This window comes from Burkholderia sp. 22088, assembly GCF_052045915.1.
Lineage (GTDB): Bacteria > Pseudomonadota > Gammaproteobacteria > Burkholderiales > Burkholderiaceae > Burkholderia > Burkholderia cepacia.
The window spans coordinates 391677-444887 of sequence record NZ_JBQEPY010000004.1 but is presented as its reverse complement, the minus strand read 5'-3'; the positions used below and the strand labels follow the sequence as shown (position 1 = coordinate 444887).

58 protein-coding genes, 1 tRNA gene and 2 pseudogenes (2 of these 61 running past the window's edge) are annotated in these 53211 nt (G+C 68.0%); 22 read left to right on the top strand and 39 right to left on the bottom strand.

All coding sequences use genetic code 11. The features are described from left to right. Together ACTJLD_RS10500 and ACTJLD_RS10495 are read right to left on the bottom strand one after the other, a co-directional pair. On the bottom strand, positions 1-73 hold the 5' end (the start) of the coding sequence (locus ACTJLD_RS10500; protein ID WP_091923146.1) for a hypothetical protein. 134 nt of this gene lie to the left of the window's left edge; 73 of the gene's 207 nt are visible here — the first part of the coding sequence; its start codon is at positions 71-73; the stop codon falls past the left edge of the window. A 168-nt stretch (positions 74-241) separates the two neighbouring features. Then, positions 242-1891 carry an FAD-dependent oxidoreductase gene (locus ACTJLD_RS10495; RefSeq protein WP_081080526.1) on the bottom strand — a complete coding sequence of 550 codons (1650 nt, stop codon included), beginning with the start codon at positions 1889-1891 and terminating at the stop codon, positions 242-244. A gap of 251 nt (positions 1892-2142) precedes the next feature. Between ACTJLD_RS10495 and ACTJLD_RS10490 the strand changes: the two are divergent. The 4 genes and pseudogenes from ACTJLD_RS10490 to waaA all read left to right on the top strand — a co-directional run. After that, positions 2143-2853 (top strand): annotated as a pseudogene (locus ACTJLD_RS10490) (IS3-like element ISBvi4 family transposase); the annotation flags it as partial. A 151-nt stretch (positions 2854-3004) separates the two neighbouring features. Further along, entirely contained in the window at positions 3005-4000 is a 996-nt protein-coding gene (gene waaC / locus ACTJLD_RS10485) for a lipopolysaccharide heptosyltransferase I (protein WP_021161705.1), read from the top strand. A 57-nt stretch (positions 4001-4057) separates the two neighbouring features. Continuing rightward, complete coding sequence (locus ACTJLD_RS10480) at positions 4058-4942, top strand: Kdo hydroxylase family protein (RefSeq protein ID WP_021161704.1); 885 nt, start codon at positions 4058-4060, stop codon at positions 4940-4942. A gap of 37 nt (positions 4943-4979) precedes the next feature. Next, a complete protein-coding gene (waaA, locus tag ACTJLD_RS10475) occupies positions 4980-6338 on the top strand; it encodes a lipid IV(A) 3-deoxy-D-manno-octulosonic acid transferase (protein ID WP_027788169.1) in 1359 nt (452 codons plus the stop codon). A 63-nt stretch (positions 6339-6401) separates the two neighbouring features. Here waaA and ureG read toward each other — a convergent pair whose 3' ends face one another. From ureG to hemN, 16 genes are all read right to left on the bottom strand, one after another. Continuing rightward, positions 6402-7049, bottom strand: coding sequence for an urease accessory protein UreG (gene ureG / locus ACTJLD_RS10470; protein ID WP_027788168.1), 648 nt, complete (start codon positions 7047-7049; stop codon positions 6402-6404). Positions 7050-7063: 14 nt separating this feature from the next. Further along, positions 7064-7744, bottom strand: a complete 681-nt coding sequence (locus ACTJLD_RS10465; RefSeq protein ID WP_042976674.1) for an urease accessory protein UreF — start codon at positions 7742-7744, stop codon at positions 7064-7066. Further along, a complete protein-coding gene (gene ureE / locus ACTJLD_RS10460; protein ID WP_440658665.1) occupies positions 7731-8366 on the bottom strand; it encodes an urease accessory protein UreE in 636 nt (211 codons plus the stop codon). Before ureE ends, ACTJLD_RS10465 begins: the two co-directional genes overlap by 14 nt. Before the next feature lie 24 nt (positions 8367-8390). Continuing rightward, the gene (ureC, locus tag ACTJLD_RS10455; protein ID WP_060372256.1) at positions 8391-10097 is read right to left on the bottom strand and encodes an urease subunit alpha; all 1707 of its coding nucleotides are present in this window, start codon (positions 10095-10097) and stop codon (positions 8391-8393) included. A 28-nt stretch (positions 10098-10125) separates the two neighbouring features. After that, positions 10126-10431 (bottom strand): urease subunit beta, encoded by a 306-nt coding sequence (locus ACTJLD_RS10450; RefSeq protein ID WP_021161917.1) that lies wholly within the window; start codon positions 10429-10431, stop codon positions 10126-10128. An 8-nt stretch (positions 10432-10439) separates the two neighbouring features. Continuing rightward, positions 10440-10742 carry an urease subunit gamma gene (locus ACTJLD_RS10445; RefSeq protein ID WP_006491064.1) on the bottom strand — a complete coding sequence of 101 codons (303 nt, stop codon included), beginning with the start codon at positions 10740-10742 and terminating at the stop codon, positions 10440-10442. A 236-nt stretch (positions 10743-10978) separates the two neighbouring features. Continuing rightward, positions 10979-11854: an urease accessory protein UreD gene (locus tag ACTJLD_RS10440; RefSeq protein WP_091923152.1), complete on the bottom strand. Its 876-nt coding sequence runs from the start codon at positions 11852-11854 to the stop codon at positions 10979-10981. A gap of 173 nt (positions 11855-12027) precedes the next feature. Beyond that, positions 12028-12720 carry an urea ABC transporter ATP-binding subunit UrtE gene (gene urtE, locus ACTJLD_RS10435; RefSeq protein WP_027788162.1) on the bottom strand — a complete coding sequence of 231 codons (693 nt, stop codon included), beginning with the start codon at positions 12718-12720 and terminating at the stop codon, positions 12028-12030. Positions 12721-12724: 4 nt separating this feature from the next. After that, positions 12725-13582 (bottom strand): urea ABC transporter ATP-binding protein UrtD, encoded by an 858-nt coding sequence (urtD, locus tag ACTJLD_RS10430; RefSeq protein ID WP_440658662.1) that lies wholly within the window; start codon positions 13580-13582, stop codon positions 12725-12727. Continuing rightward, positions 13579-14766 (bottom strand): urea ABC transporter permease subunit UrtC, encoded by a 1188-nt coding sequence (gene urtC, locus ACTJLD_RS10425; RefSeq protein ID WP_021161913.1) that lies wholly within the window; start codon positions 14764-14766, stop codon positions 13579-13581. Before urtC ends, urtD begins: the two co-directional genes overlap by 4 nt. 1 nt (position 14767) lies before the next feature. Beyond that, positions 14768-16387 carry an urea ABC transporter permease subunit UrtB gene (gene urtB / locus ACTJLD_RS10420; protein WP_059695927.1) on the bottom strand — a complete coding sequence of 540 codons (1620 nt, stop codon included), beginning with the start codon at positions 16385-16387 and terminating at the stop codon, positions 14768-14770. A gap of 139 nt (positions 16388-16526) precedes the next feature. Next, complete coding sequence (gene urtA / locus ACTJLD_RS10415) at positions 16527-17834, bottom strand: urea ABC transporter substrate-binding protein (protein ID WP_059685649.1); 1308 nt, start codon at positions 17832-17834, stop codon at positions 16527-16529. Positions 17835-18271: 437 nt separating this feature from the next. Continuing rightward, positions 18272-18595, bottom strand: coding sequence for a rhodanese-like domain-containing protein (locus ACTJLD_RS10410; RefSeq protein WP_440658660.1), 324 nt, complete (start codon positions 18593-18595; stop codon positions 18272-18274). Between the two features lie 14 nt (positions 18596-18609). After that, positions 18610-19266, bottom strand: a complete 657-nt coding sequence (locus ACTJLD_RS10405) for a protein-L-isoaspartate O-methyltransferase family protein (protein ID WP_021157052.1) — start codon at positions 19264-19266, stop codon at positions 18610-18612. A gap of 104 nt (positions 19267-19370) precedes the next feature. Further along, on the bottom strand, positions 19371-19628 hold the full coding sequence (locus ACTJLD_RS10400; protein ID WP_440658658.1) for a hypothetical protein: 258 nt from the start codon (positions 19626-19628) through the stop codon (positions 19371-19373). A gap of 70 nt (positions 19629-19698) precedes the next feature. Continuing rightward, positions 19699-21090, bottom strand: a complete 1392-nt coding sequence (gene hemN / locus ACTJLD_RS10395; protein WP_222213870.1) for an oxygen-independent coproporphyrinogen III oxidase — start codon at positions 21088-21090, stop codon at positions 19699-19701. 172 nt (positions 21091-21262) lie between these two features. Here hemN and ACTJLD_RS10390 point away from each other — a divergent pair, with 172 nt between their 5' ends. The 3 genes from ACTJLD_RS10390 to ACTJLD_RS10380 all read left to right on the top strand — a co-directional run bounded on the left by ACTJLD_RS10390 (position 21263) and on the right by ACTJLD_RS10380 (position 23070). After that, entirely contained in the window at positions 21263-21580 is a 318-nt protein-coding gene (locus ACTJLD_RS10390; RefSeq protein ID WP_034195806.1) for a YkgJ family cysteine cluster protein, read from the top strand. After that, on the top strand, positions 21577-22158 hold the full coding sequence (locus ACTJLD_RS10385) for a DUF1439 domain-containing protein (protein WP_027788156.1): 582 nt from the start codon (positions 21577-21579) through the stop codon (positions 22156-22158). The genes ACTJLD_RS10390 and ACTJLD_RS10385 overlap by 4 nt, the downstream gene beginning before the upstream one ends. Before the next feature lie 81 nt (positions 22159-22239). Then, positions 22240-23070: an undecaprenyl-diphosphate phosphatase gene (locus ACTJLD_RS10380; protein ID WP_027788155.1), complete on the top strand. Its 831-nt coding sequence runs from the start codon at positions 22240-22242 to the stop codon at positions 23068-23070. Between the two features lie 111 nt (positions 23071-23181). On the opposite strand, the gene trmB is transcribed toward ACTJLD_RS10380, so the two are convergent. Further along, a complete protein-coding gene (gene trmB, locus ACTJLD_RS10375; RefSeq protein WP_021157058.1) occupies positions 23182-23949 on the bottom strand; it encodes a tRNA (guanosine(46)-N7)-methyltransferase TrmB in 768 nt (255 codons plus the stop codon). A 133-nt stretch (positions 23950-24082) separates the two neighbouring features. Then, positions 24083-24157 (bottom strand) — tRNA-Gly (locus ACTJLD_RS10370). A gap of 255 nt (positions 24158-24412) precedes the next feature. Between ACTJLD_RS10370 and ACTJLD_RS10365 the strand changes: the two genes are divergently transcribed. From ACTJLD_RS10365 to ACTJLD_RS10355, 3 genes are all read left to right on the top strand, one after another. Then, positions 24413-25318, top strand: coding sequence for an Imm72 family immunity protein (locus tag ACTJLD_RS10365; protein ID WP_440658657.1), 906 nt, complete (start codon positions 24413-24415; stop codon positions 25316-25318). Positions 25319-25552: 234 nt separating this feature from the next. Next, positions 25553-25897 carry a cupin domain-containing protein gene (locus tag ACTJLD_RS10360; protein ID WP_027788152.1) on the top strand — a complete coding sequence of 115 codons (345 nt, stop codon included), beginning with the start codon at positions 25553-25555 and terminating at the stop codon, positions 25895-25897. Positions 25898-26267: 370 nt separating this feature from the next. After that, positions 26268-27428, top strand: coding sequence for an enolase C-terminal domain-like protein (locus ACTJLD_RS10355; protein ID WP_440658656.1), 1161 nt, complete (start codon positions 26268-26270; stop codon positions 27426-27428). Between the two features lie 11 nt (positions 27429-27439). Here the strand turns inward: ACTJLD_RS10355 and ACTJLD_RS10350 are convergent, their stop codons facing one another. The 3 genes from ACTJLD_RS10350 to ACTJLD_RS10340 form a co-directional block, all read right to left on the bottom strand. After that, complete coding sequence (locus tag ACTJLD_RS10350) at positions 27440-28066, bottom strand: LysE/ArgO family amino acid transporter (RefSeq protein ID WP_226180963.1); 627 nt, start codon at positions 28064-28066, stop codon at positions 27440-27442. Between the two features lie 124 nt (positions 28067-28190). Next, positions 28191-28532 carry a DMT family transporter gene (locus ACTJLD_RS10345; RefSeq protein WP_440658655.1) on the bottom strand — a complete coding sequence of 114 codons (342 nt, stop codon included), beginning with the start codon at positions 28530-28532 and terminating at the stop codon, positions 28191-28193. A gap of 123 nt (positions 28533-28655) precedes the next feature. Next, complete coding sequence (locus ACTJLD_RS10340) at positions 28656-29576, bottom strand: LysR substrate-binding domain-containing protein (protein ID WP_060174674.1); 921 nt, start codon at positions 29574-29576, stop codon at positions 28656-28658. Positions 29577-29746: 170 nt separating this feature from the next. Here ACTJLD_RS10340 and ACTJLD_RS10335 point away from each other — a divergent pair, with 170 nt between their 5' ends. From ACTJLD_RS10335 to scpB, 3 genes are all read left to right on the top strand, one after another. Beyond that, on the top strand, positions 29747-31069 hold the full coding sequence (locus ACTJLD_RS10335) for an MFS transporter (protein ID WP_021157066.1): 1323 nt from the start codon (positions 29747-29749) through the stop codon (positions 31067-31069). Between the two features lie 61 nt (positions 31070-31130). Next, positions 31131-32354: a CaiB/BaiF CoA transferase family protein gene (locus tag ACTJLD_RS10330; RefSeq protein ID WP_440658653.1), complete on the top strand. Its 1224-nt coding sequence runs from the start codon at positions 31131-31133 to the stop codon at positions 32352-32354. After that, on the top strand, positions 32351-33160 hold the full coding sequence (gene scpB, locus ACTJLD_RS10325; RefSeq protein WP_027788147.1) for a methylmalonyl-CoA decarboxylase: 810 nt from the start codon (positions 32351-32353) through the stop codon (positions 33158-33160). The genes ACTJLD_RS10330 and scpB overlap by 4 nt, the downstream gene beginning before the upstream one ends. 83 nt (positions 33161-33243) lie before the next feature. Here the strand turns inward: scpB and ACTJLD_RS10320 are convergent, their stop codons facing one another. The 3 genes from ACTJLD_RS10320 to ACTJLD_RS10310 form a co-directional block, all read right to left on the bottom strand. After that, complete coding sequence (locus tag ACTJLD_RS10320) at positions 33244-33786, bottom strand: chromate transporter (protein ID WP_048024209.1); 543 nt, start codon at positions 33784-33786, stop codon at positions 33244-33246. Next, positions 33783-34394, bottom strand: coding sequence for a chromate transporter (locus ACTJLD_RS10315; RefSeq protein WP_440658651.1), 612 nt, complete (start codon positions 34392-34394; stop codon positions 33783-33785). The genes ACTJLD_RS10320 and ACTJLD_RS10315 overlap by 4 nt, the downstream gene beginning before the upstream one ends. A 150-nt stretch (positions 34395-34544) precedes the next feature. Next, positions 34545-35300, bottom strand: a complete 756-nt coding sequence (locus ACTJLD_RS10310; RefSeq protein WP_059685625.1) for a DeoR/GlpR family DNA-binding transcription regulator — start codon at positions 35298-35300, stop codon at positions 34545-34547. Between the two features lie 81 nt (positions 35301-35381). Here ACTJLD_RS10310 and ACTJLD_RS10305 point away from each other — a divergent pair, with 81 nt between their 5' ends. The 5 genes from ACTJLD_RS10305 (at position 35382) to ACTJLD_RS10285 (ending at position 38342) form a co-directional block, all read left to right on the top strand. Next, positions 35382-35981, top strand: a complete 600-nt coding sequence (locus tag ACTJLD_RS10305; RefSeq protein ID WP_060311342.1) for an NUDIX domain-containing protein — start codon at positions 35382-35384, stop codon at positions 35979-35981. Further along, positions 35978-36358, top strand: coding sequence for a hypothetical protein (locus ACTJLD_RS10300; RefSeq protein ID WP_060206505.1), 381 nt, complete (start codon positions 35978-35980; stop codon positions 36356-36358). Before ACTJLD_RS10305 ends, ACTJLD_RS10300 begins: the two co-directional genes overlap by 4 nt. Positions 36359-36547: 189 nt before the next feature. After that, positions 36548-37420: an SIR2 family NAD-dependent protein deacylase gene (locus tag ACTJLD_RS10295; protein ID WP_091923178.1), complete on the top strand. Its 873-nt coding sequence runs from the start codon at positions 36548-36550 to the stop codon at positions 37418-37420. 161 nt (positions 37421-37581) lie between these two features. Next, on the top strand, positions 37582-37968 hold the full coding sequence (gene crcB, locus ACTJLD_RS10290; RefSeq protein WP_027788140.1) for a fluoride efflux transporter CrcB: 387 nt from the start codon (positions 37582-37584) through the stop codon (positions 37966-37968). 23 nt (positions 37969-37991) lie between these two features. Next, a complete protein-coding gene (locus ACTJLD_RS10285; protein ID WP_059695990.1) occupies positions 37992-38342 on the top strand; it encodes a DUF190 domain-containing protein in 351 nt (116 codons plus the stop codon). A gap of 12 nt (positions 38343-38354) precedes the next feature. Here ACTJLD_RS10285 and ACTJLD_RS10280 read toward each other — a convergent pair whose 3' ends face one another. Together ACTJLD_RS10280 and ACTJLD_RS10275 are read right to left on the bottom strand one after the other, a co-directional pair. Beyond that, positions 38355-38918, bottom strand: coding sequence for a YggT family protein (locus ACTJLD_RS10280; RefSeq protein ID WP_027788138.1), 564 nt, complete (start codon positions 38916-38918; stop codon positions 38355-38357). Between the two features lie 75 nt (positions 38919-38993). Next, entirely contained in the window at positions 38994-39923 is a 930-nt protein-coding gene (locus tag ACTJLD_RS10275) for a Rossmann-like and DUF2520 domain-containing protein (RefSeq protein WP_060311336.1), read from the bottom strand. 527 nt (positions 39924-40450) lie between these two features. Between ACTJLD_RS10275 and ACTJLD_RS10270 the strand changes: the two genes are divergently transcribed. Beyond that, complete coding sequence (locus ACTJLD_RS10270) at positions 40451-40753, top strand: hypothetical protein (protein ID WP_021157078.1); 303 nt, start codon at positions 40451-40453, stop codon at positions 40751-40753. Between the two features lie 124 nt (positions 40754-40877). On the opposite strand, the gene ACTJLD_RS10265 is transcribed toward ACTJLD_RS10270, so the two are convergent. Next, on the bottom strand, positions 40878-41546 hold the full coding sequence (locus ACTJLD_RS10265; protein ID WP_060193888.1) for a LysE family translocator: 669 nt from the start codon (positions 41544-41546) through the stop codon (positions 40878-40880). Between the two features lie 58 nt (positions 41547-41604). Further along, on the bottom strand, positions 41605-43161 hold the full coding sequence (gene ubiD / locus ACTJLD_RS10260) for a 4-hydroxy-3-polyprenylbenzoate decarboxylase (protein ID WP_440658650.1): 1557 nt from the start codon (positions 43159-43161) through the stop codon (positions 41605-41607). Here ubiD and ACTJLD_RS10255 point away from each other — a divergent pair. Continuing rightward, positions 43133-43327: a hypothetical protein gene (locus tag ACTJLD_RS10255; RefSeq protein WP_124535574.1), complete on the top strand. Its 195-nt coding sequence runs from the start codon at positions 43133-43135 to the stop codon at positions 43325-43327. The two genes, ubiD and ACTJLD_RS10255, sit on opposite strands and share 29 nt — an antisense overlap. Before the next feature lie 430 nt (positions 43328-43757). After that, entirely contained in the window at positions 43758-44867 is a 1110-nt protein-coding gene (locus tag ACTJLD_RS10250) for a transglycosylase SLT domain-containing protein (RefSeq protein WP_440658648.1), read from the top strand. A 128-nt stretch (positions 44868-44995) separates the two neighbouring features. Here ACTJLD_RS10250 and ACTJLD_RS10245 read toward each other — a convergent pair whose 3' ends face one another. The 9 genes and pseudogenes from ACTJLD_RS10245 to ACTJLD_RS10205 all read right to left on the bottom strand — a co-directional run bounded on the left by ACTJLD_RS10245 (position 44996) and on the right by ACTJLD_RS10205 (position 52616). Next, positions 44996-46192, bottom strand: coding sequence for a pyridoxal phosphate-dependent aminotransferase (locus ACTJLD_RS10245; protein WP_027788133.1), 1197 nt, complete (start codon positions 46190-46192; stop codon positions 44996-44998). A 73-nt stretch (positions 46193-46265) separates the two neighbouring features. Continuing rightward, a complete protein-coding gene (gene nusB, locus ACTJLD_RS10240; protein WP_027788132.1) occupies positions 46266-46703 on the bottom strand; it encodes a transcription antitermination factor NusB in 438 nt (145 codons plus the stop codon). Then, positions 46700-47218 (bottom strand): 6,7-dimethyl-8-ribityllumazine synthase, encoded by a 519-nt coding sequence (gene ribH, locus ACTJLD_RS10235; RefSeq protein ID WP_011351235.1) that lies wholly within the window; start codon positions 47216-47218, stop codon positions 46700-46702. Before ribH ends, nusB begins: the two co-directional genes overlap by 4 nt. 53 nt (positions 47219-47271) lie before the next feature. Further along, on the bottom strand, positions 47272-48414 hold the full coding sequence (ribBA, locus tag ACTJLD_RS10230) for a bifunctional 3,4-dihydroxy-2-butanone-4-phosphate synthase/GTP cyclohydrolase II (protein WP_027788131.1): 1143 nt from the start codon (positions 48412-48414) through the stop codon (positions 47272-47274). 186 nt (positions 48415-48600) lie between these two features. Further along, on the bottom strand, positions 48601-49119 hold the full coding sequence (locus tag ACTJLD_RS10225) for a DUF1993 domain-containing protein (protein ID WP_027788130.1): 519 nt from the start codon (positions 49117-49119) through the stop codon (positions 48601-48603). Positions 49120-49265: 146 nt separating this feature from the next. Continuing rightward, positions 49266-49537 (bottom strand): annotated as a pseudogene (locus ACTJLD_RS10220) (riboflavin synthase); the annotation flags it as partial. Between the two features lie 14 nt (positions 49538-49551). Further along, positions 49552-50673, bottom strand: a complete 1122-nt coding sequence (gene ribD, locus ACTJLD_RS10215) for a bifunctional diaminohydroxyphosphoribosylaminopyrimidine deaminase/5-amino-6-(5-phosphoribosylamino)uracil reductase RibD (RefSeq protein WP_440658647.1) — start codon at positions 50671-50673, stop codon at positions 49552-49554. A gap of 15 nt (positions 50674-50688) precedes the next feature. Beyond that, positions 50689-51972, bottom strand: coding sequence for a glutamate-1-semialdehyde 2,1-aminomutase (gene hemL, locus ACTJLD_RS10210; RefSeq protein WP_014897811.1), 1284 nt, complete (start codon positions 51970-51972; stop codon positions 50689-50691). Between the two features lie 191 nt (positions 51973-52163). Then, positions 52164-52616 (bottom strand): hypothetical protein, encoded by a 453-nt coding sequence (locus ACTJLD_RS10205; RefSeq protein ID WP_048024193.1) that lies wholly within the window; start codon positions 52614-52616, stop codon positions 52164-52166. Between the two features lie 255 nt (positions 52617-52871). Here ACTJLD_RS10205 and ACTJLD_RS10200 point away from each other — a divergent pair, with 255 nt between their 5' ends. Beyond that, on the top strand, positions 52872-53211 hold the start of the coding sequence (locus tag ACTJLD_RS10200; protein ID WP_060083968.1) for a Bcr/CflA family multidrug efflux MFS transporter. 878 nt of this gene lie beyond the right edge of the window; 340 of the gene's 1218 nt are visible here — the first part of the coding sequence; its start codon is at positions 52872-52874; its stop codon lies beyond the right edge, outside the window.

Below are 53211 nucleotides of genomic sequence, written 5' to 3'. Positions count from 1 at the left end.
TCCGATCGAGTTTGCCGTCGATGGCAACGTCCTTGTAGTCGCCTTGTAAAGAGTTGCAGGTTTTACGCGCCAATAGGCCCGTTCCCTGCAACTCCTGTATCGTTTCGACCTTGCAGCCTGGCTGTATATGCCTTCAAGGATTGTTCAAGGTCGACTACTTTCTCGGTTGAGTCGGTGAAGGCGACCAAGAATTCCATCGGGAACCTCAGAAAGTACAAGCAGCCATGCTGTCCCGTTGGCGTTATCTGTTCGCCAACACCGCACCTTCGTTCACCAGTATCGCGGACAGCTTTGCATAGTCGATGTTTTGAACACTGCTTCGCGAATCTATGGCGAGCGCTGCGGCGGCTCCAGCCGCCTGACCGGTAATCATGAATGTCGGCTCGACGCGTATCGATGAATACGCGACGTGCGACGCGGACAGTGCAACCGGCACGAGCAAATTCCGGATCTCGCTGTACTTGGGGACGATCGATCGATACGAGATCGGGTACGGACGCGGCAGCGGCTGCCAAATGGCGCCTTCGGTACCGACCTGTCCGTCTACCGCAATGCGATTGACCGTATGCTGATCGATTGGGAATGCACCAAGACCGATGGGATCCGGGATCCTGGTTTCCGTGTACAGATCGTGCTGTGTCATCACATAGCTACCGACCATCCGGCGACTTTCCCGTACATAAAGGCGCCATGGGAACCCGCCGTTATCCTGGAACTCGTCCTTGCAGAATCCCCACGAGCGAACGTCATCGCGTACGTTTGGCGGAATGCGGGGATCCGTCGCGAGAAACGTCAGGAGCGCCAGCGTATAACGCTTGTGCTCCGCCTCGATTTGGCGACGACCGTTCGCATTCGCATTGGCATACTCCGCGCTTCCCTCGATCTCGTCCGTAGAGAGCAGGCCGAGGCTATTGACGTCGAACTTGTTGTTGGGAATCGGAACGTTCGCGATGTAGTTGAACGTCTTGACGATTTCCGGGTGAGCCAGGGCGACGCGCCCCAGCAGTTCGAATTCCTTGGGATCGTAGTTGGCCGGTTTGACGACGGGAATCTGGTTTCCCTTATCCGCAGTGAGGCAAAGCCGATAGCCATATGCCTGCACGGCCGAGTCTGCCGTGCCCGGTGCGCCGAGATTGTTGGGCGCCACATGCGGAAGCAATCCGCTGTTCGGTTGACCTGGCACAACGTAGGGATCCACGCGCGCGCCGTCCTTGATGGAAATGGGGCCGACGCCGGCGAGGGGTTCGCCATATTGTGATTTCGCTTCGCGCCCGAGCGTATGGTCGACGCCGGCCTTCTCGAGCAAATCGCCTTCGTAGCTCGCATCGATGAACATCTTCGCCGCGTAACTATGTCCGTTGCTTGTCTGGACGACCTTGATCTCGTGATTATTGGTTTGAACGCTCGCCAGTTCGGCACCGTATTCGACGGAAACGGACGGGGCGTCGGCAAGCATCTGCAGCAGAATGCTCTCGGCGACATGCGGCTCGTGAAATATGCCGCCCATCGTCCAGGTCTTCCCGTAGCGCGTGTTTACCGCGTCGACGAAACGATGCGCGAAACCGCCCATTGCCCATAGACGATCCTGGGGATAGGCGTCTGTCACGCCGATCCCGCTCGTCGTCATCCCACCGACGTGTTTCGTCGGTTCCAGAATGACGACCCGCTTTTTCAGTTTCGCGGCTTCCAGTGCCGCGGATATACCGCCCGGCGTCGCACCGTAGACGAGGACATCCGCAGGGGTGGATCCTGGCGCGGGCACCGGCATGGCGACGGGCGGAGCGGGCGTCCCTTGTGGTTCCTCGTCGGTACCGTGGCCGCACGCCGCGAGAATGAGCACCGAACCGACCAGCAGCAATCTGCTTGCAACATTATCGAATACTACGAACATGTGACCGCGAGTGTTAGAGAAACAGGGTTAGATGAATCGAGCGACGAGGAGCCAGGCTCGGCGAGCGCCTTTAATATTACGACGTATTAAAAACGTTACGATGTATTACGAAAGGTTCGCGGAGTTTATCACTTGCAGATGACACAAAACTATCGACTGGAACCCTGCGGATCCTTGCCGCGCGAGGAGCGGCGAAACGGGGCAGGAGATGGTGAGGGTCAGATCAAGATGCTGGCAAACCGGGGGCGGGGGCGACGAAGGCCGGCAAGCTGAAAGATGTCGTCGACCGACACCGGAAGCCACTGACAGAAATGGAGGCCGAGCTGGCACAGGCCAGGCGTTGGCTGGTCGAGGTCAGAACGGAGCGCGCTCTCCTCAAAAGGTTCGCGACGTACTTCGCGAAGGCGTCGAGGTGAGGTGCGGATTGAACAAATGCGACGAGACTACCCCGTGCCGCCAATGTGCCGAGTGCTGGGCGTACCGGTGAGCGGCCACCATGTAGGAACCTCGCCAAGGAAGCGGAGGTGCTCACGGTCCACCGGCGAATCCGGGAAAGTTTCAGGCCGGAGCGCCTGCGGCGACATCTGGAGGAACGTGGCGTGCGAATCGGCTTGCACCGGGTCAGGAGGCTGCGCAGAAAATCAGGATAGCGCTGCAAGCAGAAGCGCCGGATCAAGGCCACGACGAATTCGAAGCACGACCTGCCTGTCGAGTCGAATCCGCTGAACCAGGATGTCTCGGTGACGATGCCCAATCACGTCTGGTGTGGTGACGTCACCTCTATCGCGATCGATAAGGGTTGGTTGTGTCCTGCCGGCCAGAGGTACCTGCACCGCGGTGAAATCGCCGGTTACGCGATGAGCGAACGGCTGACGAAACATCTGGTCACGCAGGCCTTGTTTCGCGCTGTCGCGGCTCGCCGGCCGCCTGCAGATCTGATTCGCCACACCGAGCGCGCGTCGTAACACTGTGCGTTGGGCTATCAACTGCTCGTGAACCGGTTGACTGCTACTAATTCAGTCCGACCTCAGTTTTTCGCCTGATCGGCCCCCCGGGCGCGATAAAATCGCGTCTTTATGCCTGTCGCCGGCTGCCAGCCGGCGTTTTTTCAGCGTGCAAAAGATCCTGATCGTGCGCGTGTCGTCGCTGGGCGACGTCGTGCACAACATGCCGGTGATCGCCGATATCCGGCGCCGCCACCCCGATGCGCAGATCGACTGGCTCGTCGAGGAAAGCTTCGTCGATCTCGTGAAGCTCGTCGACGGCGTGCGCAACGTGCTGCCGTTTTCGTTGCGGCGCTGGCGCAAGAAGCCGTTCTCGGGCGCCACGTGGCGCGAGATCCGCGCGTTCCGCCAGCGCCTCGCGGCCGAGCAGTACGACCTCGTGATCGATTGCCAGGGTCTCATCAAGACGGCCTGGGTCGCGAGCTGGGCGCGCGGCCCGCTCGTCGGGCTCGGCAACCGCACCGACGGCGCCGGCTACGAGTGGCCCGTGCGTTTCTTCTACCGCAAGCGTGTGCCGATCGCGCCGCGCACGCACGTCGTCGAGCGCTCGCGGCAACTCGTCGCGGCCGCGCTGGGCGACCCGGCGCCGACGCCGGCCGATCCGGTCGACTTCGGCCTCGATACGCGCGCGGCGGCGCTCGCGGTGGCCGCGCTCGGCCTGAACCTGCCGGTGCCGTACGTGGTATTCGTCCACGCGACGTCGCGTGCCGACAAGCAGTGGCCGGACGCCGCGTGGATCGAGCTCGGCCAGGCGCTCGTGCGGCGCGGCGCATCGCTCGTGCTGCCGTGGGGCAACGACGCGGAGCGCGCGACCAGCGAGCGGCTCGCGAAGGAATTCGGCGCGGCGGCGATCGTGCCGCCGAAGCTGTCGCTGCCGGCCGTGGTCGGCCTGATCGACGGCGCGGCCGCCACCGTCGGGGTTGATACAGGTCTGGTTCACATCGCGGCGGCGCTGAAGCGTCCGACGGTCGAACTGTACAATTTCGCGACGGCCTGGCGGACCGGCGGCTACTGGTCGCCGAACGTCGTCAATCTCGGCACGGCGGGGCAACCCCCGTCGATCGCGCAGGTGAAGTCGGCGCTCGCGGGCTTCGGTCTCCTGTAACGCCCGCGCCATACGCACGAACCCGCACACATCCGCGCGAACCCAAGCGAACCGATCATGAGCGAATCCCAGATCATCGAAGTCCCGTCCGCCGACTGGAGCGGACACAACCTGTCGGCGCCGCGCGAGCAGCTGCTGGCCGCCGTCGAGGAAGGCAAGGTGCTGTATTTCCCGCACCTGCGCTTCGCGATCGAAGGCGGCGAGGAAGCGCTGCTCGATCCGGCGCTCGCCGACCCGAAACGCAAGAACATCAGCCTCGCGCCGAACGGCGGCGCGCTCGCCGGCGTGCTCGGCGACAGCGTCACGCAGTCGGCGGTGCGCGCGCTCGTCGCGCGTTTCCAGCAGCAGGCCGGCACGCTCGTCGACGGCCTGTTTCCCGAATACCGCGGCAAGCTGCGCGTCGCGCCGACGAGCCTGCGGCTGATGCAGGTCGAGACGCGCCAGACATCCTGGCGCAAGGACGACAGCCGGCTGCACGTCGACGCGTTCCCGTCGCGGCCCAACTACGGCGAGCGCATCCTGCGCGTGTTCACGAACGTGAACCCGGCCGGCGTGCCGCGCGTGTGGCGCGTCGGCGAGCCGTTCGAGGACGTCGCGAAGCGCTTCCTGCCGCGCATCAAGCCACAGCTGCCGGGCGCCGCGTGGTTGCTGAACCTGCTGCACGTGACGAAGTCGCCGCGCAGCGCGTACGACCACCTGATGCTGAACCTGCACGACAGCATGAAGGCCGATCTCGACTACCAGAAGACCAGCCCGCAGGAGACGATGCCGTTTCCGCCGGGTTGCGTGTGGATATGTTTCTCGGATCAGACTTCGCACGCTGTGATGTCCGGCCAGTTCATGCTCGAACAGACGTTCTTCCTGCCGGTCGACGCGATGGTTCGCCGCGAATGCGCGCCGCTCGGCATTCTCGAACGCCTGAAGGGCAGGGCGCTGGTTTGAGCGCGCCTCTTCTCCGAAGCAACACGAGGGCCGCTGCATGCTGCGGGTGATCTATCGCGCGCTGTGGTGGCTCGTCGCGCCGGCCGCGGTCATCCGGCTCTACGTGCGCTCGCGCAAGGAGCGCGGCTATCGCGAGCACATCGCCGAACGTTTCGGCCACGTGGCGGGCCGCTCGCGCGACGACCGCGCGCCGCTGATCTGGGTGCATGCGGTGTCGGTCGGCGAGACGCGCGCCGCGCAGCCGCTGATCGACGCGCTGATGCGCGCGCGTCCCGATGCGCGCATCCTGCTCACGCACATGACGCCGAGCGGCCGTGCGACCGGCGAACAGATCTTCGGCGATCGCGTGCTGCGCTGTTACCTGCCGTACGACATGCCCGGCGCGGTGCGGCGCTTCCTGCGCGCGTGGCGGCCGACGCTCGGCCTCGTGATGGAAACCGAGGTGTGGCCCACGCTGATCGACGAGTGCCGCCGCGCGGACGTGCCGCTGGTGCTGACCAATGCGCGGATGTCCGCGCGTTCGTTCCGGCGCGCGGCGAAGTTCGGCGCGGCGACGCGCGACGTGTTCGGCGGCTTCTCGCGCGTGCTCGCGCAGAGCCCGGCCGATGCGGAGCGGCTGACGTCGCTCGGCGCGCGCAACGTGACCGTGCTCGGCAACCTGAAGTTCGACATGACGACGCCGCCGGAACTGGCGGCGCGCGGCCATGCGTGGCGCGACGCGATCGGCGCGCGGCCGGTGTGGGTCGCCGCGAGCACGCGCGAGAACGAGGAGGCGCTGGTGCTGCAGGCGTTCGCCGCGATGCGTACGCCCGGCGCGCTGCTGGTGCTCGTGCCGCGTCATCCGCAACGTTTCGCTGAGGTCGAGGCGCTCGTCGGGCGCAACGGGCTCAAGTGCGTGCGGCGCTCCGCATGGGCGGCCGACGCGGCGGCACTCGCAGCCGGCCGTCCGGCTGCCGAGCCGCTGCCGGACGACGTGACGGTGCTGCTCGGCGATTCGATGGGCGAGCTCGGCGCGTATTACGCGGCCGCCGACATCGCGTTCATCGGCGGCAGCCTGCTGCCGCTCGGCGGACAGAACCTGATCGAAGCGTGCGCAGTCGGCGTACCGGTACTGATCGGGAAGCACGTATTCAACTTCACGCAGGCGACCGCCGACGCGGTCGCGGCCGGCGCGGCACTGCAGGTCGAGGATCCGCTCGATCTCGCGCACGTGCTCGACGCGCTGTTTGCCGACAACGCGCGGCGCATCGCGATGGGTGCGGCCGGCGCGGCGTTCGCTGCGCGTCACCGCGGCGCGACCGCGCGCACGGTCGACGTGCTCGCGGCACTGCTGCCGCCCGCCGAAGCCGGCGCGCATGCGCTGCCGGGCGTGCAGGACGCTGCCGACGACGCATAGACGGCGGGCGGCGCGATGCCGCCCCGGCACGCGTGGCGGCGTCGCAGGGCGCCGCCACGCCGCTCACACCGTCAGCAAACCCTTCTTCTCGATGAACGCGATCACGTCCGCGACACCTTCGAGCGCCTTCAGGTTCGTCATCACGTAGGGCCGCTCGCCGCGCATCTTCTTCGTGTCGGACGCCATCACGTCGAGGTTCGCGCCGACCAGCGGCGCGAGGTCCGTCTTGTTGATCACGAGCAGGTCGGACTTCGTGATGCCGGGGCCGCCCTTGCGTGGAATCTTCTCGCCGCCCGCGACGTCGATCACGTAGATCGTCAGGTCCGACAGCTCGGGGCTGAAGGTCGCCGCGAGATTGTCGCCGCCCGATTCGATGAACACGATGTCGGCGTCGGGAAAGCGCGACAGCATCCGGTCGACGGCCTCGAGGTTGATCGACGCATCCTCGCGGATCGCCGTGTGCGGGCAGCCGCCCGTCTCGACGCCCATGATGCGCTCCTCGGGCAGCGCGCCGGCAACCGTCAGCAGCCGCTGGTCTTCCTTCGTATAGATGTCGTTGGTGATCGCGACGAGGTCGTAGCGCTCGCGCATCGCCTTGCACAGCATTTCGAGCAGCGTGGTCTTGCCGGAGCCGACGGGGCCGCCGATGCCGACGCGCAGCGGCGGCAGTTTCTTCGTGCGGCGGGCGGGGGACGGAGCGGGTGCGTTCATGGCGTGTGTCGTGTTCAGGAGCGGAACAACCGCGAATACTGGGTTTCGTGCCGTGCGGACAGGATGCCGAGCTGCGGCGCGAACGTGTTGACGGCGTCGGGCGGCGTCGCGAGCGCGCGGCGTACGGCCGCGTCGATCGCGCCGCGCAGCGCGACGATGATGCGTTGGCCGGCGAGCTGGCCGAGCGGCACGGCCTTCAGCGCGGCGGACGTCTGGTTCTCGACCCAGCCGAATGCGTACGCGGCGAGCACGGCGTCGGCGCTCGCGTCGTGCGCGGCGGCCGCGTAGGCGAATGCGGTCGGCAGCGCGATCGGCGACATCGCCGCGAGCGTTGCGCGGCGCGCGGCATCGCCCCATTCGAGCGACGCGCACAGTTGCGCGAGCGACCAGCCCATCTGTTCGGTCTCGCGGCGCAGTTCCGCCGATTCGCGGCTCGCGACGAACCATGCATTTTCGGCGACGAGCGCGTGCGTGTCGTGCGCGTGCCAGCGTGCGAGCTGGTGCGCGAGGAACGGCAGCTCGCCGTGCGCGAGCACGTCGGTTAGGCCGCTGGCGATCCAGTCGCGCGCGGAATCGGCGTCGTGGATCAGGTTCGCGTCGAGCGCGGCTTCGAGGCCCTGCGAATAGCTGTACGCGCCGATCGGCAGCGCCGGCGACGCGAGATGCAGCAGCGCGACGAGTTCAGTGGTGGTCATGGCCGCGGCCGTGCGTGCATCCGGGACCATGCTGATGATCGTGATCGTGATCGTGATCGTGATCGTGATCGTGATCGTGATCGTGATCGTGCGAGTGCGAATGGCCGTGATGCTCGCCGAACACCTGCTGCGCAAGCGCGTAATCCTCGGCGAACGTCGCATCGTGCCCGTGCTTGTGTCCGCCGCCGTACGCGCCGGCTTCCGGCTGGAACGGCGCTTGCGTTTCCTCGACCTGCGTGCCGAGCCGGCGCAGCATGTCCGCGAGCACCGGGTCGGCCTCGAGCTTCAGGTAGCCGTCGCCGATCTCGACCGGCGTATGACGGTTGCCGAGGTGATACGCGGCACGCATCAGCGTGAGCGGATCGGCCGCGCGCACGCGCAGCACGGTTTCGGGCGCCGCGGCGACGCGCACGAGCGCGCCGTCGTCGGCGACGAGCACGTCGCCGTCGCGCAGGATCGTGCCGCGCGGCAGCAGCACGGCGACATCTTCGCCGGTGTCGAGCGTCGCCGCGAGGCGGCTCTTGCAGCGGGCGTCATAGGCGAGCGTGAGCGTCGGCGCGCGCGCGACGAGCGACGCGGCGAGTTTCACGTTCGGGGCGATACGTTTGTCGAGGGTGCGCATGAAGCAGGAACCGGAAACCAGCAATCAGAACAGGAAATAACGCTGCGCCATCGGCAGCACCGTGGCCGGCTCGCAGGTGAGCAGCTGGCCGTCGGCGATCACGTCGTAGGTTTCGGGATCGACGCTGATCGACGGGCGCCATGCGTTGTGGATCATGTCGGCCTTCGTCACGTTGCGGCAGTTGCGCACGGGCACGATCCGCTTCGCGAGGCCGTAGCGTTCCGCGATACCGGCATCGGCCGCCATCTGCGACACGAAGGTCAGCGACGTGCGCGCGAGCGCACCGCCGCGCGTCGCGAACATCTCGCGATAGTGGACCGGCTGTGGCGTCGGGATCGACGCGTTCGGGTCGCCCATCTGCGCCATGGCGATCATCCCGCCCTTCAGGATCATCGACGGCTTGATCCCGAAGAACGCCGGCTCCCACAGCACGAGGTCGGCCCACTTGCCGGGTTCGATCGAACCGACTTCGTGCGCGATGCCGTGCGTGAGCGCCGGGTTGATCGTGTACTTCGCGACGTAGCGCTTCGCGCGGAAGTTGTCGTTGCGTGTGCCGTCTTCCGGCAGCGCGCCGCGCTGCACCTTCATCTTGTGCGCGGTCTGCCAGGTGCGGATGATCACTTCGCCGACGCGGCCCATCGCCTGCGAGTCGGACGACAGCATCGACAGCGCGCCGAGATCGTGCAGGATGTCCTCGGCCGCGATCGTCTCGCGGCGGATCCGCGATTCGGCGAACGCGAGATCCTCGGCGATCGACGGATCGAGGTGATGGCACACCATCAGCATGTCGAGATGCTCGTCGAGCGTGTTGATCGTGTACGGGCGCGTCGGGTTGGTCGACGACGGCAGCACGTTCGACTCGCCGCACACCTTCAGGATGTCGGGCGCATGGCCGCCGCCCGCGCCTTCGGTGTGGTACGTGTGGATCGTGCGGCCCTTGAACGCGGCGACCGTCGATTCGACGAAGCCGCCTTCGTTCAGCGTGTCGGTGTGGATCGCGACCTGCGTGTCGGTGTCGTCGGCGACCGACAGGCAGTTGTCGATCGCGGCGGGCGTCGTGCCCCAGTCCTCGTGCAGCTTCAGCCCGATCGCGCCGGCCGCGATCTGCTCGACGAGCGGCTGCGGCAGGCTCGCGTTGCCCTTGCCGAGGAAGCCGAGGTTGATCGGCCAGCCGTCGGCGGCCTGCAGCATCCGCTCCATGTGCCACGGGCCCGGCGTGCAGGTCGTCGCGTTGGTGCCGGTGGCGGGGCCGGTGCCGCCGCCGAGCATCGTCGTGACGCCCGACGCGAGCGCCTCGTCGATCTGCTGCGGGCTGATGAAGTGGATGTGCGTGTCGATGCCGCCTGCCGTCACGATCAGCCCTTCGCCGGCGATCACTTCGGTCGCGGCGCCGATCGCGATCGTCACGCCCGGCTGGATGTCGGGATTGCCGGCCTTGCCGATCGCGGCGATGCGGCCATGCTTGATCGCGATGTCGGCCTTCACGATGCCCCAGTGATCGAGGATCACCGCGTTCGTGATGATCGTGTCGGGCACGTCGGCGGCCACGCGCTGCGACTGGCCCATGCCGTCGCGGATCACCTTCCCGCCGCCGAATTTCACTTCCTCGCCGTAGGTCGTGTAATCGCGTTCGATCTCGATCAGCAGTTCGGTATCGGCCAGCCGGACGCGGTCGCCCGTCGTCGGCCCGAACATTTCCGCGTACGCGCGGCGGCTCAAGCGTAATGTCATGTGCTGTTCCTGAAGAGCGGGGCGCGGCTTACAGCGGCCCCATCACCTTGCCCTGAAAACCGTAGACGGCACGATCGCCCGCGAGTGCGACCAGCTCGACGGTGCGCGTCTGGCCCGGCTCGAAGCGCACGGCGGTGCCGGCCGCGATGTTCAGGCGGAAGCCGCGCGCGGCCGCGCGATCGAACGACAGCGCGTCGTTGACTTCGAAGAAGTGGTAGTGCGAGCCGACCTGCACCGGGCGGTCGCCGGTGTTCGCGACGACGAGCGCGAGCGTCGCGCGGCCTGCGTTCAGTTCGTGTTCGCCGTCGTCGGTGAGGATTTCGCCGGGGATCATGCGGGGCCTCACGGAATCGGGTGATGGACGGTCACGAGCTTCGTGCCGTCGGGGAAGGTCGCCTCGACCTGGATGTCGGGAATCATCTCCGGCACGCCGTCCATCACGTCGTCGCGCGTGAGCAGCGTCGTACCGTAATGCATCACCTCGGCGACCGTCCTGCCGTCGCGCGCGGCTTCCATCAGCGCGGCGGTGATGAAGGCGACTGCCTCCGGGTAGTTGAGCTTCAGGCCGCGTGCGCGACGGCGCTCGGCCAGCAGCGCCGCCGTGAAGATCAGCAGCTTGTCCTTCTCTCGGGGAGTCAGTTTCATGAAGGCAAACGTTCAGTAAAACGTAATTTTTATCGGTGCGTGGGCGACGGGGCGAACGCGCGGGTCATCGTAGCACCGCGTCGTTTTGCGTGCGTCGTGTATCGGTTATGTAAGCAGCAAGGCGCGTGCCATGTGCATGGAACGCGGCGCGATGCGCGCTTCTGGTGCGCGATGCATGGGCAACGTGCAGCGCGGGCCGCGGCGCTGCATCGAAACGGTGCGTGGTGCGACCGTACTCAGGTTTGCCAGAGGCGCAGCGGCCGTGCGTCGACGCCGTGCACGATCGGCCGCAGATGCAGCCAGCAGTCGGTGAAGTGGCGTTGCAGCGCTTCCATCGACGTCGACAGCGCGCGCACCAGCACGACGCCGGGCGTCACGCAGGTCGCGCTCGCGCGCAGCGTGGCATCGAACGGCATCCGCGCGGCGAGCGATTCGGCGAGCGCGGCGTCGCATGCGGCACCGGCGGCCCACAACGTGCCGTATACCGGAAAGCCGGCGAGGCCCTGCAGCGCACCGCGCAGCGGATCGTGCGCGTCGAGCAGCGCGCGTTCGGTCCACAGCGGCCGACCGTCGGCATCGACGAGCGCCGCGCTCGACACGATGCGGCCGGCCGACCAGGTTTCGCCGGCCGCCTGCCGGCCGAGCTGCGTCGCGTCCCAGCCGATCGCGCTTGCCCCTGTGCCGAGCTTCACCGTGAAAGCGAGCGACGCATGCGCCGCGTCGAAGAACAGGTTGTTCTGCGGCAGCCAGTCGAGTTTCGCGTGGTCGCCGACCGTGATGCCGATGCGCTGCGTTGCGTCGAGGCCGTTCGACTTGTACCACTTGGTCGCACCGGGCGTGGTCAGCACCGCGTGCGTGCCGCTGCCGAGCGCGATGTCGATGTCGAGCCGGTCGCCGCCCGCGACGCCGCCCGGCGGGTGGACGATCACCGCATGGCAGATCGCGTCGCCTTCCGGATACAGCGGCCGCTGCACGCGCAACGGGCCGTCGTGCAGCCGGTGGGCGAGCGTCGTGCGTGTGCCGTGCCGCTCGAAGCCGAGTTCGAGGCGGCCGCGCCACGACTTGGCGACGGCAGGGCGGGACAGCGGGGCGTGGGAATCGGGGGCAGACATCGGCGGGAAGCAGGGGACGGGCGCAGGGATCGAGGATGCTACCGCAACACTATACGCCTGGGTGTCCCGGTTGCCGAACGCGGTGAAGCGGAGAGGCGATGACGCCGGCGATCGCATGACGTGCATCGATCGCCGGCACCGCGCAGCGGCGCAATCGTGCGCCGCGTGCGTCGCTACACGGCGATCAGCTCGCGCACGCCGTTCGCTTCCATGTCCCGCGCGTCGCCGCCCGCGACGATCTCGCCGCGGCTCATCACCCAGTAGCGGTCGGCGATCGACTGGGCGAAGTCGTAATACTGCTCGACGAGCAGCACGGTCATCTTCGCTTCGTCGACGAGCTGGCGCAGCGTGCGGCCGATATCCTGGATGATCGACGGCTGGATGCCTTCGGTCGGCTCGTCGAGGATCAGCAGCTGCGGCTCGCTCATCAGCGCGCGGCCGATCGCGAGCTGCTGCTGCTGGCCGCCCGACAGGTCGCCGCCGCGCCGCGTGCGCATGTCCTTCAGCACCGGGAACAGGTCGTAGATGCGGTCGGGCACCTTCGACGGTGCTTTCCGGCTCGCCGCGCCGACGAGCAGGTTCTCCTCGACGGTGAGCCGCGGAAAGATGTCGCGGCCCTGCGGCACGTACGCGAGCCCGGCCGCGACGCGCGCGTAGGGCGGCATTGCGCCGAGCGCGGTGCCGCGCCACGACACGCTGCCGCTTTTCGCGGCGACGACGCCCATCAGGCAGCGCAGCAGCGTGCTCTTGCCGACGCCGTTGCGGCCGAGCAGCACGGTGAGCTTGCCGTCGTCGGCGGCGAGGCTCACGTTGCGCAGGATATGGCTGCCGCCGTAGTACTGGTTCAGTGCTTCGATCTTCAGCATTGCATCAACGTCCGAGATAAGACTCGATCACCGCGTCGTCGCGCTTGACCTGGTCGAGGGTGCCTTGCGCGAGGACCGCGCCTTCGGCCATCACCGTCACGCGGCCCCTGTCGCCGGCGAGCGCCGCGACGAATTCCATGTCGTGCTCGACGACCATCATCGAGCAGGTGCCGCGCAGCGTGTTCAGCAGCTCGGCGAGCTCCATCGTCTCGTGGTCGGTCATCCCGGCCGCCGGTTCGTCGAGCAGCAACAGCGCAGGGCGCTGCATCAGCAGCATGCCGATCTCGAGCCGCTGCTTCTGCCCGTGCGACAGCTCGCCCGCCGCGCGATACGCGTCGCTTTCGAGGCCGATCAGCGCGAGCGTCTCCTCGATCTTCGCCTGCGCGGTGCGGTCGAGCCGCGCGCGCAGCGAGGCGAGCCAGCCCTTGTCGGTCTGCATCGCGAGTTCGAGGTTTTCCCACACCGGATGCTGCTCGAACACGGTCGGCTTCTGGAACTTGCGGCCGATGCCCGCGCGCGCGATTTCCGGCTCGTTCATTCGCGCGAGGTCGATGGTCTGGCCGAGAAACACCTTGCCCGCATCGGGGCGCGTCTTGCCGGTGATCACGTCCATCATCGTCGTCTTGCCCGCACCGTTCGGGCCGATCACGCAGCGCAGCTCGCCCGCGTCGATCGCGAGCGACAGCTTCTTCAGCGCGCGGAAGCCGTCGAAGCTCACCTCGATATCCTCGAGGTAGAGGATCGTGCCGTGCGACGTGTCGATGCCCGGCGGCACCACGCGCCCCATCGATGCGGTGCCGCTGACGGCGAGCAGCTCGTCCTCGGGCGGCGGCGTGAACTGGTAGAGGGCCGTTCCGTTCATGCGCGTTTCCCCTTCGCGAGCACGGTTTCGACGAGGCCCATGATCCCGCGCGGCAGCAGCAGCGGCACGAGCACGAAGATCAGGCCGAGGAAGAACAGCCAGTATTCGGCGAAGTAGGCGGTAAACAGGCTTTTCGCGCCGTTCACCGCGAACGCGCCGACGATCGGCCCGATCAGCGTGCCGCGGCCGCCCACCGCGACCCAGATCGCCATCTCGATCGAGTTGCCGGGCGACATCTCGCCGGGATTGATGATGCCGACCTGCGGCACGTACAACGCGCCCGCGATGCCGCACAGCACGGCCGACACGGTCCACACGAACAGCTTGTACGCGAGCGGGCTGTAGCCGAGGAACATCAGCCGCGTCTCACCGTCGCGCACCGCGGTGACCACGCGCCCGAGCTTGCTGGTGACGATCGCGCGCGCGGCGATGAACGCGAGCACGAGCGTCGCGAACGTCAGCAGCAACAGCACCGTGCGCGTACCGGGCGACGTGATCGCGAAGCCCGCGATGCGCTTGAAGTCGGTGAAGCCGTTGTTGCCGCCGAAGCCCGTCTCGTTGCGAAAGAACAGCAGCATCGCGGCGAACGTCAGCGCCTGCGTGATGATCGACAGGTACACGCCTTTCACGCGCGAGCGGAACGTGAAGAAGCCGAACACCCAGGCGAGCACGGCCGGCACGAGCACGACGAGCGCGAGCGCCCAGGCCAGATGCTGCGTGCCGCTCCAGTACCACGGCAACTGGTGCCAGTCGAGGAACACCATGAAGTCGGGCAGGTCGCTGCCGTACTTGCCGTCGCGGCCGATCTCGCGCATCAGGTACATGCCGATCGCATAACCGCCGAGCGCGAAGAAGAGGCCGTGGCCGAGGCTCAGGATGCCGCAGTAGCCCCACACGAGATCGAGCGCGAGCGCGGCGATCGCGTAGCACATCAGCTTGCCGGCGAGCGTCATCGCATACGCGGACAGATGGAACGCGCTCGACTCGGGCGCGACCAGCGCGGCGAGCGGCACGCCGATGCCGATCGCGATGCACAGCGCGATCAGCGCGAGCCACGCGCGGCGCGACAGCAGCGCGGGGCGGGGCGGCAGGCCGAGCGCGAAACCGTTCTCCGCACGCGCGGCGGCAGCGGGCTTCGGCGCGTCGGCGAGCGGCTTCGACAACGAATCGGTGATTGAAGTCATGTCACGCCTCCGCGCTGCGGCCCTTCGGGGCGAACATGCCCTGCGGACGCTTCTGGATGAACAGCACGATCATCACGAGCACCGCGATCTTCGCGAGCACGGCGCCCCAGAACGGCTCGATCGCCTTGCTGACGAGGCCGAGCCCGAAGCCGCCGAGCACGGTGCCGGCGATCTGCCCGACGCCGCCGAGCACGACGGCCATGAATGAATCGATGATGTAGTTCTGGCCGAGATCCGGGCCGACATTGCCGATCTGCGACAGCGCGCAGCCGCCGAGGCCCGCGATGCCGGCGCCGAACGCGAATGCGTACGCGTCGACGCGTGCGGTCTTCACGCCGACGCACGCAGCCATCCGGCGGTTCTGCGTGACCGCGCGCACGAACAGGCCAAGGCGCGTCTTCGTCAGCACGGCCCACGCGACGAACACCACGGCGAGCGCGAACGCGAGGATCACGAGACGGTTGTACGGCAGGATCAGGTTCTGCATCACCGTCACGCCGCCGCTCATCCACGACGGGTTCACGACCTGCACGTTCTGCGCGCCGAACAGCATCCGCGTCGCCTGGATCAGGATCAGGCTCACGCCGAAGGTGGCGAGCAGGGTCTCGAGCGGGCGGCCGTACAGGTGCCGCAGCACGAGCCGTTCGAGCACGATGCCGACCAGCGCGGCCGTCACGAACGACACCGGCACGGCGACGAGCGGATACCAGTCGAACGCGCCGGGTGCGTAGCGCTGGATCAGCGTCTGCACGACATAGGTTGCGTACGCACCGATCATCAGGAATTCGCCGTGCGCCATGTTGATCACGCCGATCAGCCCGTACGTGATCGCGAGGCCGAGCGCGGCGAGCAGCAGCACGCTGCCGAGCGACAGCCCCGCGAACAGCGTGCCCGCGATCTCGCCGCGGCGCTGCAGCGAGTGCAATGCGTCGAGCCCTTGCTGGGCGGCGTCGCGCACGCGCGCGTCGGGCTCCGCGTAGCTGCCGTCGGCATTCTTCGCGACGAGCGGGCGCAACTGCTCGATCATGTCGAGATCGCGGCGCGCGGCCACCACCTGCACGGCTTCGAGGCGCTTCGCCGGATCGGCGTCGTGCAGCGCGGCGATCGCCCACAATGCATCGAGGCGGCGCTTCAGCGTGGGATCCGTTTCCTTTGCGCGCGCTCGGTCGATCATCGGCTTGAGTGCCGGGTCGGGCGACTTCAGCAGCGCATCGATCGCGTCGCGGCGCGCGGCAACGTCGGGCGACGCGAGCGCGAGCCCCGACAGCGCGCCCGCGATTTTCGTGCGCAGCAGGTTGTTCAGCATCACAGGCTGCGCGTCGCCGGCCGGCGTCGCGGCCTGCGAGAGCGCGTCGTGTGCGGTGTCGCCGGACTGGATCAGCAGGCGGCCGTCGCCGGTCGCGAGCGCGTCGCCGCTCGACAGCGCGTTGAGCAACGCGACGGCGCGCGGATCGGGATCGGCGGCGAGCCGTTCGACCGCAGCCGTCTTCGCGTCGAAGTCGTCGCCGGCGAGCGCGGCGGTATCGGCAGCCGTCAGCGCGAACGCGGCGCGCGGCAGTCCGCCCGCGAGGGCGGCGCACGCGACGATCGCGACGGCGGCTCGGCGAAAGCGTGTAGGCATCGGGAAATCCTGTCGGGCGTGGAAAGCGGATGCGGGCGGCGATGCGCGGGCGCGTGCGGTGCGTAGGCAAGCGTGCCCGGTACGGCGGCGCCTGCAAGCGGGCGGAGCATCGCGCCGGTGCGCGACGCCCCGCGTCGCGTCAGGCGAGCGCCGTGCGCTGCCGGCGCAGGAACGCCGGGATCGACGTGACGATGTCCGGCTTGCCCTGGTTACCCGCGATGTACGGGCTCCACGGTTGCGCGCGCACGGCCGTCTTCGTCTTCCACACGACGTTGAACTGCCCGTCGCCGCGGATCTCGCCGATCATCACCGGCTTGTGCAGGTGATGGTTGCCGTCCATCGCGAGCGTGAAGCCCGACGGCGCGGCGACCGTCTGGCCGATCATCGCGACGCGCACCTTGTCGACGTCGGTGCTCTTCGCCTTCTCGACGGCCTGCTTCCACATGTGGATGCCCACATAGGTCGCCTCCATCGGGTCGTTGGTCACGCGCTTCGCGCCGCCCGGCAGGTTGTTCGCCTTCACCCATGCGGCGAACTGGTCCTTGAACTTCGTGTTGGTCGGGTTCTTCACCGACATGAAGTAATTCCACGCGGCGAGGTGGCCGACGAGCGGCTTCGTGTCGATCCCGCGCAGTTCCTCCTCGCCGACCGAGAACGCGACGACCGGCACGTCGGTCGCCTTGATCCCCTGGTTGCCGAGCTCCTTGTAGAACGGCACGTTCGAGTCGCCGTTGATCGTCGAGATCACGGTCGTCTTGCCGCCCTGCGAGAAGTTCTTGATGTTCGCGACGATGGTCTGGTAATCGCTGTGGCCGAACGGCGTGTAGACCTCCTGAATGTCGGCGTCCTTCACGCCCTTCGATTTCAGGAACGCGCGCAGGATCTTGTTGGTCGTGCGCGGATACACGTAGTCGGTGCCGAGCAGGAAGAAGCGCTTCGCGCTGCCGCCTTCCGCGCTCATCAGGTACTCGACGGCCGGGATCGCCTGCTGGTTCGGCGCCGCACCCGTATAGAACACGTTGCGGGACATTTCCTCGCCTTCGTACTGCACCGGGTAGTAGAGCAGCCCGTTCAGCTCCTCGAACACCGGCAGCACCGACTTGCGCGACACCGACGTCCAGCAGCCGAACACGCACGCGACCTTGTCCTGCGTGAGCAGCTGGCGCGCCTTCTCGGCGAACAGCGGCCAGTTCGACGCGGGGTCGACCACCACGGGCTCGAGCTTGCGGCCCATCACGCCGCCGCTCTTGTTGATGTCGGCGATCGTCATCAGCGCGGTGTCCTTCAGCGACGTCTCCGAGATCGCCATCGTGCCCGACAGCGAGTGCAGGATGCCGACCTTGATCGGGCCGGTGCCCGCATCGGCCGCGTGCGCGAACGGGCTCTTGCCCGCGAGCGCAAGCGCGCCGGCCATCGAACCGAACTTCAACAGACTGCGACGTTTCATCGGGTTCCCCTTGACGTGTTGGATATGCGTGCGCCTTGACGGCGTCGGCCAACGGATAACGCAAGGCATGTGCCAGTCGTGCGGATGCACGCCCGGCGTGCCTGCGCGGGGCAGGGCGGGGCGTCGCGACGGGGCGCATGACGCGTCGTGCAGCATGCGCGGTCCGTCGCGGTGCAGGGTCGCGGGCGGAAATGGTGCACGGTCGGGGTTCCCCGTTCCGGTGCCCGCGTGCGGTGCGGGAACGGTCGTGCACCCTGACTTCGCGGCAAGCGGGGTGGGGCGGGCGCGGCGCGGTGCCGTTGCAGGTCGGATGACGCCGAGACGAACCGGCGCGGGAATGAAAAACGGGCGCGCCATGCGCGCCCGTTCGGCGGGTCGGTATGACCGGCGGCGATGTGCCGGCCGGTGCGGCGGCGCGCGATGCGCCACCGGCGGGATCAGTAGCGCGGTACGGACGGATCGACGTCGCGCGACCACGCGTCGATCCCGCCTTGCAGGTTGTACAGCTTCGTGAAGCCGCGCGACTCGAGGAACATCGCGACCTGCGCGCTGCGCATCCCGTGATGGCACACGCAGACGATTTCCGCTTCGTCGTCGAGTTCTTCGCTGCGCGCGGGAATCTGCTGCATCGGGATCGACACGCTGCCGGCGATGTGCGCGGTCGAGATTTCCCACGGTTCGCGCACGTCGAGCACGACCGGCGCGGGGCGCGCCTTGTCGCCGAGCCATTCCGCGAGCATCGCGGCGGTCAGGATCTGCATGGAGGCTCCGCTGCTCAGAACTTGAAGCGCGACGGCTCGATCGCGTTGACGAGGTGATCGATGTAGGTTTCGAACACGTCGGCGACGCGGTACTGCTTGTCGTCGATGCGCGTGATGATCTGCGCCTTCATCACCGGACGGCCGCCGACGAATGCCGACAGGCGGCCGCCGACCTTCAGTTGCTCGAGCATTTCCTGCGGCACGACGGGCAGGCCGCCCGCGACGCAGATCACGTCGTACGGCGCCTTGCCGGCCCAGCCGCGCGAACCGTCGCCGAGGACGACTTCCGCGTTGGTCACGCCGTCGTTGCGCAGGTTGTCTTCCGCGAACTTCGCGATGGCCGGATCGATCTCGACGGCCGTCACGTGCCGGGCGCGATGTGCGAACAGCGCGGCCAGGTAGCCCGAACCGGCGCCGATCACGAGCACGTTCTCGTGCTTCTTGACGGCCAGCTCCTGCAGCACGCGCGCTTCGACGCGCGGGAACAGCATCTTGCTGGTGCCGCCCGGCAGCGGCAGTTCGAGGTCGGCGAACGCGAGATCGCGGTATTCGGCCGGAACGTAGTTTTCACGCTTGACGATCGACAGCAGGCCTAGGACGTCGAGATCCAGCACGTCCCACGGCCGGATCTGTTGTTCGATCATGTTGAAACGCGCGTTTTCGATATTCATGGTGTGGTCACGCAGCCTGGTCGGCCATCAGCGGGGATAGAGAAACTTCGTGATTGTACCAAACGGGGCGGCTGCAAAGCCTTCAGGCGGCCTGCAACAGACCTTTACCTCTTGCTCTTCCTGATCTGCGCCTCGAATGCGAGGTCGAGCTTGCTCGCCTTGCGCGGTTTTTTGGGGCCGAATTCGTCGACGAACTTGACGAACTCGTCGAGCGGCAGCGGCTCGCAGCGCTTCTCGGCGGTGCCGCCCGAGCGGTCGACGAGATAGAACAGGCCGCCCGCCATCGCGACGGCCGCGAAATGCGGGTTGCCGGAGCGGGTCTTCAGGCGTTCGACCGCGTGGGTCGCTTTGGTGGTGCGCATCGTGCGGATTCTGGCGGGGCGTAAGCCCCACACTGTATCAAACCGGCCGTCCGCATGCGCCCGGCCGGCCCTAGACCGTGCGTGAATACCGCTGCTGCTGCGTCTGCCCGAGATACGCGTCGAACGCCATCGCGATGTTGCGCACGACCATCCGGCCGGCCGGATGGATCGTCAGGCGGTCGCCCGCGATCGTCAGCAGCCCGTCGCGCTCGAACGGGCGCAGCGCGTCGAGCTCGCGCGCGAAATGATCGGCGAAGCGGATGCCGTGTGCGGCGTCGACATGCGAGAACGGCAGTTCGAGGTTGCACATCAGCTGCGTGATCACGTCGCGGCGCAGCCGGTCGTCGGGCGTGAGCCGCACGCCGCGCGCGATCGGCAGCCGGCCCGCGTCGAGCGCGGCGCCGTAGGCGGGCAGGTCCTTCGCGTTCTGCGCGTAGACGTCGCCGACCTTGCCGATCGACGACACGCCGAAACCGACGAGGTCGGTATCCGCGCGCGTGCTGTAGCCCTGGAAATTGCGTTGCAGCGTGCCGTTGCGCTGCGCGCGCACGAGCTCGTCGGACGGCCGCGCGAAGTGATCCATCCCGATGTACACGTAGCCGGCCGACGTCAGCATGTCGATCGCGAGGCCGAGCAGCGCGATGCGCGTTTCCGGCGGCGGCAGCGTCGCATCGTCGATCTGCCGCTGCATCTTGAACAGGTGCGGCATGTGCGCGTAGCCGAATACCGACAGCCGGTCGGGCGCGAGTTCGATGATCGTTTCCAGCGTGCGCGCGAAGACGGCAACGGTCTGGTGCGGCAGCCCGTAGATCAGGTCGACGCTCACCGAATGAAACCCCGTCGTGCGCGCGGCGGAGAGCAGGTCGGCCGTCATCGCGCGCGGCTGGACACGGTTGATCGCCTGTTGCACGGCCGGGTCGAAATCCTGCACGCCGAGGCTCAGCCGGTTGAAGCCGATATTGCGCAGGTGGACGAGCGTGGCGGGCGTGACCGTGCGCGGATCGATCTCGATCGAGAATTCGGCGTCGGCATCCGGCGCGAGCGCGAAGTGCTCGCGCGTGGCCGCCATCAGCTCGGCCGTTTCGTCGTCGGACAGGAAGGTGGGCGTGCCGCCGCCCCAGTGCAGCTGCGTGACCGGGCGCGCGGGATCGAACAGCGCGGCCTGCAGCGCCATCTCGCGCTTGAGCTGCTCGAGATACGGGCGCGCGCGGCGGCGGTTGTTGGTCGCGATCTTGTTGCAGCCGCAGTAGAAGCACGCGGTGTTGCAGAACGGGATGTGGAAGTACAGCGACAGCTCGCTCGACGAGGCGCCGGGGTCGCTTGCCGCGCGCAGGTAGTCGGCCGGGTCGAAATCGTCGCGGAACTGCAGCGCGGTGGGGTACGACGTATAGCGCGGCCCGTTCGCGCCGTATTTCGCGAGCAAATCGGGACGGAACATTGAGTCGGCAGAACCGGAACGCATGATGGTCTCGCGCTTTTTAGATGCTTTCGAGTATATAAACGCGCGATTGGGCTGCATTGTGTAATAACGTCGCAGCCGGCGATGGCACAATGCGGGGTGGGGCTGCCGGCACCGCGTCCGGTTGCCGCACCGTTTTTTGTTGTTCGTTCGAGAGAGCCGAGTGTCCGTCGAAATGCCTGTCCGCCCGGCGCCTGCCGATGTCCCGCCGCCGCATGCGTGCCGCGAGGGCTGCGGCGCGTGCTGCATCGCGCCGTCGATTTCCAGCCCGATTCCGGGCATGCCCGACGGCAAGCCGGCCGGTGTGCGCTGCGTGCAGCTCGGCGACGACCTGCGCTGCCGGATCTTCGGCCGCCCCGAGCGGCCCGCGTGCTGTTCCGGGCTGCAGCCGGCTGCCGACATGTGCGGCGCGTCGCGCGACGACGCGCTCGCGTGGCTCACGCGTCTCGAGGCCGCGACGCGGCCGTCGCAACCAGGAGAGTGTTCAGCATGACCGCACCTTGCGCGCCCGGCCGGCGCCGTTTCCTCGCCGCAACCGTCGGCGCCGTCGGCGTGACGCTGTCGCTCGCCGCGTGCGCGTCGACCTTCCCGTTCATCCCCGATCACTACACGTTCTCGCGCGGCGATGTGCAGAAGGCCGTCGCCCGCAAGTTCCCGTACCAGAAGACGGTCGCGCAGGTCGTCGACGTGTCGCTCGCTAACCCGGCCGTCAACCTGCTGCCCGACCAGAACCGCGTCGCCGTGCAGCTCGACGCGCATTTCGCGAGCCCGTTCCTGCGCGCGCCCGTCAGCGGCAAGTTCACTGTGTCGGGCCAGCTTGCTTACGACGCGCCGAGCCGTTCGGTGGTGCTGAAGTCGCCGGCCGTCGACAGCCTCGCGCTCGACGGCGACGCGCAGATGTACGCGCAACAGGTCGGCGCGGCCGCGGGCCTGCTCGCGACGCAGTTGCTGACCAACTATCCGATCTACACGTTCAAGCCCGAACAGCTGCAATTTGCCGGGGTGAACTACGAACCCGGTACAATTACGATTCTTACAAACGGCATACGCGTGGCGATCGTCGAAAAGTGACGACGAACCGCGCCCGGCCGGAGGGGGGCCGCGCGCGGAAGAGTGGCCCATTCATTCGACCATTTCGGAGTTGGGCCACGGATGGACTGGATCCTGATCTGCAAGGCTTTGATCCTCGGCGTCGTCGAGGGGCTGACGGAATTCCTGCCGGTGTCGAGCACCGGTCACCTGATCGTCGCGGGCAGCTTCCTGAATTTCAACGATTCGCACGCGAAGACCTTCGACGTCGTGATCCAGTTCGGGGCGATTCTCGCGGTCTGCTGGGAATACCGGCAACGGATCGTGTCCATCGTATCCGGGCTGCCCAGCCGGCCCGATGCGCGGCGCTTCACGCTGAACGTCGTGATCGCGACGATTCCCGCGATCGCACTCGGCCTCCTGCTCGAGAAGAAGATCAAGGCCGTGCTGTTCTCGCCGGTACCCGTCGCGTTCGCGCTCGTCGTGGGCGGGGCGATCATCCTGTGGGCCGAGGCGCGGCAGCGTGAACGCAGCGAGCCGCCGCGCGTGGTGTCGGTCGACGCGCTGACCCCGCTCGATGCGCTCAAGGTCGGCATCGCGCAGTGCTTCGCGCTGATTCCCGGCATGTCGCGCTCGGGCTCGACGATCATCGGCGGGATGCTGTTCGGTCTCGACCGGCGCGTCGCCACCGAATTCTCGTTCTTCCTCGCGATTCCGATCATCTTCGGCGCGACGCTCTATGAAACCGTCAAGGACTGGCAGGCGTTCACCGTCGATTCGCTCGGCCTGTTCGCGCTTGGCCTCGTCGCCGCGTTCGTCAGCGCGTTCGTGTGCGTGCGCTGGCTGCTGCGCTACGTCGCGACGCACGATTTCACGGTGTTCGCGTGGTACCGGATCGCGTTCGGGCTGTTCGTGCTGCTGGTCGGGTACAGCGGCTGGCTGAACTGGGCGTGACGCGGACACGGAGGCGGGCGCGCCTCCAATGAGAAAAGCCCGATCGGCAGATAACCGATCGGGCTTTTTTTATCCGGATCCGGGCGGCACGCGCCGCCGCAGCGGGAAGGCTCAGCCTGCGCGCTTGCGGAACACCAGGTCCCACACGCCGTGGCCGAGGCGCAGCCCGCGCCGTTCGAACTTCGTGACCGGGCGGTAGTCGGGGCGCGGTGCGTAGTCGGCGGCGGTGTTTTCGAGCGTCGGTTCCGCGCCGAGCACTTCCAGCATCTGTTCAGCGTAGTTCTGCCAGTCGGTCGCGCAGTGAATGTATGCGCCGGGCTTCAGGCGCGACGCGAGATGCGCGACGAGCGGCGGCTGGATCAGCCGGCGCTTGTGATGGCGCGCCTTGTGCCACGGGTCGGGGAAGAAGATGTGCACGCCGTCGAGACTTTCCGGCGCAAGCATGTGCTCGAGCACTTCGACCGCGTCGTGCTGGATGATGCGGATGTTCGGCAGATCCTGCTCGCCGATCAGCTTCAGCAGCGCGCCGACGCCCGGCTCGTGCACTTCGACGCCGAGGAAGTCGTCGCCGGGGCGGTTCGCGGCGATTTCCGCGGTCGACGCGCCCATCCCGAAGCCGATCTCGAGGATGCGCGGCGCGCTGCGGCCGAACACCGCATTCCAGTCGGGCAGCTCCGGCGCATACGGCACCACGAAGCGCGGGCCGAGTTCGTCGAGCGCGCGGCGCTGGCCGGTCGACACGCGGCCGGCGCGCGTCACGAAGCTGCGGATGCGGCGGTGGTGCAGCGGATTGACGGCGTCGGCGCCTTCGGCGGCTTCGTCGGGAATGGCGTCGTCGTGCGGCGGCAGGCCGGCTTCGTTCGGATCGTCGTGCATCATCGGTACAGAGAAAGGCTCGGTTGCGGGCGAGGGCCCGTTGCGCGCAGCAGTGCGCCGGGTGAACCGGCACATGGTACAAAAAAGCCGCCTTCGACGAGGCGGCTTTTGCGCAGGCTGCGATGCAGCCGGAAAGTGGAGCGGGCGATGGGAATCGAACCCACGTCATCAGCTTGGGAAGCTGAGGTAATGGCCATTATACGACGCCCGCAGAACGCGCAATTCTACAGGGGTTCGGGTGGGGATGGCAAGCGGGAGGTTCGGCGCAGGGCAACTGACAGGGCTCGATGCCGGACCGGCGGCGTCGCGCGCAGTGGCGGGTGAGCCCGCGCTATTCACGGGATCTACCGTCCAGGCTGAAGGCACATCCCTTCGGCGCGCTGTAGCATCGGAGCCGAATTTCAACGGCCCAATGGATGTGCCGCATAGCCGATGGCGGCAAACAATCGACGGACGAACAGGTTCAATGATGTTGAATATTTTGACCATGACCCCCGAGCAGGAACAGGATGCGCGGGCAAAGGCTTTTTATCTGCTCAAGAAATGGACGAGTGTCACGTTCCTGGAATACGCCGTTGGACGATATCGGGACTTTCTCGGCGCGTACGCAAAACAACTGGACACACCGAGCCCAAATCAGGTCGAGCTTGAGGAAGCCTACACGCATGATTTCTCGGGGGCACTGGTGCGCATGGATCTGGGCATCGATGCATTGCGCCGAGGTCTCGACAAACGAGCCGCATACGACGCGTTGGTTAGAGGAAGCCAGCAAGGCGGCGACCTGTTGTTTGGACGGAGTGCGCTTGAAATCGGTCGTAAATACGATCCGTTTTTTCATTCACTGGGGCTGAAGGACACCAGCTTTTCGGAACCGGTGTATGCCACCGGGTTCGCGGAGGGGGTATGGATCGAGAGATTGATTTGCTACGCGCTCAAGTGCACGGTCGGATTCGGTTATACCGGGATGCTCGCATACGGAACACGTGCGGATGGCGGGACCCGCGTATTTGAGCACTGGACCTATGAATCCATGTTCGAAAACGCGCCCCTTCCTGCTTGGCGATATTGGCCACCCGGTCGCACCTATCCTGTATCGCTTCCTCCCTGTCCGCCGAAGAACGAATCCGCAAGCGGCGAGGTTTGCAGCGACCAGGAGATTCCTGTCGAGGGGATCTGGGAGCCGTGGTTTGCGTCCGGCAAGGTGGGCTGTCCGAGCTACTTCCTCAAAGGCAGTGTTGCCCACAAGTACCTGTTGGAAGGTACGAACGACGAGCATGAGGTGCGCTGGCGGCTGCTTTGGGAAGACAAGCGTTACCGGGACGGCAGCATTCCGGCGGAGGAGGAAACTTACTTCCCCAAGCCTGTCGCCTGACCGACGCTACGGGGCCTGCCAGGAGAGCCTTGTCCGCGCACCGGTTACTGCAAAGCCCGACCGCATCGTCATGCAGCACCGCAGCGCCAACGGCGAACGAAACGCGCCGGCCGTGCGCGTGCCCGCGGGCCGGTGTCGAAAATAGACGAGTCGGTGTCGGAAGCATGCAAGTCCCGACCACGCTTTCGCACTAACGTGACAAGCCTCTTACACGAACGTTAGTCTGGAGCTGACATGTCCGATTTCATCACCGTTTTGCGCGAAACCTGCCCGACGCCGGTCCTTGACGCGACCAAGTGGAAGCGTATCGGCGGCGATCCGCACACCGTGAACCTCAACGCGTACCTCTCCAAGGACGGCAGCAAGATCATGGGTACCTGGATCTGCACGCCGGGCAAGTTCGAGGTGAACTACGAAAAATGGGAGTACTGCCACTTCCTCGATGGCTACTGCATCATCACACCGGAAGGCGAGGAGTCGGTGCACCTGAAAGCCGGCGACGTGTTCGTGATCGAACCCGGCATGAAGGGGACCTGGGAAGTGGTGGAGACGGTGCGCAAGTACTTCGTCTTTGCCTGAGCGGGCCGGTAGATTCGGCCACGCGTACCGTCGTCGTCCGGATACCTTCGAGGTTCGCGCCCTCCGGGCGACTGCACGTTTTCGCGCGACAGCGTAGCCGATGCGGTGTGCGCGGTGGGCCGGGGCATTCGTATCGAGGGGCGCGGTCAAAGCGCCAGCCCCGGCGACGCGGTCGACCGAGTGCTCGCTCAAGCCGGCACACATCGGCGCATTCCGTCCAGCCGGTGCGCCGGCCGATTCGAAAAGGCGATCGCCGCGCCGGCCTGCGCGTCATCGCCCAAACCCCTATGATGCAGCGATCCGCCCACCGTTCCGGTCGCATCGCGTACCTCGTTCGCTTGCGCCGGTCGCCACCTCCGGAATCCCGACCATGCGTATCACCGACATCCGCGAACGCACGATTCCCGTCTCTCGCTATGCCGACCCGGCCATTCCATCCGGCGGCCTGACGACGAGTGTCGTCGCGCTCACCACCGACGTCGTGCGTGACGGCCGCCCCGTGACGGGCTACGGCTACGCATCGGTCGGCCGCTTCGCGCAGGGCGGCCTGATCCGCGAACGGTTCGCGCCGCGCCTGCTGGCCGCCGCCGACGCGCTCGCCGACGAAGCCGGCACGAACCTCGACCCGTTCCGCGCGTGGCGCGCGATGATGGCCGGCGAAAAGCCCGGCGGACACGGCGAACGCTGCGTGGCGATCGGCGCGCTCGACATGGCGATCTGGGACGCCGCCGCGAAAATCGCCGACCTGCCGCTCAATCGCTTTCTGGCCGACCGGCTCGGACGCACGGCGGCACCGCGCGTGCGTGTGTACGCGGGCGGCGGCTATCGTTATCCGCACGACGATCTCGCGCGCCTGTCGGACGAGATGCGCCGCGTTGCCGATCTCGGCTACACGCACGCGAAGATCAAGATCGGTGGCGCGGACGTCGCTCAGGACAGCAGGCGCATCGAAGCGGCCGCCACGCAGTTGGCGGACAGTTCGCATCTCGCGGTCGACGCGATGAACACGTACGACGCGACGACCGTCGATATTGCCGCCGCGATGCTCGAGCCGTTCGGCCTCTGGTGGTTCGAGGACATCTGCGATCCGCTCGACCTGCCGCTCCAGGCAGGCGTCGCCACGCGCTACGCCCCGCCGATCGCGGCCGGCGAAGCGCTGTTCTCGCTCGCGGAAGCGAAGCTGCTCGACCGCTACGGCGGCCTGCGTCCCGACCGCGACGTGCTCGTGTTCGATCCCGTGCATTGCTACGGGCTGCCGGGATACCTGCAGATCGTCGAGCACTTCGCATCGCGCGGCTGGCGGCGCGACGCGTTCTGGCCACATGGCGGCCACCTGTTCTCGCTGCATGTCGTCGCAGCGCTCGGGCTCGGCGGTGCGGAAGTCAATCCGTTCGCGTTCGATCCGTTCAGCGGGCTCGCCGATGGCGAAACCGTCGACGCAGGTTTTGCGCGCACGCCGCAGGCGCCGGGCATCGGTTTCGAGCTGCATGCCGACGCGCATCGCGCGTTTCGCGCGGTATCGGGCCGTTGACACCCGAAGCGCTAAAGCGCATCGATCGCGAAACGCACCGCGAAGCCGAGCATCATCGTCGCGACGAACAAATCGAGCACGCGCCACGCCAGCGTACGGGCAAACCACGCACGGCACGCGCGTGCGCCATAGGCGAGCATCAGGAACCACGCGAGCGAAGCCGCCATCGCGCCGAACGCGAACGGCGCGCGTTCGGCGGGCGCGTGACTCACGATCACGGTGCCGAGCAGCAGCACGGTATCGATCCATGCATACGGATTGAGCAGCGACACCGCGGCTGTCGCGAGCAGCGTGCGCGACAGCGCGGGGGCGTGGCGCGCGTGTGAGTCGTCGACGTGCTCCGGCCGCCGCCGCCGGATCGCCGAGCGCAGCGCGAGCAGGCCATAACCGGCGAGATAGGCGATACCGGCCCACAGCGCGGCCGATACCACACCGGGATGCCGCGACAGCAGTGCCGACAACCCCTGCGCGCCGAGCACGATCAGCAGCGCGTCGCTGCCTGCGCAGACGAGGGCGATGGAGAGGAGATGGGGGCTCGAGATCGAGCGCTTGATGACGAAGGCGTCCTTGGGGCCGACCGACGTGAACAGGCCGGCGCCAAGCAGCAGGCCTTCGATGAAGGCGGAGGTGTCGAGCACGAGCGGGCCGACAACCTCTTAAGCTGAACCGGTGATGGTTACGATGAGCGAAACGTTAAGGGGCGCGCGGGGGCGGTGTCAATGCCCCCTGGCGCCCATGCGTCGACGACCGGCCCGCCACCGGTCAGTGCGTCGCCGCCTCGCCGAGGTTGAGCGCGACGAGCGCACAAACGGTCAGCGCGATGCCGGCGAGCTTCAGCGACGACACCGATTCGTCGAAGCAGACGATGCCGATCACGGCCGTGGCCGCGGTGCTGGCGGCAGCCCAGCTCGCGTACGCGAGCCCCATTTCGAGCCGCTTCGTCGCGAGCGCCATCAGCCAGACGGCGCAGGCATAACAGACGACGGTGAGCCCGGACGGGAGCGGGCGGGAAAAGCCGGCCGAGTATTTGAGGCCGACGGAGCCGAGCACTTCGGCGAGGACACTGACGCCCAGCAGAAGCCAGGCAGACTGGAGCGGGGACACGAACGGCCTCCTTCCCCCGACGCTTATACCGAGCGGCGAGGAGAAGTGGAGGTGTCAGCGGTACCCAGGATGAAAGGAGCTTAGTCCACACGGCGCGGCAGGGCAACGCATGCCGCCTGCCCGTCACGCCTGCCCGGCCGCCCACTCCGGCCGCTGCCCGAGCGTGTCGAACAGCCGGACGATCTCGGCTTTCACCTTCTGCACCGCGTTGCTGACGAGCGCCGTATCGTGCCAGCACAGCGACAGGTCGCGCGCGAACAGCCGATGCGCGACCGTCGACAGCTTGAGCTTGCGCTCCTCGATCTCGACGTGCGCGGCCGTCCACGGCAGGATCGTCACGCCGAGCTGCGCCATCACGGCCGCGAACAGCAGCCCGGTCGAGCTTGCCTCGAAGCCGATCTCGTACGACAGCCCGGCCTCGCGCATCGCCCATTCGACACGGTTGCGAATCGTGTTCGGCGCGCTCGGCAGGACGAGCGGCATCCGCGCGATCGCGTCGAGCGGCACGGGATCGTCCGGCACCGGGAATTCGGGCCACGTGATCAGGTACAGCGTTTCCGTCAGCAGCCGGTGGATCGCGATGCCGCGCGTCTCGACCGCGTCGACGACGATCGCGAGATCGAGCCGCGCGCGTTCGAGCAGCGTGTCGAGATCGGCGCTCGGCGCCTCGATCAGTTCCAGCATGATGCCCGGGTAGCGGTCGCGCACCGCGCGGGCGAGCGGAATGGCCAGCACGCGCGCGGTGCTCGACGGCATCCCGACCGTCACGCGGCCCTGCGGTGTGTCGGCATCGCGGCGCAGCAGCTCGCGCGTGCCGTCGGCCTGGCGCAGCAGTTCGAGCGCATGCCGGTACAGCGTGCGGCCGGCGGCGGTCGGCGCGACGCCGCGCACGCTGCGTTCGAGCAGCTGCATCCCGAGATCCTGTTCGAGATTGCGCATCTGCTGGCTCACCGCCGGCTGCGCGACATGCAGCGCCTCGCTCGCATGCGTGACGTTGCCGCATTCGACGACCTTCACGAAATAGCGCAACTGCCTCAAGTCCATCGCCGTCGTCTCCCGATTCAAGCCATAAGCCAATCCGATCGAGCAAGATGAATATCATATTTTTCCCCGATCGATGGGGTTTCTATACTCGTCTCACACAAGAGCCAGCCTGCCGGCCATCCCGGACCGGACGCGGCAAAAGTGCCGGCCCCGCCGGCAAGGAGACGAAGATGTTCAAGGCGATCGACGCGCCAGCGGCCGGCGCGAAGCCGCGGCGCACGCCGCTCACGCGCGAGCAGGTCAAGGGCTTCTGGGCCGTGTATGCGGGCTGGGTGCTCGACGGCGTGGATTCGGTGATCTACGCGCTCGTGCTGATTCCCGCGCTGACCGAACTGCTGCCGGCGTCCGGCATCGCGGCGACGCCCGCGAATCTCGGGATGTACGGCTCGATCCTGTTCGCGCTGTTCCTGATCGGCTGGGGGCTGTCGTTCATCTGGGGGCCGCTCGCCGACCGCTTCGGCCGCGTGCGCACGCTCGCCGCGAGCATCCTGATCTACTCGGTGTTCACCGGCGCGGCCGCGTTCGTGCACGACGTATGGGCACTGGCCGCGTGCCGTTTGATCGCCGGGATCGGCGTCGGCGGCGAATGGGCGCTCGCGGGCACCTACGTGGCCGAGAGCTGGCCGGAGGACCGCCGCAAGATGGGCGCCGGCTACCTGCAGACGGGCTACTACTTCGGCTTCTTCATCGCGGCGTGCCTGAACTACACGATCGGCGCGACCTACGGGTGGCGCGCGATGTTCCTGTGCGGGCTCGCGCCCGCGCTGCTCGCGGTGTTCACCGTGATGCGCGTGAAGGAGCCCGGCCAGTGGCGCCGGCACGATGCACGCGACGGCGACGTGGCCGACGCGCGGCGCGCGCATCCGCTGCGCGAGATCTTCGCGCCGGCCTTCCTGCGCCGCACGCTGACGAGCGCGAGCCTGGTCGGCGTCGCGATCGTCGGGCTGTGGGCCGGCTCGGTGTACGAGGCGAGCGCGGTCACGACGCTGGCGGCGCGCGCGGGCATCGATCACATCGGCGCGCTGCGGCTCGCGTCGATCGGCGCGGCGATCCTGTCGTGCGCGACGATCGCCGGCTGCCTGGTTGCGCCGTGGCTCTCCGAACGGCTTGGCCGGCGCACGGCGCTCGGTGTGTATTTCGCGGGCATGGCCGGTTCGATCGTGTTCGCGTTCGGCTGGGCGTTCTACCAGCCGAACGGGCTCGCGGCATTCATGGTGTCGCTCGCGTTCCTCGGTTTCTTCGGCGGCAATTTCGCGATCTTCTCGTTGTGGCTGCCCGAGCAGTACCCGACACGCGTGCGTGCCACCGCGTTCGCGTTCAACGCGTCGGTCGGCCGCTTCATCGGCGCAGGCGTGAACTTCCTGCTCGGCGCCGCGATTCACGGTTACGGATCGCTCGGCGTGCCGGTCGCATGGACCGCGGCCGCGTTCGGGCTCGGCATCCTGATCCTGCCGTTCGCGGTCGAAACGCGCCATCAGACGCTGCCCGAATGAGCGGTGCGCCGCGATCGTTCGGAAACAAGCCACACCCAGTCATCAATATCAGGAGTCCGGAATGCAGGCATTACAAGGAATCAGGGTCGTCGATCTGAGCCGCGCGCTGTCGGGGCCGTTCTGCTCGATGGTGCTCGCCGATCTCGGCGCCGACGTGATCAAGGTCGAGTCGGGGCCGCACGGCGACATGAGCCGCGCGTGGGGGCCGTTCGATCGCGGCGTGAGCACGTACTACCTGTCCTGCAACCGCAACAAGCGCGGCATCTGCGTGGATTTCCGGCAGCCGGCCGGCCTCGACGTCGTGCGCCGGCTGATCACGCAGGCCGACGTCGTGATCGAGAATTTCAAGGCCGGCACGATGGACGCGATGGGGCTCGGCTACGCCGCGCTGAGCGCGCGCGATCCGCGGCTCGTGATGGGCAGCGTCACCGCGTTCGGCCCGCGCGGCCCGTTGCGCGACTGGCCGGGCTTCGACCAGATCGCGCAGGGCTACGCGGGGCTGATGAGCCTCACCGGTTTTCCCGACGGCGAGCCGACCCGCACGGGCACCGCGATCGGCGATCTCAGCTCGGGGATGTGGGTCGCGACCGGCGTGATGGCGGCGCTGTTCGAGCGCGAGCGCACGGGGCGCGGGCAGCATGTCGGCACGTCGCTGCTCGAAAGCCTCGTGTCGCTGCTGAGCGTGCACGGGCAACGCTACCTGAGCCTCGGCGACGTGCCGCGCCGCACCGGCAATGCGCATGCGGTGATCGCGCCGTACGGCGTGTTCGAGACGGCCGACGGGCCGCTCAACCTTGCGCCGATCACGACCGACATGTGGCTGCGGCTGTGCCAGTTGCTGGATCTGCCCGAACTGCCGGACGATCCGCGCTTCGCGACCAACGATGCGCGTGTCGCGCACCGTGACGAACTGAAAGCGCTGCTTGAAGGCCGGTTGCGCACGCGCGGCAAGCGCGAATGGACGCAACGCTTCGTCGACGCCGGGCTGCCGGCGGGGCCGATCAATACGCTCGACGAAGTGTTCGACGATCCGCAGCTCGCGCATTGCGGGCTGGTCGAACCGGTCGCGCATCCGACGCTCGGCGCGCTGCGCCAGGTCGTCACGCCGCTCGGCGGGATGGGGGACGCGGTGCCGGCGCCGCGCACGCGCCATGCGCCGCCGCTGCTCGGCGAGCATACGGTCGACGTGCTGCGTGAAGCGGGCTACGACGACGACGCGATCGACACGCTGCTGGCCGGGCGCGCGATCTTCCAGGCGGAAGCGGTGGCGGAGGCCGTGCAATGAGCGACACGACGAAACACGATGGCGCGTCGCGCGTGACGGTCGACATGGTCGGCGAACGGATCGCGCGCGTGCGGTTCGCGAATCCGGCACGACGGCATGCGCTCGACGCGCCGTTGCTCGATGCGCTCGTCGCGCGCCTCGATGCGCTGGCCGAACACCGTCCTCCGCCCGTCGTGATCCTGTCGAACGACGGCAGCGGCGACGTGTGGAGCGCGGGGCACGATCTGCGCGAGCTGGCCGACGATCGCGATCCGCTCGCGTACGGCAAGCCGCTCGAACGGGCGCTGCGGCGCGTGCGGACTTATCCGGGCGCGGTGATCGCGGCGGTGTCGGGGTCGGCGTGGGGCGGGGCGGTCGATCTCGTGATGAGCTGCGACCTGGTGGTCGCGGCGCGCGATGCGCGTTTTGCGATGACGCCCGCGAACATCGGCCTGCCGTATTCGACGAGCGGCCTGCTGCGCTTCCACGACAACCTGCCGATCCACGTGCTGAAGGAGATGTTCTTCTGCGCGCAGCCGCTCGATGCGGAACGCGCCGCGCATCACGGGCTCGTGAACCGGCTGGCGGAAGCAGGCGGTGTCGACGATGCGGCGCTCGACGTCGCGCGCACGATCGCCGCGAAGGCGCCGCTCGCGGTGCACGCGGTGAAGGAGCAGTTGCGCGTGCTGCAGGACGCGCGGCCGTTGCCGGCCGACGCGTTCGAACGGATCGCCGAGTTGCGCCGGCACGCGTGCGAAGGCGAGGACTTCGACGAAGGGCTGCGCGCGTTTGCGGAGCGGCGCGCGCCGGTGTTTCGCGGCGGGTAGGACCGGCGCAGGCCCGCCATTGGCGTGAACAGGCTCTCTGCGTTCACGTGCCCGAGCGGTTCCGCGGTGCAAGGCGGCGTGCGCTACGCGCCGCCGATCGCGTGCACGCCGACGAGCAGCAGCGCGCCGATGGCGATCAACAACAGCGCATGGACGCGCGTATACATCACGCACAGCGTCGACGCGACCGCGATCGCGCGCGCGGCCCAGCCGCCGTCGAGCGCCTGCAGCAGCACCCACACCGACGCGAGGATCATGCCGGCCGCGACCGGGCGCAGGCCGCCCTCGAGCGCGATCTGCCAGCGCGCGCCCTGGTGCCGCCGCCACAGATGCGCGACGCCGTAGATCAGGAACGCCGTCGGGCCGAACAGCGCGAGCGTCGCGATCACTGCGCCCCAGAAACCGGCCACCTGCCAGCCGATCAGCGTCGCCAGCAGCGAGCCGGGGCCCGGCGCCATTCGCGCGATCGCGAAATCGTTCACGAATTGCGTGGCGGTCATCCAGTGATGCACGTCGACCACCTGCCGCTGGATGTCGGCGATGATCGCCTGCCCGCCGCCGATCGTCGCGATCGACAGCGGCGCGAACACGCCGAACAGCGCAGCGTAGCGTTGCGATGCAGTCATCGTGTGTCGCGCCCGGTCGGTGTGGCGGCCGCGCGGCGGTATTCGAGCGCGACGCTCAGTGTGCCGCCGACCAGCACGGTCCACACCAGCGGCCAGTGCAGCACCGCAACCGACACGAAGGTGAGCGCCATCACCGCGAACGGGAGCGCGCGGCGCGGCAGCCGACGCACGGCGGTGATCGCCATCGAGATCGACAGCCCGATCGCCGCGGCCGCCGCGCCGGCGAGCGCGACGTGCGTGAGCGGAAAGCGCGTGAGGGTCGAGAACGCGATGCCGAACAACACGATCAGCACGGCCGGCGGCGCGATGATGCCGGTGAAGCCGGCCACGGCGCCGCGCCATCCGGCGAGCCGGTAGCCGATCCAGATCGCGAGGTTCTTCACGTTGACGCCCGGCAGCGCCTGCGACAGCGCGAGGCCGTTGAGGAACGCCTCCTCGTCGAGCCAGCGGCGCTCGTACACGAAGTCGCGCATCATCCGGCCGCTGAGCCCGCCGCCGAAGCTGGTCAGGCCGATCTGCGAGAACGCAATGAACAGTGCGAGGACGCCGGGCGGCGGCGCATTGCCTGCGGGCGGCGCCGACGAGGAGGTGGCGGAGGGCGGTGGCATCAGGCGTGCGGTGCGTGGCGATTGGGCGGGCGCCCATGTTAGCAAGCGGACGCTGTCAGCACGCTGACATCGGCGAGGGGTTGGCGTGATGAAAGCACGCAGGTGATACGACGGACATATCCGGGCCATCCGCCACGGCCACAACCGACGCTACGCGCGCACGACCGTCACGCCCGCTGCTTCGATCGGCTTCGTCAACGCGGCGTCGGTTTCCTTTTCGACCACCACGGTGTGCGCCAGCGTCAGCTCGCCGATCACGAACTGCGACGCCGCGCGCAGCTTCGACTGCGACGCGAGCACGACGGTCTCGGCCGCGCGTTCGGCCAGTGCGCGCTTGATCGCCGCTTCCTCGAAATCGCCGGTGCTGAGCCCCGCAACCGGGTGCACGCCCGTCACGCCCATGAAGTAAAGATCCGCGTGGATGCGCGCAATGCCTTCCATGGCCGCCGCGCCGACGGCGACGATCGAATGCTTGTAGAGCCGCCCGCCGATCAGGATCACCTCGATCGACGGATGCGCGGCGAGCGCCACCGCGACACTCGGGCTGTGCGTGACGATCGTCGCGCGCAGGTCGGCCGGCAACTGGCTGACGAGCAGCGCCGAGGTGGTGCCGCCATCGACGATCGCCACCTGCCCGGGCGCGATCATCTCCGCGGCGCGGCGCGCGATGCGCCGCTTTTCCGCCGTCTCGAGCGTTTCGCGCTGCGCGAACGGCGCAACGGCCGGCGACGCCGGCAGCGCACCGCCATGCACGCGCTGCAGCAGGCCCTCGGCCGCGAGCTCGCGCAGGTCGCGGCGGACGGTGTCTTCGGATACGCCGAATTGCGCGCTCAGCTCGACCGCCAGCACCTGGCCGTCGCGCGCGAGTGCGTCGAGGATCGCTTTCTTGCGTTGTGTCGTCAGCATCGGGTTTGCGCGAATTTTCTTGAAATTGCACGAATATGCACGTTACCATGGGCGCCGTCTTTTGTCGAACCGGAGGCTGCGATGGCTGCAACGCGGGACCGTGTCCGCATCGTCGATACGACGGTGCTGTCCGATGACTGGTATGTGCTGAAGAAGGTGACGTTCGATTTCCTGCGCCGCGACGGAACGTGGCAGCGCCTGAGCCGCGAGACCTACGATCGCGGCAATGGCGCGACCATCCTGCTGCGCAATGCCGATACCGGCGACGTGCTGCTGACGCGGCAGTTCCGGATGCCGGCGTTCGTCGGCGGACACGACGGCATGCTGCTCGAGGCCGCCGCCGGCCTGCTCGACGACGCGACGCCCGAAGCGCGCATCCGCGCGGAGGCCGAGGAGGAGACCGGTTACCGCGTGCGCGGCGTGCGCAAGGTGTTCGAGGCGTTCATGAGCCCGGGCTCGGTGACGGAGAAGCTGCATTTCTTCGTCGGTGAATACGATGCGTCGCTGCGCACCGGCGACGGCGGCGGCGTCGCGGATGAGGGCGAGGATCTCGAGGTCGTCGAGATGCCGCTGCAGGCGGCGCTGGATGCGGTCGAGCGTGGCGAGATCGTCGATGCGAAGACGATCATGCTGCTCCAGTACGTCGCGCTGCGGGAAACCGCCGGCGCGCGCACGGCGTGACGCCGCTGCTCGTGCTGGTCGCCGGCCCTTACCGCAGCGGCACGGACGGCGACCCCGCGCGCATCGCCGCGAACCTGCACCGGCTGGAGGAGGCGGCGCTCGCCGTGTATCGCCGCGGGCATGTGCCGATGATCGGCGAGTGGGTGTCGCTGCCGCTCGCCGTCGCGGCCGGGTCGCGACAGGTCGGCGATGCAGTCAGCGAGGCGTTCCTGTATCCGGCCGCGCACCGGCTGCTGCGCCGCTGCGATGCGGTATGCCGGATCGACGGCGCGTCGCGCGGCGCCGACGCGGATGTCGCCCTCGCGCGGCAGCTCGGCAAGGCCGTCTACTTCTCGGTCGACGACATACCGGTCGTGCAGGACGATCCGGATCGCTGAACAGGCGGGGAGGCGCCCGGCCATGGCGGTGCAGGCGGCTCCGCGGATCGCTCGCCCGCACCGCCCGCGGCCGGGCGAGCGTCGCGTCATGCCGTTGCATCGTGCATGTCATGCATGCCGCGCCGCGCGCGAACCGGCGTATGATCGCGACGCCACCCGCGCACCGTCCGACGCCACCGACGCCCCGTCATGCCGCTCTCCGATTCCGCCGATTTCACTGCCGCGACTGCCGCCGCGCAACTGCCCGCCGATCTCGTCGCTTCCGCCGTTGCCGCGCTCACGCGCGCCGACGCATTGCTCGTGACGGCCGGCGCCGGTATCGGCGTCGATTCCGGGCTGCCCGATTTTCGCGGCACGGACGGGTTCTGGCGCGCGTATCCGGCGCTGCGCCACGAGCGCTTCGAATTCCACGAGATCGCATCGCCGCACGCGTTCCGTGCGCGTGCGCCGCTCGCATGGGGCTTCTACGGGCACCGCCTCGCGCTCTACCGTGCGACGGTGCCGCATGCGGGCTTCGCGATCCTGCGCCGCTGGATCGACGCGATGCCGAACGGCGGCTTCGTCCTGACGAGCAACGTCGACGGCCAGTTCCAGAAAGCCGGCTTCGATCCGGCGCGGATCGTCGAGATCCACGGTTCGATCCACGCCATGCAGTGCCTGCGCCCCTGCTCGGACGACACGTGGGATGCGGCGCCGTTCGTGCCGGACGTCGACGAAACCACCTGCCGCCTCGTCGGCGAAATGCCGCGCTGCCCGCGCTGCGGCGGCCTCGCGCGGCCGAACATCCTGATGTTCGGCGACACCGGCTGGCTCGGTGCGCGCTACGACGCGCAGGAACGCGCGCTGGAAGACTGGATCGCGCGGGCCGGGCGTGTCGCCGTGGTCGAGATCGGCGCGGGCACCGCGATCCCGACCGTGCGCCTGCTGAGCGAACGGCTCGGCGCCGACGTGATCCGCATCAACGCGCGCGAAGCGCATGCGCGCCGGGCGGACGTGATCGGCCTGAAGGGCGGCGCGCTGGCAACGCTGGGCGCGCTCGACGCCGCCTGGCAACGCGCGTGACCGTGTGTGAACGGGCGGGTACCCCGGCGGCGGCGGCCGTTGCAGGCGCGACGCGAATCCGCATACAGTTCAGCCGGTGCCGCCCGCGTGCGGCCCGGACATCATCCCGGGCGACCGGGGCCGGCGGCTGAATCCAGCCGCTTCATCGAACGGGAGCGCCCTTGTTCTATTCGATCGTCGCGATCTTCGTCGGCGCCGGGCTCGGCGCATTGCTGCGCTGGTTCCTGAGCCTCGCGCTCAACGAATTCTTTCCCGCCGTGCCGCTGGGCACGCTCGCCGCGAACCTGATCGGCGGCTACGTGATCGGCATCGCCGCCGTCGTGTTCACGACCCGCGTCGGGTTGCCGCCCGAGTGGCGGCTGTTCGTGATCACGGGCTTTCTCGGCGGCCTCACGACGTTCTCGACCTATTCGGTCGAAGTGATGACGCATGCGTTGCAGGGCGAATTCGGATGGGCGTTTGCGGTGGCTGCCCTACACTTGACTGGATCGTTCGCGCTGACGGCGCTCGGCATGTGGACCGCGCGCGCATGGCTCGCGGCGGCCTGAGCGTGCCGCCATCGGAGGGAGCGATGGACAGGGTCTTCTTGCGCTTCTACGTGCACGAGCAGCACCGGCTGCACTGGAAGCCGCTGTGGGAATGGCTGCTGGAGGAGGCGAACCGGATGGGCGTCGCCGGCGGTTCCGCGTTTCGCGCGATGGCCGGCTTCGGCCAGCATCGCGTGCTGCACGAGGACCGCTTCTTCGAACTGCAGGGGTCGCTCGCGATCGAGGTCGAATTCATCGTCACCGAGGACGAGGCGCAGCGCTTGCTCGCGAGGCTGTCGCAGGAAAAGGTGCGCGTGTGCTACGCGATGATGCCGGCGCAATTCGGCGTGATCGACACGCTCGGCGCACCGCCGGCGCAGGGGCCGGCGGTGTAGGGTGCGACGGCGTCAGATGCCGAACATCGTCAGCGACACGGCGGCGCGCGTGACGATCATCAGCAGCACCTGCACGATCACGAACAGCAGGATCGGCGACAGGTCGATGCCGCCGAGATTCGGGATCACGCGGCGCAGCGGGTTCAGGAACGGCGCGGTGAGCTGGTAGAGGATCGGCATGGCCGGCGAGCGCGGGTTGAGCCACGACAGCAGCGCCATCAGGATCGTCATCCAGATCACGAGATTGAGCGCCCACTTCACGACGGTGAGCAGCGCGACCACGACGAGCGTCGCGATCACCGCGGCCGGGTCGAAGCCGGCCATCACGACCATCAGCACGACATAGACGAGCGCGGTGAGGAGGGCGGCGACGACGCTGGCCCAGTCGATGCCGCGCACGCCCGCGATCACGCGGCGCAGCGGCAGCACGAGCCAGTTGGTCGCCTGCAGCACGGCCTGCGTGACGGGGTTGTACGGCGGCACGCGGACGGCCTGCATCCAGACGCGCAGGATCAGCGCGGCGCCGAACAGCGTGAAGATGGTATTGAGCAGAAAACGGGCGATCTCGCCGAACATCGTTGGCATCCTTTTTATACGGTCAGTAGCGTGCGGCCGCCAACGCCGGATGGCGGCGCATCGGCCGACACCTTATCACGCCTCGTCTCGCGACGGGGAGGGGTGCGCGGCCGTGCGCGCGAGCGACGTTTCGACGGCTTCGGCGAGTGCCGGCAGCGACGCCGGCGGCGCCGCGCGCTGCGCCGCGAGCGCGACCGCGCGGCGCGTCAGCAACGCGTACAGCGTCGCGTGATCGCCGCCGAGCGTTTCAAGCAGTGCCAACTGGCGTTCGACGATGCCCGTATCGCCGCGCGACACGGGGCCCGAGAGCGCGTTCGCGAGCCCCTTGTCGCGTGCGGTCTCGATCGTACCGGCCAGCATCGGCAGCAGCGCGCGCAACGCGGCTTCCTCGTCGAAACCGAGGCCGCGCCACAGCTCGACCGCTTCCGCCAGCCCGCACAGCGCGAAGCTCGCCGCGTAGTGCGCGGCCGCGTGATAAAGCATCCGGCCGCCGGCCGGAATCGACAGCGGATGGCAGCCGAGTGCGGCGGCAAGTCGCATCAGCGTCGCATGCAGCGCGCCGTCGGCTTCGATCGTGACCGAGCAGCCGTCGATGCGGGCGAGGTCGGCGTCGGTGCCGCCGAACAGGTAGAGCGGATGGAAGCCGCCGGTGGCCGTGCCCTGCTGCTTCGCCGGATCGAGCAGCGCGACGGCCGACGCGCCGCTGCAGTGAACGACGGCCTGCCGCGCGGCGCGCGATGCGTCGAAGCGCAGCGCCGCGGCGGCGGACGCGAGATGGTCGTCGGGCACCGTCAGGAAGATCAGGTCGGCGGCATCGGCGACCTGCTGCGGCGTGTCGACCGCCTGGCAGCCGTCGATGCGCGCGGCGAGGGCCGCGGCCGATGTGGGCGTGCGGCTCGCGATCGCGACGACCGGAAAGCCGGCCTGCGCGAAGCGCTGCGCGACACAGCGTGCGAGACGGCCGGCGCCGATGAAGCCGAGGCGGGGTGTGTCGGGGACGGACATGGCAGCGAACGTAAGCGAAAACGAAGCAACCGCCAGTATCGCAGGAATGACGGCGGGGCCGCGAAAGGGCAACTTCCGTGCGGACACGTGCGTGGCCGGCCGCTACGCGGCGCGAACGACGCATTTATCGACGCGTGTATCGGCGCCCGGCACCACGGTCGATTCACGATCGTGGAATCCGACCCCGAAACATATCGCACCCGCGTCCGGCTTGAAACGTCGGCATCTTGTCTCAAATTTGTAATCGTTCATTACGATCGCGTGCCCGCCGCACGCGCCGTATCCGGTAAGACTGACCGGCCATGATGTTGCGACCCGACTCGTCGGACGGAACCGCGCGGCCCGCAAGGGTCGCCGAAGGTGCTGCGAGCCGCGCCGCACGGCGGTTCCGGCCGCGTGCGATTGCAATTTGCAACAAATGCCCGATACGTGAGGGACGGGTTTTCGCTACATTGCTTCCATGCGACGTGCATGCCCGCCGTTGCCGACAGGGGCGCATAAAATACCGCTCCAGCAGGAGAATCGAAGTGAAAAAGCTCATTCCGTTCATCGCCGCTGCCGCGCTGGGCCTGGGTGCCGCAAGCGCTGCGCAGGCTCACGTGTCGATCGGGGTCGGCATCGGTATCCCGGTCGCACCCGCGTATCCCGTCTATGCACCGCCGCCGCCCGTGTACTACGCGCCGCCGCCTCCGCCCGTCTATTACGCGCCGGCGCCGGCTTACTATGCACCGCCGCCCGCCGTGGTCGTCGGCGGCTATGGTGGCTACTACGGTCGCCCGTACTGGCGCCATGGTTACGGCGGCTGGGGCCATCACGGCTGGCGTCGCTGATTCGTCCCGCGCGGCCTGACCGCGCGCGGCAAAACGGCGCAGCGTCCCGAGCGGGGCGCTGCGCCGTTTTTCTTTTCGGGCTGCCGCCCGGCCTCGGTGAGCGGCCCGTGCAGGCCGGCTGCGATTACACCGCGTTCATGATCAGGTCGCGGTAGCCGCCGACGATCACGCTATACGAGAAATACGCGAACAGCAGCGCCGACGCGATGTGGCACGCGCGCATCAGCCCCGCGCCCGCGCGCTTGCGGCCCTGGCTCGCGAGCGTGCACATGAAGAGCGTCCATGCGAGGCCGCCGAGGAAAAAGCCCGACAGGAACACCGACGCGGTGGCCGGCGTGGTCGCGCCGGCTTTCGCGATCAGCGCGCCGCCGACCGCCGCGAACCACAGGATCGCGCTCGGCGACGACATCGCGAGCAGCATGCCGCGCAGGAAGCTGCGCCGCGCGCTCGCGCGCGGCTGCGGCGTCTCCTCGGCATCGTCGCCCGCCGCCTTGGCCGGTGCCAGCGCTTCCCGCGCCATCTTCCACGTGAGGAACAGCAGCACCGCGCCGCCGCCGATCCACACGATCCAGCGCACCGGCTCGAACTGCAGCAGCACGGCCATCCCGGCGAGCGCGAGCGCCGCATAGACGAGATCGCCGACGCACGATCCGATGCCGAGCCAGAAGCCCGGCCGGAAGCCGTGTGACAGCGTCAGCGACAGCATCGCGACGTTCACGAGGCCGATGTCGAGACAGAGCGACAGCGACAGAAAGAAGCCGTCGGACAGCATGGAGGTGGGCGGAAAGGTCATCTTCGTTGTTCTTGTTGCAATGGCAATCCACGGGCCGGCGGGCGCCGGCCGCGTGGCGTCAGAGTCCGATCTCCTGCCAGAGCCGGTCGACGCGCGTCTTCACGGCGGCATCCATCTCGATCGGGCGGCCCCATTCGCGGCTGGTCTCGCCCGGCCACTTGTTGGTCGCGTCGAGCCCCATCTTCGAACCGAGGCCGGCCACCGGCGATGCGAAGTCGAGATAGTCGATCGGCGTGCTGTCGACCATCACGGTGTCGCGCACGGGGTCGACGCGCGTCGTGATCGCCCAGATCACCTCCTTCCAGTCGCGGATGTTCACGTCCTCGTCGACGACCACGATGAACTTCGTGTACATGAACTGCCGCAGGAAGCTCCACACGCCGAACATCACGCGCTTCGCGTGGCCCGCGTAGCTCTTCTTCATCTGGACGATGGCCATCCGGTAGCTGCAGCCTTCGGGCGGCAGGTAGAAGTCGGTGATCTCCGTGAACTGCTTCTGCAGCAGCGGCACGAACACCTCGTTGAGCGCGACGCCGAGCACTGCGGGCTCGTCGGGCGGCTTGCCCGTGTAGGTCGAGTGGTAGATCGCGTCGCGGCGCATCGTGATGCGCTCGACGGTGAACACGGGGAACCACTCCTGTTCGTTGTAATAGCCGGTGTGGTCGCCGTACGGCCCTTCGAGCGCGTGCTCGTACGCGGCCGACGCGTTGCCGGCCGGGCGCGACGGCGCGCCGGCCGGAGCGGGGGCGGGGGTGCCTTCCTGCGGATAAATGAAGCCTTCGAGCACGATCTCCGCGCGCGCGGGGACCTGCAGCGTGTCGACGCCGGGCGTCAGGCACTTCGCGAGCTCCGTGCGGCTGCCGCGCAGCAGGCCGGCGAACTGGTACTCGGACAGCGAATCGGGCACGGGCGTCACCGCGCCGAGTGTCGTGGCCGGATCGGCGCCGAGCACGACCGCGACCGGATACGGCTTGCCGGGGTTGCGCAGCGCGAATTCGCGGAAGTCGAGCGCGCCGCCGCGATGCGCGAGCCAGCGCATGATCAGCTTGTTGCGGCCGATCAGCTGCTGCCGGTAGATCCCGAGGTTCTGCCGCGACTTGTTCGGCCCGCGCGTGACCGTCAGGCCCCACGTGACGAGCGGCCCCGCGTCGCCGGGCCAGCAGGTCTGGATCGGCAGCCTGTTCAGGTCGACGTCGGCGCCTTCCCAGACGATCTCCTGGCAGGGCGGCGACGACACCGACTTCGGCGCCATGTCCCACACGGCCTTCGCGAGCGACAGCAGCTTGCCGGCATCCTTCAGGCTCTTCGGCGGATCGGGTTCCTTCAGCGCGGAGAGCAGGCGCCCGAGATCGCGCAGCGAATCGAGCGCGGCGTCGTCGCCCGCATCGACGCCCATCCCGAGCGCGACGCGGCGCGGCGTGCCGAACAGGTTGCCGAGCACCGGGAAATCGTAGCCGGTCGGTGCGTTGAACAGCAGCGCAGGGCCGCCGGCGCGCAGCACGCGGTCGCACAGCTCGGTCATTTCCAGCACGGGCGACACGGGCTGCGTGACGCGCCGCAGTTCGCCGAGCGCCTCGAGGCGCTGGATGAAATCGCGTAAGTCTTTGTATTTCATGAAGATGGTCCGGGCCACCCGCGTGGCGGGCAGCGATGGGCGGGCGCAGCGGCCGGCTGCGGCCCCGAATCGACCGACGATTTTACCCGCGCCGCCGCATGCCCGCCCGGCGGAGAAAAAAGTCGACCGCGCGCAAACCCCCTACGGCACGGGGCTCGCGATCTGAAGAGTGTCCGTAAATTACTTTTTGTTATAATTCCAAGGTTTTATAGTGTTGACGATCTATAAAACCCTGCTAGAATCCGCTCACATTGGCTGCAGGGTAAAAGGCTTCGAGCCGCCAATCACCGATCTTTGACGCAGCGCGTCACCGTCCGCCGATACCTGCACGGCGTATCCGACGGCCTTAGTCGTAGTCTCAGCCAGCGCCACCAGACGCTGGTTTTTTGCGTGGGTGCCACCGCGTATGCCCGCCTCGCCCAGTGTGCGAAGGTGCCGGCCCTCTTACACCGTGGCCTCGAACGGTACTTATACCGTTTCCCCGATGTCTGCACGTCCCAACCAAGGCGTGCGGCGTCGTGATTCCGCGGCGCGTTACCTGTCTCGCCATCGAGCTGAGCGAGCCGCACGAGTCATGTTCATGGGAGATGATCTGAATGAACGCTTGGTTATCGTGGCGTCCTAGTGAGCAGCATGCGCAATTCCTGCGCAGCATGCTGCGTCGCGGGACGCGTGTCAGTCACCATCTATTCAGCGTTGTCGGCTGTCTCGCGGTCGCGGTTGCACTCGCACTGTGGCTGCTGCCAACCGTGCGCGGCACGCTCGCCGCGAAGCTGATGCCGGTCGTATCCGCGGCCGTGCAAGCCGGCCCGGCCCGTCTGCTGACCGGCCATCCGCTGCCGAACTTCGCGCCCGCCGGCGCGCAGCCGCAGCAGGAAGACAGCCCTGAAACGGACGCGCTTGCGGTCGGCCTCGACGTCGCACCGGAAGCCAACGCGCAGGGCGATGCATCCGATCCGGCCCGCAACGGCCCGTCGCCCGTCGCGCTGGCGAAGCTGATCCCGACCCAGCGCGTGGCGGCCGATGCGCGTGACGACCGTGCGCTCGCGTCGAATCGCGAGCAGGCGCTGGTCGCCACCTACCTGTCGCGCCGTTACCGCGTCGCGCAGGAGCCGCTGGGCCAGCTCGTCAAGGCTGCGTTCCAGACCGGCCGTGACGTCGGCCTCGATCCGCTGCTGCTGCTGTCCGTGATGGCGATCGAATCGGGCTTCAACCCGTACGCCGAAAGCGGCGTCGGCGCGAAGGGCCTGATGCAGGTCATGTCGAAGGTCCATTCCGACAAGTTCGAGTATTTCGGCGGCACCGATACCGCACTGCAGCCGCTCGCGAACCTCCAGGTCGGTGCGCTCGTGCTGAAGGACTGCATTGCACGTGGCGGTTCGCTCGCGAACGGCCTGCGCCTGTACAACGGCTCGACGAACCCGGACGACACCGCATACGGCGCGAAGGTGATGGCCGAGCGCGGTCGCCTGCGCGACGTGTCGCACGGCCGCAGCGTGCCGGTCAACGCGCCGCAGGCGCCGGCGAAGCCGATCGTCACGGCCGCCGCCGTGACGGCGGCAGCGGGCGGCGCGAAGCGCGTGCATGCGACGCTCGAAACCTCGACGTCGGCGAAATCGGCGGCATCGAAGGAAGCCGCGCCGCAGGACGACGCGAGCGTCGATACCGCGAAGTCGCACGGCGACCATTCGGAGCTCGGCGCGTAACGCACGACGGTAGCGCAGCACAGCACGGCTTCGGCCGGCAGGACATGAAAAAGGCACCCGATCAGGGTGCCTTTTGCTTTTTGCGGCGCGAGAAGCCGCCAGCGTGCCGGCCGAGGCTCAGTCGTGGCTCAGTGCTGCCCAAACAATGTCGCGAGCCGTTCGACCGCTTCCTCGAGCCGCGAGTAGGCCGTCGCATAGGACAGGCGGATATAGTCGCGCGGCGCATGGACACCGAAGTCCATGCCGGGCACCAGCACGACGCCCGCGTCGTGCAGCATCGCCGTTGTGAGCGCGGCGCTGTCGCCGGCCGCCGGGTGGGCGACGCCGCCGCAGTGCGCATACACATAGAACGCGCCGTCCGGCATCACGGGCACCGTGAAGCCCAGCCGTTCGAGCGCCGGTGCGATGAAATCGCGGCGGCGCTTGAATTCGAGCCGGCGCGCTTCGTAGATGTCGAGCGCGGCGGGCTCGAAGCAGGCGAGCGCCGCGTGCTGCGCGAGCGCGGACGGGCAGATGAACAGGTTCTGCGCCAGCTTCTCGAACGTGCCGACCAGCGCGGGCGGCACGACCAGCCAGCCGAGCCGCCAGCCCGTCATGCTGAAATACTTGGAGAAGCTGTTCACGGTGACGACGTCGTCGCCGAATGAAAGCGCCGACACGGGCGCCGCGTCGTAGCTGAGCCCCTGGTAGATCTCGTCGACGATCGTGAAACCGCCGCGTGCGCGCACGGCTTCGACGATCCGTTTCAACTCGTCCGGTTCGAGCGACGTGCCGGTCGGGTTCGACGGCGATGCGAGCAGCACACCGCGAGTGCGGTCGCCCCAGCGTGTGCGGACGTCGTCCTCGGTGAGCTGGAAGCGCGCGTCCGGGCCGCTCGGCACGAGCACCGCGCGGCCTTCGGCCGCCGCGACGAAGTGCCGGTTGCACGGATACGACGGGTCGGGCATCAGCACCTCGTCGTCACGCCCGACGAGCGCGAGGCACGCGAGCAGCAGCGCAGCCGATGCGCCGGCCGTCACGACGATCCGCTCCGGGCTGATCGTGAGGCCGTAGGCACGCGCGTAGTGCGCGGCGATCGCCTCGCGCAGCGGTGCAATGCCGAGCGCGCTCGTATATTGCGTGACGCCGCGGCGCAGCGCGGCCGCAGCCGCTTCGACGACCGGCTCCGGCGCGGTGAAATCCGGCTCGCCGATGCCCATGTGGATAACATCGCGCCCGGAGGACTCGAGACGCTGTGCCTCCTTCATCAGTTCCATCACGTAGAAGGGCTGGATCGCGTCGACGCGTGCGGCGAGCTTGACGAGCGAATCGGTGGCGGTATTCATCGGGCGGGCAGGGGGAGGGGGCGTGACGAAAGAAAAAACGGGCGCATGCGCGCCCGTTCCGGACCAAACGGTATCAGCCGTTGCGGCGCGCCTGCGTTTCGGCGGGGCGCAGCTTCGCGGCGAGCTTGTCGAGCACGCCGTTCACGTACTTGTAGCCGTCGGAGCCGCCGAACGTCTTCGCGAGTTCGACGGCTTCGTTGATGATCACGCGGTACGGCGTTTCAACGTGGTGCGTGAGCTCGAACGTCGCGATGAGCAGCACGGCGCGTTCGACCGGCGACAACTGGTCGATCGGGCGGTCGAGCGACGGCGTCAGCGCTTCGACGAGCGTGGTGTGCTCGCGGATCACGCCGTGCAGGATCGCGTCGAGCAGCTCCTTGTCAGCCTTGTCGTAACCGAGCGCGCCGCGCAGTTGCGCGTCGATCTCGCCGGAGGACGCGTTCGACAGCAGCCACTGGTACAGCCCCTGCGTCGCCAGCTCGCGCGATTGTCGGCGGGCGCTCTTCTTCATGCGCGCTCCTCTTCGTCGTCTTCGTCTTCCTCTTCGTCCTCGTCGTCATCGCCGAGCTGGTCGAGGGCCATCGTCAGGTTGGCCATCTCGACGGCGACGCGTGCGGCGTCACGACCCTTTTCGGTCATGCGCGCGACGGCCTGCTCGTCGTTTTCGGTCGTCAGGACCGCGTTGGCGATCGGCAGGTTGAAGTCGAGGCCGATGCGGGTGATGCCCGCGCCGCTCTCGTTCGACACGAGTTCGAAGTGGTAGGTCTCGCCGCGAATCACCGCGCCGAGCGCGATCAGCGCGTCGAACTGGCCGCTTTCCGCGAGCTTCTGCAGCGCGAGCGGGATTTCCAGCGCGCCGGGCACCGACACGAGCAGCACGTCTTCACCGGTGACGCCGAGGCGTTCCAGTTCCTCGACGCACGCGTCGGCGAGGCCGTTGCACACCGGCTCGTTGAAGCGCGATTGCACGATGCCGATCCGCAGGCCGTCGCCTTCGAGATTCGGTTGGTATTGTCCGATTTCCATGATCTTGTCCGTGGTGTGGATGAACGGTTATAAGGCGAAAGCGCCGTGGCGGGTTACGCGTTGGACGCCGGGCAGGACTTGGCTTCGCCGCCAGGCATCGGAATGAAGCCCGTGACTTCCAGGCCGTAGCCGGACATGCTGCCCAGCTTGCGCGGATTCGACAGCACCTGCATCTTGCCGACGCCGACATCGCGCAGGATCTGCGCGCCGATGCCGAACGTCTTGAAATCGACCGGCCGGCGCTTCAGCACAGCGGCCTTTTCTTCCTCGTCGAACGCCTTGAAGACGTCGATCAGGTGTTCCTTCGTGTCGCCGCAGTTGAGCAGCACGATCACGCCGAGGTCGCGCTCCGCGATCTCGCGCATCGCGGCGTCGAGCGTCCACGAGTGCGTCGACACGCCCGTTTCGAGCAGGTCGAGCACCGACAGCGGCTCGTGCACGCGCACCGGCGTATCGACGTCGGGCGCGGGCGCACCGCGCACCAGCGCGATGTGCGGCGAGCCGCTCGGCTGGTCGCGGTACAGCACCGCGCGGAACGTGCCGTGCGCGGTCTGCATCGTGCGCTCGGCGATCCGCTCGATGATCGATTCGGTGCGGCTGCGGTACTGGATCAGGTCGGCGATCGTGCCGATCTTCAGGTTGTGCTCCTGCGCGAATTCGATCAGGTCGGGCAGGCGCGCCATCGTGCCGTCGTCCTTGATGATCTCGCAGATCACCGCGGCCGGCGTAAGGCCGGCGAGCGCGGTGAAGTCGCAACCGGCCTCGGTGTGGCCCGCGCGCACGAGCACGCCGCCCGGCTGCGCCATGATCGGGAACACGTGGCCAGGCTGCACGATGTGCTCGGGGCGCACGTCGTGCGCGACCGCCGTGGCGATCGTGTGCGCACGGTCGGCGGCCGAGATGCCGGTCGTCACGCCTTCGGCCGCTTCGATGCTGACCGTGAACGCGGTGCCGTACTGCGTGCCGTTGCGGTAAGTCATCAGCGGCAGGTGCAGCTGCTTGCAGCGTTCCTGCGTCAGCGTCAGGCAAACCAGGCCGCGGCCGTACTTGGCCATGAAGTTGATCGCTTCCGGTGTGACGAATTCGGCGGCGATCACGAGGTCGCCCTCGTTTTCGCGGTCTTCTTCGTCGACCAGGATCACCATCCGGCCGGCTTTCAGCTCGGCGATGATGTCGAGCGTGGAGGCGAGCGTCATAAGGGGGCGAGAAAGAGGAAAGTGCGTATTTTACGCCAGCCGGGCGGCGTTTCGGCTGGCAGGGGCCGCGCGCCGCCGGCAAGCGCTCCGGAAAGCGCCGCGGCCGGCCTGCGCGGCAGGCCTGGCCGGGCCCGCCGCAAGTTGCCTGCACGCGCGGTGGTGGGCCGGGCCTTGCCCGACCGCGCGTCAGGCGTGCTGGTCGCGCCCGCCCAGGTAGTCGAGCTTGCCGAGCTCGACGCCGCTGTGACGCAGGATGTCGTACGCGGTCGTCACGTGGAAGAAGAAATTGGGCAGCACGAAGTTCAGCAGGTACGACTGGCCGGTGAACTCGATCGGGCCGACACGCATCTTCAGCACGATCTGGCGCGTCTCGCTGCCGTCGATCTGCGCGGCGTCGAAGCTTTTCAGGTAGTCGATCGTCTTCTGGATGCGTGCGTGCAGTTCGTCGAAGGTCTGCTCGACGTCCGGATAGCTCGGGATCTCGGCGCCGGCGAGGCGCGCGGCGCAGCCCTTGGCCGTGTCGGTCGCAATATAGACCTGGCGGACGAGCGGCAGCATGTCCGGGTACAGGCGGGCGCCGACGAACACCGACGGATCGATCTGCTTTTCGGCCGCATGCGCCTGCGCCTTGCCGAGAATGTGCTGAAGATTGGTCAGGCCGCGGATCAGCACGGGCAGCGAAGCCTGGTACATCGAGATGGACATGGGGACGACTCCTTGAGGAAGAGGGCGGCCGCTACGCGGCGCGTCGTGCATTGCGGTATCGAGACCGCTGTCGACGCATCTTAGCGCGACCGCATGACCCGTGCGCGTCGTTGGCCGTTCGGCCGATGGAGCCGGCGGGCGGGCCGGTGCGCGCGCAGCGCCTTCTCGAGGTTCACTTCGCCGGGTTGGGCGAGGCCGACCGTACGGTTCAGGCTTTCGCGCGACACGTCGACGTCGAACGCGGTGTCGCTCCTGTCGATCACCGTCATGCACGCGCCCTGGATCGCAATACTGTCGCCCAGCGCGACATCGGCGAGGTCGAGGCCGCCGGCCGGCACGGTCAGGCGCACGCCGGCGTCGGCCGACGCGCCGAGCGGCCGGATCGATTCGATACGGCCGCGACAATTCCGGTGAACATCGTGACGATCCCGTTCAGTGCGCGGCGTCCGTCGGCGTGAAGCGCGCGAGGATCCGCAGATCGTCGCCGACCCGCTCGACCCCGTGGAACGACAGCCGCGTGCGTGCATCGAGGCTCGCCGGCGCGGCAAGGTCGAACATGCCGGCCGCATCGGCGCCCAGCAGGCTCGGTGCGAGATAGACGAGCAACTCGTCGACGCACTGCTCGCGCAGCAGCGAGCCGTTCAGCTTGTGACCGGCCTCGACGTGCAGCTCGTTGACGCCACGTGCGCCGAGCGCCGCCAGCATCGCGGGCAGGTCGACCTTGCCGTGCGCGTTCGCGAGCGGCACGATTTCCGCGCCGCGCGCCTTCAGCACCTTCGCCCTCACTTCGCCGGCGGCGTCGAGCCGGTCGCAGAAGATCAGCAGCGGAGCGCCTTCGAGCAGCCGCGCGTCGAGCGGCAGGTCGAGGCGGCTGTCGACCAGGATGCGCTGCGGCTGGCGCGGCGTGTCGATCCCGCGCACGGTCAGCAGCGGGTTGTCCTCGCGCACGGTGCCGATGCCGGTCAGGATCGCGCAGGCGCGCGCGCGCCACGCGTGCCCGTCGAGGCGCGCGGCCTCGCCGGTGATCCACTGGCTTTCGCCGGACGGCAGCGCGGTGCGGCCGTCGAGCGACGCGGCGGTCTTCATCCGCACCCACGGGCGGCCGCGTGTCATCCGCGACACGAAGCCGATGTTCAGTTCGCCGGCTTCATGCGCGAGCAGCCCGCAGCGTACGTCGATGCCGGCGTCGCGCAGCATCCCGAGGCCGCGCCCCGATACCTGCGGGTTCGGGTCTTCCATCGCGGCGACGACCTTCGCGACGCGCGCGTCGATCAGCGCGTTCGCGCACGGCGGCGTGCGGCCGAAATGGCTGCACGGTTCGAGCGTGACGTAGACGGTCGAGCCCGCGACGTCATGGCCGCGTGCGCGCGCGTCCTTCAGCGCCTGGACCTCCGCGTGATCCTGGCCGGCCGGCTGCGTGAAACCTTCGCCGATCACGTCGCCGTCCTTGACGATCACGCAGCCGACACGCGGGTTCGGTGCCGTCGTATACATGCCGCGCGCGGCGAGCGCGAGCGCACGCTGCATGTGGGCGAAATCGATATCCGAGAACATGCGCGCGGCCCCGGGTCAGGCAGCGAGTGCCGCGAAGGCGCGGCGCGCGGCCGCGAGCGTCGCGTCGATCACCGCGTCGTCGTGCGTGCTCGACACGAAGCCGGCCTCGTACGCGGACGGCGCGAAATACACGCCTTCGTCGAGCATCAGGTGGAAGAAGCGGTTGAAGCGCTCGGTGTCGCTCTTCGTGACTTCGGCGAAGCTGGTCGGCACGCGTTCGGCGAAGTAAAGGCCGAACATCGCGCCGATCGAATCGGCCGCGAACGGCACGCCGGCCGCACGCGCTTCGGCCGCGAGGCCGTCGGCGAGACGCTTCGTCTGCGCGGTGAGCGCGTCGTAGAAGCCCGGCGCCTGGATCAGCTGCAGCGTCTTCAGCCCCGCGGCGACCGCGATCGGGTTGCCCGACAGCGTGCCGGCCTGGTAGACGCCGCCGAGCGGCGCGAGGTGGGCCATGATGTCGCGGCGGCCGCCGAACGCGGCAGCCGGCATCCCTCCGCCGATCACCTTGCCGAGGCAGGTGAGGTCGGCCGTGATCCCGTAGTACGCCTGCGCGCCGCCGAGCGCGACGCGGAACCCGCACATCACCTCGTCGAAGATCAGCACGGCGCCGTGCTTCGTGCACAGTGCGCGCAGCGCGTTGAGGAATTCCGGCGTGCCGCGCACGAGGTTCATGTTGCCCGCGACCGGCTCGACGATCACGGCGGCGATCTCGTCGCCGAACGCGCCGAACGCTTCCTCGAGCGCGGCGACGTTGTTGTATTCGAGGACGGTCGTGTGCTTCGCGATGTCGGCGGGCACGCCGGCCGACGTCGGGTTGCCGAACGTCAGCAGGCCCGAGCCGGCCTTCACGAGCAGGCTGTCCGCGTGGCCGTGGTAGCAGCCCTCGAACTTGACGATCCGGCTGCGGCCCGTGAAGCCGCGCGCGAGGCGCAGCGCGCTCATCGTGGCCTCGGTGCCGCTCGACACCATCCGCACCTGCTCGATCGACGGCACGAGCTTGCAGATTTCCTCGGCGATCTCGATCTCGGCTTCGGTCGGCGCGCCGAACGAGAAGCCGTCGGCGAGCACGTTCTGCACGGCCGACAGCACTTCAGGATGGACGTGGCCGACGATCATCGGGCCCCACGAGCCGATGTAGTCGATGTACTGCTTGCCGTCGGCATCCCAGAAATACGGGCCTTGCGCGCGCGCGACGAAGCGCGGCGTGCCGCCGACCGAACGGAATGCGCGCACCGGCGAGTTGACGCCGCCGGGAATGGTCTTCTGGGCGCGTTCGAAGAGGATCTGATTGTTGGACATGAGCGAAACCTGCGAGAGAAGGGCGCGGGGGCCTGTGCACGGGCCGCGGCGCCTGGGCGGAACGATCGTCCGATTGTACCGGAGACGCGCGCGGCGGGCCCGCGGCGCGGTCCGCGGCCTTTCGGCGCGTGCGGGGTTGCGCGGGCCTGGGCCGGAAAGGAGGGGCAGATGCGGCGCGGCGGCCGCTTCGGTTATCGCGGCGGTTTGCGCTTGCCGGTCAGCTCGGCCCAGCGTTTCTCGAGCGGGCCTTCGACCATCGGCTTGATCACGGTGCCGGAGCTTTGCGCATCCCAGGTCTGCACGGAATACGGATGCACGCGCAGCGCATCGCGCGGGATCACGACGTCCTGGTGCGCATCGACCAGCCAGTCGTATACGAAGTCGATGCACAGCCGGTAGCCACGCTTCGTCGCCGGATCGGGTACCTCGTACGGCGCGCGCGTCACGTAGCCGGAGCCGAACACGCCCTTGGGTTCCTTCGCGACACGGTGCAGGAACACGCGGTCGCCCGGCAGGATGCCGCGCGCGAAGCCGCAGCCCCACACGTCATGCACGGCCTCGCCGGCCTTCACGCGCGCGGCGACGTCGGGCAGTTCGGGCCACGGCCATTTCTTGGGGCTCCAGATCAACAGGAAAGCGGTCATCGGTTCGGTCGTGTGTCGAATTGAATGGATCAGACAATTGGCAGCGAGGCGCTGCAAGCTTAATTGAATCCCTGCTCGCGATCCCGCGCGGCGGGCGCCGCGCCGGTGTTTTTTCCGCCGGTCGCGCGCCGGGCCGGCGGCACGAAAAAAAGTTGCGCGTACAATCATGGGCCCGAGCGCGCCGTTCGCGGCGCGGCCTCCCGTCGTCACCACCACGCGCGCCCCGATGCGCGCGGCGCTCCATTCCGGATACCCATGTCTCACGTCGTCCGGCGCCGGCCCGATGCCCGGCTGATCCTGTTGCTCGGCGCGCTCGCCGCCTGCGGGCCGATCGCTACCGACATGTACCTGCCGAGCCTGCCGTCGATCGCCGACGGCTTCTCCGTCAGCCCTGGCGCCGCGCAGCGCACGCTGACGAGCTTCATGGCCGGCTTTTCGGTCGGCATGCTGCTGTACGGCCCGTTGTCCGACACGTGGGGCCGCCGTCCCGTGCTGCTCGGCGGCATCGCGCTATTTACGCTCGCGAGCATCGGCTGCTTCGTGTCGAACTCGATCGACATGCTGATCCTCGTGCGCTTCCTGCAGGCGCTCGGCG

What these genes read in the sequence shown, in the direction of transcription:
- ACTJLD_RS10495 (WP_081080526.1), bottom strand. Translation starts at nt 1,891, where the DNA reads ATGTTCGTAGTATTCGATAATGTTGCAAGCAGATTGCTGCTGGTCGGT.
- ACTJLD_RS10480 (WP_021161704.1), top strand. Translation starts at nt 4,058, where the DNA reads ATGAGCGAATCCCAGATCATCGAAGTCCCGTCCGCCGACTGGAGCGGA.
- waaA (WP_027788169.1), top strand. Translation starts at nt 4,980, where the DNA reads ATGCTGCGGGTGATCTATCGCGCGCTGTGGTGGCTCGTCGCGCCGGCC.
- ureG (WP_027788168.1), bottom strand. Translation starts at nt 7,049, where the DNA reads ATGAACGCACCCGCTCCGTCCCCCGCCCGCCGCACGAAGAAACTGCCG.
- ACTJLD_RS10465 (WP_042976674.1), bottom strand. Translation starts at nt 7,744, where the DNA reads ATGACCACCACTGAACTCGTCGCGCTGCTGCATCTCGCGTCGCCGGCG.
- ureE (WP_440658665.1), bottom strand. Translation starts at nt 8,366, where the DNA reads ATGCGCACCCTCGACAAACGTATCGCCCCGAACGTGAAACTCGCCGCG.
- ureC (WP_060372256.1), bottom strand. Translation starts at nt 10,097, where the DNA reads ATGACATTACGCTTGAGCCGCCGCGCGTACGCGGAAATGTTCGGGCCG.
- ACTJLD_RS10450 (WP_021161917.1), bottom strand. Translation starts at nt 10,431, where the DNA reads ATGATCCCCGGCGAAATCCTCACCGACGACGGCGAACACGAACTGAAC.
- ACTJLD_RS10445 (WP_006491064.1), bottom strand. Translation starts at nt 10,742, where the DNA reads ATGAAACTGACTCCCCGAGAGAAGGACAAGCTGCTGATCTTCACGGCG.
- ACTJLD_RS10440 (WP_091923152.1), bottom strand. Translation starts at nt 11,854, where the DNA reads ATGTCTGCCCCCGATTCCCACGCCCCGCTGTCCCGCCCTGCCGTCGCC.
- urtE (WP_027788162.1), bottom strand. Translation starts at nt 12,720, where the DNA reads ATGCTGAAGATCGAAGCACTGAACCAGTACTACGGCGGCAGCCATATC.
- urtD (WP_440658662.1), bottom strand. Translation starts at nt 13,582, where the DNA reads ATGAACGGAACGGCCCTCTACCAGTTCACGCCGCCGCCCGAGGACGAG.
- urtC (WP_021161913.1), bottom strand. Translation starts at nt 14,766, where the DNA reads ATGACTTCAATCACCGATTCGTTGTCGAAGCCGCTCGCCGACGCGCCG.
- urtB (WP_059695927.1), bottom strand. Translation starts at nt 16,387, where the DNA reads ATGCCTACACGCTTTCGCCGAGCCGCCGTCGCGATCGTCGCGTGCGCC.
- urtA (WP_059685649.1), bottom strand. Translation starts at nt 17,834, where the DNA reads ATGAAACGTCGCAGTCTGTTGAAGTTCGGTTCGATGGCCGGCGCGCTT.
- ACTJLD_RS10410 (WP_440658660.1), bottom strand. Translation starts at nt 18,595, where the DNA reads ATGCAGATCCTGACCGCCGCGATGCTCGCGGAATGGCTCGGCGACAAG.
- ACTJLD_RS10405 (WP_021157052.1), bottom strand. Translation starts at nt 19,266, where the DNA reads ATGAATATCGAAAACGCGCGTTTCAACATGATCGAACAACAGATCCGG.
- ACTJLD_RS10400 (WP_440658658.1), bottom strand. Translation starts at nt 19,628, where the DNA reads ATGCGCACCACCAAAGCGACCCACGCGGTCGAACGCCTGAAGACCCGC.
- hemN (WP_222213870.1), bottom strand. Translation starts at nt 21,090, where the DNA reads ATGCGTTCCGGTTCTGCCGACTCAATGTTCCGTCCCGATTTGCTCGCG.
- ACTJLD_RS10390 (WP_034195806.1), top strand. Translation starts at nt 21,263, where the DNA reads ATGCCTGTCCGCCCGGCGCCTGCCGATGTCCCGCCGCCGCATGCGTGC.
- ACTJLD_RS10385 (WP_027788156.1), top strand. Translation starts at nt 21,577, where the DNA reads ATGACCGCACCTTGCGCGCCCGGCCGGCGCCGTTTCCTCGCCGCAACC.
- ACTJLD_RS10380 (WP_027788155.1), top strand. Translation starts at nt 22,240, where the DNA reads ATGGACTGGATCCTGATCTGCAAGGCTTTGATCCTCGGCGTCGTCGAG.
- trmB (WP_021157058.1), bottom strand. Translation starts at nt 23,949, where the DNA reads ATGATGCACGACGATCCGAACGAAGCCGGCCTGCCGCCGCACGACGAC.
- ACTJLD_RS10365 (WP_440658657.1), top strand. Translation starts at nt 24,413, where the DNA reads ATGATGTTGAATATTTTGACCATGACCCCCGAGCAGGAACAGGATGCG.
- ACTJLD_RS10360 (WP_027788152.1), top strand. Translation starts at nt 25,553, where the DNA reads ATGTCCGATTTCATCACCGTTTTGCGCGAAACCTGCCCGACGCCGGTC.
- ACTJLD_RS10355 (WP_440658656.1), top strand. Translation starts at nt 26,268, where the DNA reads ATGCGTATCACCGACATCCGCGAACGCACGATTCCCGTCTCTCGCTAT.
- ACTJLD_RS10340 (WP_060174674.1), bottom strand. Translation starts at nt 29,576, where the DNA reads ATGGACTTGAGGCAGTTGCGCTATTTCGTGAAGGTCGTCGAATGCGGC.
- ACTJLD_RS10335 (WP_021157066.1), top strand. Translation starts at nt 29,747, where the DNA reads ATGTTCAAGGCGATCGACGCGCCAGCGGCCGGCGCGAAGCCGCGGCGC.
- ACTJLD_RS10330 (WP_440658653.1), top strand. Translation starts at nt 31,131, where the DNA reads ATGCAGGCATTACAAGGAATCAGGGTCGTCGATCTGAGCCGCGCGCTG.
- scpB (WP_027788147.1), top strand. Translation starts at nt 32,351, where the DNA reads ATGAGCGACACGACGAAACACGATGGCGCGTCGCGCGTGACGGTCGAC.
- ACTJLD_RS10320 (WP_048024209.1), bottom strand. Translation starts at nt 33,786, where the DNA reads ATGACTGCATCGCAACGCTACGCTGCGCTGTTCGGCGTGTTCGCGCCG.
- ACTJLD_RS10315 (WP_440658651.1), bottom strand. Translation starts at nt 34,394, where the DNA reads ATGCCACCGCCCTCCGCCACCTCCTCGTCGGCGCCGCCCGCAGGCAAT.
- ACTJLD_RS10310 (WP_059685625.1), bottom strand. Translation starts at nt 35,300, where the DNA reads ATGCTGACGACACAACGCAAGAAAGCGATCCTCGACGCACTCGCGCGC.
- ACTJLD_RS10305 (WP_060311342.1), top strand. Translation starts at nt 35,382, where the DNA reads ATGGCTGCAACGCGGGACCGTGTCCGCATCGTCGATACGACGGTGCTG.
- ACTJLD_RS10295 (WP_091923178.1), top strand. Translation starts at nt 36,548, where the DNA reads ATGCCGCTCTCCGATTCCGCCGATTTCACTGCCGCGACTGCCGCCGCG.
- ACTJLD_RS10285 (WP_059695990.1), top strand. Translation starts at nt 37,992, where the DNA reads ATGGACAGGGTCTTCTTGCGCTTCTACGTGCACGAGCAGCACCGGCTG.
- ACTJLD_RS10280 (WP_027788138.1), bottom strand. Translation starts at nt 38,918, where the DNA reads ATGTTCGGCGAGATCGCCCGTTTTCTGCTCAATACCATCTTCACGCTG.
- ACTJLD_RS10275 (WP_060311336.1), bottom strand. Translation starts at nt 39,923, where the DNA reads ATGTCCGTCCCCGACACACCCCGCCTCGGCTTCATCGGCGCCGGCCGT.
- ACTJLD_RS10265 (WP_060193888.1), bottom strand. Translation starts at nt 41,546, where the DNA reads ATGACCTTTCCGCCCACCTCCATGCTGTCCGACGGCTTCTTTCTGTCG.
- ACTJLD_RS10255 (WP_124535574.1), top strand. Translation starts at nt 43,133, where the DNA reads ATGAAATCGCGTAAGTCTTTGTATTTCATGAAGATGGTCCGGGCCACC.
- ubiD (WP_440658650.1), bottom strand. Translation starts at nt 43,161, where the DNA reads ATGAAATACAAAGACTTACGCGATTTCATCCAGCGCCTCGAGGCGCTC.
- ACTJLD_RS10250 (WP_440658648.1), top strand. Translation starts at nt 43,758, where the DNA reads ATGAACGCTTGGTTATCGTGGCGTCCTAGTGAGCAGCATGCGCAATTC.
- ACTJLD_RS10245 (WP_027788133.1), bottom strand. Translation starts at nt 46,192, where the DNA reads ATGAATACCGCCACCGATTCGCTCGTCAAGCTCGCCGCACGCGTCGAC.
- nusB (WP_027788132.1), bottom strand. Translation starts at nt 46,703, where the DNA reads ATGAAGAAGAGCGCCCGCCGACAATCGCGCGAGCTGGCGACGCAGGGG.
- ribH (WP_011351235.1), bottom strand. Translation starts at nt 47,218, where the DNA reads ATGGAAATCGGACAATACCAACCGAATCTCGAAGGCGACGGCCTGCGG.
- ribBA (WP_027788131.1), bottom strand. Translation starts at nt 48,414, where the DNA reads ATGACGCTCGCCTCCACGCTCGACATCATCGCCGAGCTGAAAGCCGGC.
- ACTJLD_RS10225 (WP_027788130.1), bottom strand. Translation starts at nt 49,119, where the DNA reads ATGTCCATCTCGATGTACCAGGCTTCGCTGCCCGTGCTGATCCGCGGC.
- ribD (WP_440658647.1), bottom strand. Translation starts at nt 50,673, where the DNA reads ATGTTCTCGGATATCGATTTCGCCCACATGCAGCGTGCGCTCGCGCTC.
- hemL (WP_014897811.1), bottom strand. Translation starts at nt 51,972, where the DNA reads ATGTCCAACAATCAGATCCTCTTCGAACGCGCCCAGAAGACCATTCCC.
- ACTJLD_RS10205 (WP_048024193.1), bottom strand. Translation starts at nt 52,616, where the DNA reads ATGACCGCTTTCCTGTTGATCTGGAGCCCCAAGAAATGGCCGTGGCCC.